The following is a 56,125-nucleotide window of genomic DNA, read 5'->3' as shown; positions in this document are numbered from 1 at the left end:
CGCTTGAGTTGGATTATACTCAAGTGGAGAAAATATAGATTTTTCTTACAGGTTTCTTGTGGGAGGATCGATAGGTCCGTCTACCACTATTGAGTCAAGGAGGTGTCATCCATGGCAAAAAAGGTAATTAAAATGGTAAAACTGCAGATTCCTGCAGGGAAAGCTAATCCAGCGCCTCCAGTAGGTCCAGCTTTGGGTCAAGCAGGTGTCAACATCATGGCATTCTGTAAAGAGTTCAATGCTCGTACTGCTGATCAAGCAGGCCTGATTATTCCGGTTGAAATTTCGGTATTTGAGGATCGTTCTTTTACGTTCATCACCAAAACTCCACCGGCTGCTGTTCTGTTGAAAGTTGCTGCTAAAATCGAAAAAGGTTCCGGTGAACCGAATAAAACGAAAGTTGCAACTGTAAATCGCGCTGCTGTTCGTCAAATTGCAGAGCAAAAAATGCCTGACCTTAACGCAGCTTCCGTAGAATCGGCAATGCGTATGGTTGAAGGTACTGCTCGCAGCATGGGTATCACCATCGTAGATTAATTTTATTAATCTACGTGTGCCGGCAGTTTGACTGTCCGGCAAGTGTGGGAGGAATATCCGCTAATACCACATAAGGAGGAAAACATTATGGCTAAACATGGTAAGAAGTACCTGGAAGCTGCTAAGCTGATTGACAGCGAAGCAACTTACGAGCCTTTAGAAGCCGTTGAACTGGTGAAAAAGGCTGCGACTGCTAAATTCGACGAAACCGTTGAAGCTGCAGTTCGTCTGGGCGTAGATTCCCGTAAACAAGACCAGGCTGTTCGTGGTGTTGTTGTCCTGCCGCATGGTACGGGTAAAACACAACGCGTTCTGGTATTTGCAAAAGGTGACAAAGTGAAAGAAGCGGAAGCTGCTGGCGCTGATTTTGTTGGCGATCAAGATATGATCAACAAAATCCAACAAGGCTGGTTTGAATTCGACGTCTGCGTTGCGACACCTGATATGATGAGTGAGGTTGGTAAACTGGGTCGTTTGCTCGGTGGTAAAGGTTTGATGCCTAACCCTAAAGCAGGCACAGTTACTTTCGACGTTGCCAAGGCTGTTCAAGAAATTAAAGCCGGTAAAATCGAATACCGTCTCGACAAAGCCGGTCAAATTCATGCACCAATCGGCAAAGCTTCCTTCAGTGCTGAACAGCTGAACGAGAACCTTAAAGCCTTGGTTGAAGCCTTGAACCGTGCGAAGCCAGCGGCTGCTAAAGGTGTATACCTGAAAAACATCGCTATTTCTTCGACTATGGGACCAAGTGCACGTGTGAACGCATCTGTTTACAGATAATATTTTGATTGACATGTTCAATCAAAATTGTTATTCTATAAAAGTTGTGAGTCCTTGTGACTGACCATTAAAGTTGAATATGCTTACCGTAGACAGTAGGTGCCTTAGGGCTTAATTTCCTACCGAGGTGTTATGATAGAACGTTTCATGTGAAGGGCTTGTCCCGTCCATGTAGATTTATCAAGCCTTCGTACTCTACGGAGGCTTTTTTCATGCTTATGAAAGCAAGCTTTGTGAGATCACCAGATCGGGTGCTTCGAACAAAGCGGATAAATTGATCAGGAGGTGTACAGTTTGGCAAATGCAAAGGTGATTCAAGCAAAACAAGAAGCTGTTGAAGTTGTAGCTGCAAAATTACGTGAGAGCGTAACGACTGTGGTTGCAGACTATCGCGGTCTGAATGTTGCCCAAGTAACTGAGCTGCGTAAGCAGCTTCGCGAAGCCGGAATCGAATTTCAAGTGCTGAAAAACACACTGCTCCGCCGTGCAACTGCGGCAGCAGAATTGACTGAACTGGACGCAGTATTGACAGGTCCTACTGCAATCGCGTTCGGCAAAGATGATGCAGTGTCTGCAGCTAAAATCTTGAACGATTTCGCTAAGAAGAACAATGCACTGGAACTGAAAGGTGCAGTTGTAGAAGGTCGCGTTATCGGTGTTGAGGAAATCAAAGCACTGGCAGAACTGCCATCCCGCGAAGGTCTCCTTTCCATGCTCCTCAGCGTGCTTCAAGCTCCTGTGCGCAACTTCGCGCTTGCAGTTAAAGCTGTTGCAGAAAAAGAAGAGCAAAGCGCATAAGTTAGGGATTAAACCTGCTGTATAGCAGTTGAGAACAAAAAAATACGAATTTAAATGGAGGTTCAACCATGAGTAAAGAGCAAATCTTGGAAGCAATTAAAGGTATGTCCGTATTGGAACTGAACGATCTCGTGAAAGCAATCGAAGAAGAATTCGGCGTAACTGCAGCAGCTCCAGTAGCTGTAGCAGGTGGCGCAGCAGGTGGCGCAGCTGAAGCTGAGCAATCCGAGTTCGACGTAATCTTGACAAGCGCTGGCGGTTCCAAAATCAACGTTATCAAAGCAGTTCGCGAAATCACAGGTCTTGGCCTGAAAGAAGCAAAAGAACTGGTTGACAACGCTCCAAAACCACTGAAAGAAAAAATCGCTAAAGAAGAAGCTGAATCCATTAAAGCAAAATTGGAAGAAGCAGGCGCTTCTGTAGAAGTGAAATAATTGACTGCTTTCTAGCAGACAATGAACTAAAACAAACCCCTTGAGGTGATCTTCAAGGGGTTTGTTGCTGTAAAACGGTAGTGCCAGCATGTCTGAAAGGTAATTGTAAAGGCTATGATGGTAGTACAACCGAAAGAGGTGGGCATGAATGGCTGATCATTACTACTCCAAGCGGCCAGAGACGGCGCATGAAAGACGGAGCCTGGAAACAGTGCTGCGGGGGCGGTCATACCGTTTTGTCAGCGATTCAGGCGTTTTTTCGAAGCAGGGCATTGATTATGGGAGTCGCGTGCTGATTGAAGCGATGCAGCTTCCTGCACAAGCCTCGGTATTAGATGTAGGATGCGGTTACGGGCCGATTGGTTTGGCGGCAGCCGCGCTTGTCCCAGAAGGACACGTCACAATGGTTGATATTAATGAGCGAGCCGTTCAACTAGCGATAGAGAATGCGGAACGTAATGGGGTTAAGAATGTCACCATTAAGCAAAGCAATTTGTTTGCGGAAGTGAAGAATGAACGTTTTGACGTGATTTTGACGAATCCTCCTATACGTGCAGGAAAAGAAACAGTGCATACCATTTTTGAACTTGCTTATGAGCATTTAAATGAGGGTGGAGCTTTGTGGGTAGTCATTCAGAAAAAGCAGGGGGCCCCTTCGGCGAGTGCTAAGATAGAGAGTCTTTTCGGTCATGTGGAGGAAGTTACAAAGGATAAAGGCTATCGAATTTTGAAAGCCAAAAAAAGTTTTTAAGAAAATGCAATAGGACCATTGACTTGAATCCTGGTCTGTGATATCATTATAAAATGTCAGTATTAGGATGCCCTCCATGGCTTTAGTTTATTGAAATGTCAATAGATTTATGCGTAGTAGGTATAGTATTTATCACTATTACGTATAATACAACCATTTTGGGCAAATCTACAAGTGATGAAGATCTTCCGGTAAGAAGATTCTGCAGATACGTTGCTCTTTTTTCGAATGCATTCGAGTAAGGGCTTTTCTGTATTTGTAAGATTGAATCTTCTGTATGTGTCTTATTATAAGGTCACAAACAGAGGTTCGCAATGTATTTTTAAAGTGAGTAGACATGAGGGGTGAGTTTAAGTTGGCAGGACATCTTGTTCAATATGGTCGACGCACTCGGCGCAGTTATGCACGTATTAATGAGGTACTCGAGGTTCCGAACCTGATTGAGATCCAACAAAAATCCTATGATTGGTTTTTGGAGGAAGGATTACGGGAAATGTTTCGGGATATTTCACCAATTCAAGATTTCACTGGAAATCTGATTTTGGAGTTTATCGACTATTCTCTCGGAGAACCCAAATATACCGTTGACGACGCAAAGGAACGCGACGTTACGTATGCAGCACCGCTTCGGGTAAAAGTCCGGCTTATTAATAAAGAGACCGGGGAAGTGAAAGAGCAGGAAGTATTCATGGGAGACTTCCCGCTGATGACTGAAACGGGTACGTTTATTATTAACGGTGCGGAACGGGTTATTGTCAGCCAGTTGGTTCGCTCTCCCAGCGTCTATTTCAGCACAAAAGTCGACAAGAATGCGAAAACAACATACACCGCAACGGTAATTCCTAACCGGGGGGCTTGGCTCGAACTGGAGATGGATGCGAAGGATATTATCTATGTCCGGATTGACCGTACCCGTAAAATTCCGGTTACGGTGTTGCTGCGTGCACTTGGCTTTGGCACTGATGCTGAGATTCTGGATTTGCTCGGCAATGACGAATATATCCGCAACACACTTGATAAAGACAATACGGATTCCACGGAGAAAGCGCTGATTGAAATTTATGAGCGTCTTCGCCCGGGTGAGCCACCTACACTGGATAACGCAAAGAGCTTGCTTGTTGCACGCTTCTTTGATCCAAAACGTTATGATCTGGCCAACGTAGGCCGTTACAAAATCAATAAAAAGCTTCACATCAAAAACCGTCTGTTCAATCAACGTCTTGCTGAGACATTGATTGATACAACAACTGGTGAAATTATCGCTGAAGCAGGACAAATGGTGGATCGTCGCCTGTTGGACGAGATTCTGGCCCAACTGGAGGAATCAGTAGGACACCGCACGTATCATGTTGCTAGCGGCGTGCTGGAAAGCAATGATATTCCACTTCAAACGATTGATGTGTTTTCGCCAATCGAGGACGGTAAAGTAGTAAAACTGATTGCTAACGGAAATATTGATAAATCGGTTAAGAATATTACGCCTGCCGATATTATTTCCTCCATCAGTTATTTTATTAACTTGCTTCACGGTATCGGAAGTACGGACGATATTGACCATTTGGGTAACCGTCGTTTACGTTCTGTAGGTGAGTTGCTCCAAAACCAGTTCCGTATCGGTTTATCCCGTATGGAACGCGTGGTGCGTGAAAGAATGTCGATTCAGGATGCTAATGTAATTACGCCACAAGCGTTGATTAACATACGTCCAGTAATTGCTTCGATTAAAGAGTTCTTTGGTAGCTCGCAGCTGTCACAGTTTATGGATCAGACAAACCCGCTTGCTGAATTAACGCACAAACGTCGTCTGTCCGCACTCGGACCCGGCGGTTTGACGCGTGAACGCGCAGGCATGGAAGTGCGTGACGTCCATCCAAGTCACTACGGCCGTATGTGTCCTATCGAGACACCAGAGGGACCAAACATTGGTTTGATCAACTCTTTGTCCACATTTGCACGTATCAACGAGTACGGATTTATCGAAGCTCCTTATCGTTGGGTAGATCCGAAAACCGGAAAAGTTACAGACCAGATTGATTACCTGACTGCTGATGAAGAAGATAACTACATCGTAGCTCAGGCGAACGCGGAATTGACGGAGGAAAACACCTTTAAGGATGAGGTCGTCATTGTCCGTTATAACAAACAGTCTGATAACATTATTCCAATGGCTAGTAGCCGTGTCGATTACATGGACGTATCACCTAAACAGGTCGTATCAGTTGCGACAGCACTGATTCCGTTTCTGGAGAATGATGACTCTAACCGCGCATTGATGGGTTCCAACATGCAACGTCAGGCTGTCCCACTTTTGATTCCAAAGTCTCCATTGGTCGGAACAGGAATGGAGCACAAGTCTGCAAAAGATTCTGGTGTTTGCGTTGTGTCCAAATATAACGGAGTTATCGAACGTTCTTCGGCTAACGAAATTTGGTTGCGTCGTATCGAAACTGTAGATGGTGCTGAAGTGAAGGGCGACATTGTTAAGTATAAATTACACAAATTTATGCGATCTAACCAAGGAACTTGCATTAACCAACGTCCGATTGTGAACAGAGGAGATATTGTCAAAGTTGGCGATATTCTTGCAGATGGTCCATCTACGGAGATGGGTGAGTTGGCGTTGGGACGTAACGTTGTCGTTGCCTTCATGACTTGGGAAGGTTACAACTACGAGGATGCGATCCTGCTGAGTGAGAAACTGGTCAAGGAGGATGTATACACCTCGATCCATATTGAAGAATACGAATCCGAGGCTCGTGACACGAAACTTGGACCTGAAGAAATCACTCGTGACATTCCAAATGTCGGTGAAGAGGCGCTTCGCAACTTGGATGAGCGTGGAATCATTCGTATTGGTGCCGAAATCGGTGCAGGTGACATTCTTGTTGGTAAAGTTACACCTAAAGGTGTGACTGAATTGACAGCTGAAGAACGTCTCTTACACGCAATCTTTGGTGAGAAGGCACGCGAGGTTCGCGATACTTCTTTGAGAGTTCCTCACGGAACAGATGGGATTGTTGTAGATGTAAAGGTGTTTACACGTGAAAATGGTGATGAACTGCCACCAGGTGTAAATCAGTTGGTTCGTGTATATATTGCTCAAAAACGTAAAATCTCCGAAGGCGATAAAATGGCTGGACGTCACGGTAACAAGGGTGTCGTTGCCCGTATTTTGCCTGAAGAAGATATGCCGTTCCTGCCGGATGGCACACCAGTACAGGTCGTTCTGAACCCGCTGGGGGTACCTTCACGGATGAACATCGGACAGGTGCTTGAAGTCCATCTGGGTATGGCTGCAATGCGTCTTGGTATTCATGTGGCAACTCCAGTATTCGATGGTGCCAAGGAGTATGACGTGTTCGATACAATGGAAGAGGCAGGCATGCAGCGTAATGGTAAGACTGTGTTGTATGACGGACGTACGGGTGATCGTTTTGAACGTGAAGTTACTGTCGGTGTCATGCACATGATCAAACTGGCGCACATGGTCGATGATAAAATCCATGCTCGTTCTACAGGTCCTTACTCTCTCGTTACGCAGCAACCATTGGGTGGTAAAGCTCAATTCGGTGGACAGCGCTTCGGGGAGATGGAAGTATGGGCATTGGAAGCCTACGGCGCGGCGTACACGCTTCAGGAAATTTTGACTGTGAAATCCGATGATGTGGTTGGACGTGTTAAAACTTACGAATCCATTGTCAAAGGTGAAAATGTACCTGAACCGGGTGTTCCAGAATCATTTAAGGTCTTGATCAAAGAGCTGCAAAGCTTGGGTATGGACGTGAAGATTCTGTCTGAAGACGAACAAGAGATCGAAATGAGAGAGCTTGATGATGAGGATGACACAAGCGGCGATAAGCTGAGTTTGAATCTGGAAGGCTCTGAGGTTGGCGTAGAGTAGTTTGACTGCTAACTGACTCATATCAGCTTTGTTATATACCTTGATCCATTCTAGGATGGATCAGGTTTCTTGATACCGCCCGGTGCTGCTGGGCGGTATCAAACCTAAAAACTCAGGATTTGGTTAAGGAGGGTTGCTCCTTGTTGGACGTTAACAATTTCGAATATATGAAAATCGGGCTTGCTTCCCCCGAAAAGATTCGTTCTTGGTCCCGCGGAGAAGTCAAAAAACCGGAGACGATTAACTATCGTACGCTTAAACCGGAAAAAGAAGGACTATTTTGCGAGAAAATTTTCGGACCTACGAAAGACTGGGAATGTCATTGCGGTAAGTACAAACGTGTACGCTATAAAGGTGTTGTCTGTGACCGTTGTGGAGTAGAAGTTACTCGCGCTAAGGTTCGCCGTGAGCGTATGGGCCATATTGAGTTGGCTGCTCCTGTATCGCACATTTGGTACTTCAAAGGCATTCCAAGTCGTATGGGTCTTGCTCTTGATATGTCTCCAAGATCTCTGGAAGAGATCATTTACTTCGCATCTTATGTTGTAACCGATCCAGGAGATACGCCTTTGGAGAAAAAACAACTCCTGTCCGAAAAAGAATACCGTAGCTACCGTGAGAAATACGGCTATGGCTTCCAGGCAGGTATGGGTGCTGAAGCGGTTAAAAAGCTTCTTCAAGATTTGGATATAGACAAAGAGTTAGAATTTTTGAAAGAAGAGCTGCGTACAGCTCAAGGACAACGTCGTAACCGTGCGATCAAACGCCTTGAAGTTATTGAGGCCTTCCGTAACTCAGGCAACCAACCGGATTGGATGATCATGGACGTACTTCCTGTTATTCCTCCTGAGCTTCGTCCAATGGTACAGTTGGATGGTGGTCGTTTCGCTACCTCTGACCTTAACGACTTGTATCGTCGTGTTATTAACCGTAATAACCGTCTGAAACGTCTGTTAGATCTAGGTGCGCCAGATATTATCGTACAAAATGAAAAACGGATGTTGCAGGAAGCTGTTGACGCCTTGATTGATAATGGTCGTCGTGGTCGTCCTGTTACAGGTCCAGGTAACCGTCCTTTGAAATCCCTCAGCCACATGCTGAAAGGTAAACAAGGACGTTTCCGTCAAAACTTGCTCGGAAAACGTGTTGACTACTCTGGTCGTTCCGTTATCGTTGTAGGTCCGTACTTGAAAATGTATCAATGCGGTTTGCCAAAAGAAATGGCGCTGGAACTGTTCAAACCTTTTGTTATGAAAGAACTGGTGAACAAAGGTTTGGCGCACAATATCAAGAGCGCGAAGCGTAAAGTAGAGCGTGTGAGTGCAGAAGTATGGGATGTGCTGGAAGAAGTAATCAAGGAGCATCCGGTTCTTCTGAACCGTGCCCCTACGTTGCATAGACTCGGTATCCAGGCGTTCGAACCGATTTTGGTTGAAGGTCGTGCGATTCGTCTGCATCCGCTCGTATGTACTGCATATAATGCCGACTTTGACGGTGACCAAATGGCTGTTCACGTTCCGTTGTCTGCGGAAGCCCAAGCTGAAGCTCGTTTGCTTATGCTGGCATCCGGCAACATTTTGAATCCGAAAGACGGCAAGCCAGTTGTTACACCTTCCCAGGATATGGTTCTTGGTTCTTTCTATCTGACTATGGATAACAAAGAAGAAGAAGGAAGTAATATGATCCTTCGCAACATGAATGAAGCTATATCGGCTTACCAACGTGGTACAGCTGGACTTCATGCTCGTGTAGCTATTCCGGTTAAAGCTTTGAATAAAACGAGCTTTACGGAAAAACAACAGGAAGCGATGTTGATCACAACGGTTGGTAAAATTATCTTTAATGAAATTTTCCCGGCAAGCTTCCCGTACATCAATGATGCTACCCGTGCGAACCTGCTTTATGGTACTGCGGAGGAGTTCTTTGTTTACGAGAAGGGTGTAAATCTTACAGAAGCCATTCAAAACGCTCCGCAAGCTAGCGGGGTAGGCAAGGATTACCTTGGTAATATCATTGCCCGTTGTTTTGAGACTTACCATACAACAGAAACAGCTGTAATTCTGGATAAAATCAAGCAGCTTGGCTTTACGTATTCCACTCGTGCAGGGGTAACGGTTGCTGTATCGGACGTAATCGTGCCGGTGGAAAAACAAGAGATTCTTAAGGGATCCGAAGACAAAGCGCAAGTTGTAACGAATCAGTACCGTCGTGGTCTGATTACGAATGAAGAACGCTATGACCGGATTATCGATATTTGGTCTAAAGCGAAAGATGATATTACTGAAGTATTGATGAAGTCCATGGATCGCTACAACTCCATCATGATGATGGTGGACTCCAAAGCGCGGGGTAACAAATCACAGATTACTCAGCTCGGCGGTATGCGTGGTCTGATGGCGAATCCATCCGGACGTATTATCGAACTCCCAATCAAATCAAACTTCCGTGAAGGTCTGACAGTACTCGAGTACTTCATCTCCACTCACGGAGCGCGTAAAGGTTTGGCGGATACTGCCCTTCGTACGGCTGACTCGGGTTACCTGACTCGTCGTCTCGTAGATGTCGCACAGGATGTTATCGTGCGTGAAGAAGACTGCGGAACGGATAAAGGCTTCACAGTAAGTCGTATCCAGGATGGTAAAGAAGTAATTGAAGATCTCTATGACCGTCTGGAAGGTCGCTATTGCTTTGAAACGGTACGTCATCCTGAGACTGGCGAGATTTTGGCTAGACGTAACGAATTGATTGACTCCGACAAAGCTGAAGCGATTGTTAAAGCTGGCGTACACAAAGTTCAAATACGTTCTGTATTAAGTTGCCGTGCTAAACATGGCGTCTGCAAGAAATGTTACGGTCGCAATCTGGCGACTGGTAAACACGTTGAGATTGGTGAAGCAGTTGGTATCATCGCTGCACAATCCATCGGTGAGCCGGGAACACAGCTTACTATGCGTACGTTCCACACAGGCGGCGTAGCGGGTGACGATATTACACAAGGTTTGCCTCGTATCCAGGAGCTTTTTGAAGCGCGTAATCCTAAAGGTCAGGCAACGATTAGTGAAATTGACGGTACAGTTAAAGAAGTTCGTGAAGGTAAAGACCGCCGTGAGATCGACATTCAGGGTGAAGCTGAAACGAAAACATACTCAGTAACGTATGGTTCCCGCCTGCGCGTAAGCGAAGGTATGACTGTTGAAGCTGGGGACGAACTGACGGATGGTTCAATTGATCCTAAAGAAATGCTGCGTATTAAAGGTATTCGCGGGGTACAGAACTATATCCTTCAGGAAGTTCAACGCGTATACCGGAACCAGGGCGTAGAAATCAACGACAAGCACGTAGAAGTTATGATTCGTCAAATGTTGCGTAAAATCCGTATCATTGATGCGGGCGACACAATCTTACTTCCAGGCTCCTTTGTTGATGTCCATGAGTATGAAAATGCGAACAAGATAGCGATTCTCAGCGGCCAAGAACCAGCGGTAGCTAAGCCAGTACTGCTCGGTATTACCAAGGCATCTCTGGAAACTGACTCCTTCTTGTCAGCAGCATCCTTCCAGGAAACTACTCGTGTCCTGACTGATGCAGCTATTAAAGGCAAGGTTGATCAGCTGCTTGGACTGAAAGAGAACGTAATTATTGGTAAATTGATTCCTGCGGGAACAGGTATGAACCGTTACCGTAGCGTGAAATTTGCCCAGCCGGAAGAGGGGCAGTCTCCATCTGAGGAGCTCGAACCAATTTCGGCAGAGTAATACAAAAATAGTATGATTACCGGAACACCGCTGACATAAGCTTTGCATAAAAGCTGCAGTAGACGGTGCTCCGGTGCTTTTTTCAAAAATGAATCGTGTTATTCTGTTTAAATGAATTATGGTTTATATTTGTCTTGACATTACTTATAGTCAATGCTAATATAGCAAAGGTGCGTGAGCAGCCTATATGCTATTGGGTCTTTTCGGAGGAATGAGATATGTCTAAAGAACAGGGACTGCAAGATGCTCATGTCAAAATCGGTACCAAACAAACCATTCGTATGGTAGAATTGGGCTTTGCCTCAGAAGTATATGTGGCAGAAGACGCAGATCAGCGTCTCACTTCCAACATCATTGCTTTGTGCAACAAGCAAGGAGTCAAAGTGACTCTCGTAGACACAATGAAAAATCTCGGAGCTGCATGTGGGATTGAAGTGGGAGCTGCAATGGCTGCTATCGTAAAACAATAGGGTAAGGAACGTTTTTGTCTAAGGAATCGTTATTCTTGGCGGCAAAGACTTTTCATTTGTTCTTTTATGAACCGCCTGGGTCTGTGGGCTTAGATAAGGTTTGTAAAGTAACAGCAAAAATTGAGGAAGGGGGTGGCAACCAACATGCCAACTATTAACCAACTGGTTCGTAAAGGACGTCAAGCCAAAATCGAGAAATCGAAATCACCGGCTTTGCAAAAAGGTTTTAATGCCTTGAAACGTGAAGCTACCGACATCAGTGCCCCGCAAAAACGCGGAGTGTGCACTCGTGTAGGTACTATGACTCCGAAAAAACCAAACTCCGCACTTCGTAAATATGCTCGTGTTCGCTTGACGAACCGTGTAGAGGTGACTGCTTACATTCCAGGTATTGGACATAACCTTCAAGAACACAGCGTAGTGCTGATTCGCGGCGGTCGTGTAAAAGACCTTCCGGGTGTGCGTTACCATATCGTTCGCGGTGCTTTGGATACTGCAGGCGTAAACAACCGCATGCAAGCTCGTTCCAAATACGGCGCAAAACGCCCTAAAGCTAAAAAATCCTAATGAATATAAACCGCGTATGTCGGTTTAACATGTAAGAAAGGGGGATATCCATGCCACGCAAAGGTCCAGTTACCAAAAGAGACGTGTTGCCAGATCCGGTATACAACAGCAAGTTGGTTACCCGCTTGATCAATCGCATCATGCTCGACGGAAAACGAGGCGTTGCTCAAAGCATTCTGTACAATGCGTTCAAGCTTATCCAAGAACGTACGGGGAATGACCCGATGGAAGTTTTTGAAGCAGCTATCAAGAATATCATGCCAGTCCTGGAAGTTAAAGCACGCCGTGTCGGCGGTGCCAACTACCAAGTACCAATCGAGGTAAAACCAGAAAGACGTACGTCCCTGGGATTACGTTGGCTCGTAAACTACTCCCGCAACCGCGGTGAGAAAACCATGGAAGAGCGTTTGGCGGCTGAAATTATCGATGCTTCCAACAACACAGGCGCTTCCGTGAAAAAACGTGAAGACACGCACAAAATGGCTGAAGCGAACAAAGCGTTTGCTCACTATCGTTGGTAGGATTCAGCTCAAAAAAATAACTTCAATTTTGAAGGGAGACCCATTTCATGGCAAGAGAGTTCTCCTTGAAAAATACACGTAATATCGGGATCATGGCTCATATTGACGCGGGTAAAACCACAACAACGGAGCGGATCTTGTTCTACACAGGCCGTACGCACAAAATCGGTGAAGTTCACGAAGGCGCTGCGACAATGGACTGGATGGAACAAGAACAAGAGCGCGGAATCACGATTACTTCCGCTGCGACGACCGCTGCCTGGAAAGGTCATCGCGTCAATATCATCGACACCCCGGGGCACGTTGACTTCACTGTTGAAGTTGAACGTTCCCTTCGTGTATTGGACGGAGCAGTTGGTGTTTTCAGTGCGAAAGAAGGCGTTGAGCCTCAGTCCGAAACCGTATGGAGACAGGCTGATCGCTACGGCGTTCCACGGATCGCATATGTAAACAAAATGGATATCATTGGTGCCGACTTCCTGAATGTTGTCTCTGACATGCGTGATCGCCTTCAAGCGAACGCAGTTGCGATTCAATTGCCAATCGGCGCAGAAAATGATTTTACTGGTATTATCGATATCGTTGAACAAAAAGCTCATATGTACAAAGATGATCTTGGTCAAGATATCGAAGAAGTAGAAGTTCCTGCGGAATTCAAAGATCAAGTTGAAGAACTTCGTAATGAATTGATCGAGAAGGTTGCTGAACTGGACGAAGAATTGACAATGAAATACCTGGAAGGCGAAGAAATTTCGGTTGCCGAAATTAAAGCCGCTCTCCGTAAAGGTGTTGTAGAAGTTAAAATCTTCCCAGTTATCTGTGGATCTTCTTACCGCAATAAAGGTGTTCAGCTGATGTTGGATGCTGTTCTCGACTATTTGCCGGCTCCTATTGATGTGCCAAGTATTCAAGGGCATTTGGAAGACGGTACGGAAGTTGAACGTCACTCTTCCGATGAAGAGCCATTCTCCGCATTGGCATTCAAAATCATGACGGATCCTTACGTTGGTAAGTTGACATTCTTCCGCGTATACTCCGGTGTTCTTCAATCCGGTTCTTACGTATTGAATGCAACAAAAGGTAAACGCGAACGTATCGGACGTATTCTTCAAATGCATGCGAACAGTCGTCAAGAAATCACTGTAGTTTACTCTGGTGATATTGCGGCTGCCGTAGGTTTGAAAGATACAGGTACAGGTGATACACTGTGTGATGAGAAGAGTCCTGTTATTCTCGAGTCCATGAACTTCCCTGATCCGGTTATCGAAATCGCGGTTGAGCCTAAAACCAAAGCTGACCAAGATAAAATGTCTGTAGCTCTCGGTAAGTTGACTGAAGAGGATCCGACTCTTCGCGCTCATACTAACGAAGAAACAGGCCAAACCATCTTGGCGGGTATGGGTGAGCTTCACTTGGACATCATCATTGACCGTATGCGTCGTGAGTTCAAGGTAGAAACAAATGTGGGTAAACCACAGGTTGCTTACCGTGAAACGTTCCGTGCTCCAGCACGTGTCGAAGGTAAATTCGTTCGTCAGTCCGGTGGTCGTGGTCAATATGGTCACGTATGGGTTGAGTTCGAACCGCTTGAGCCAGGTACTGGTAGTCAATTCGAAAGTAAGGTAGTCGGCGGCTCTGTTCCTAGAGAGTACATCGCTCCTGCTCTTGCTGGTATTGAGGAACAAATGAAAAACGGCGTTATCGCAGGCTTCCCGCTTGTGGACGTTAAAGCTACAATCGTGGACGGATCATACCATGATGTCGATTCCAATGAAATGGCATTTAAAATTGCCGGATCAATGGCGCTGAAAGCAGCGAAAGACAAATGTAAACCAGTATTGCTCGAGCCGATTATGAAAGTTGAAGTAACGGTTCCTGAGGAATATATGGGTGACGTAATGGGTATGTTGAACTCCCGTCGTGGTCGGATTGAAGGTATGGATTCCCGCAGTGGAGCTCAAATCATTCGTGCGAAGGTGCCTTTGTCCGAAATGTTCGGATACTCGACTACACTTCGCTCCGGTACACAAGGACGCGGTGTGTTCTCCATGGAACTTTCTCATTATGAAGAAGTTCCGAAGAGCATTGCTGAAGAAATCGTTGCCAAAACCAAAGGCGGCGAGTAATACAATGTATCAGCTGACCGGTATGCTCTGGGTTTTACCAAAAGGGCATCCGGCAGCCTAAAATAATACAAGTTATTGAGGAGGAATTGTTCAAATGGCAAAGGCTAAGTTTGAGCGTAACAAACCGCACGTTAATATCGGTACTATTGGTCACGTCGATCATGGTAAAACTACTTTGACTGCTGCAATCACAACTGTATTGTCCAAAACTTACGGTGGTGCTGCTGTAGCATTCGATCAAATCGATAAAGCTCCAGAAGAGCGCGAACGCGGTATCACAATCTCCACTGCACACGTGGAGTATGAAACACCTAACCGTCACTATGCACACGTTGACTGCCCAGGTCACGCCGACTATGTTAAAAACATGATCACTGGCGCTGCACAAATGGACGGAGCGATTCTAGTTGTATCCGCAGCTGACGGCCCAATGCCGCAAACTCGCGAGCACATCCTGTTGTCCCGCCAAGTTGGTGTTCCTTATATCGTTGTATTCTTGAACAAATGCGACATGGTTGAAGACGAAGAGTTGCTGGAATTGGTTGAAATGGAAGTTCGCGACTTGCTGAGCGAGTATGACTTCCCAGGCGACGACACTCCAATCACTCGTGGTTCCGCTCGTGAAGCACTGCAAAACCCAGATGGCGACTGGGCTAAGAAAATCGTTGAAATGTTCGAAACAATCGACACTTACATCCCAACTCCAGAACGCGACACTGACAAGCCTTTCCTTATGCCTGTCGAGGACGTATTCTCCATCACTGGTCGTGGTACAGTTGCTACAGGCCGTGTAGAGCGTGGTACAGTTAAAGTGGGCGACGAAATCGAAATCATCGGTATTCAAGAAGAATCCCGTAAATCCGTAGTAACAGGCGTAGAAATGTTCCGTAAATTGCTTGATTCCGCTCAAGCTGGTGACAACATCGGCGCACTGCTTCGCGGTGTAGATCGTGCACAAATCGAGCGCGGCCAAGTATTGGCTAAACCAGGTTCTGTTAACCCACATACAGAATTTTCTGCTCAAATCTACGTTTTGACTAAAGAAGAAGGCGGACGTCACAAACCTTTCTTCACTGGTTACCGTCCACAGTTCTACTTCCGTACAACTGACGTAACTGGAATCATTACTTTGCCAGAAGGTTCCGAAATGGTAATGCCTGGTGATAACATCACGGTTACTGTTCAACTGATCAACCCGATCGCTATCGAAGAAGGAACTAAGTTCTCTATTCGTGAAGGCGGACGTACAGTTGGCGCTGGTGCCGTAGCAACAATCTCCAAATAAGAAGGCTTTTGCCTTTAAATAGAGCAACAGTGTACTGGAACGAGTAACGTTGTATTGGAACGAAGCTTAACGAGCCCCTGCCCTGGTGCGGGGGCTTTTCTCTTGAAAAAATCGCGAGCTGCGAGCACAATTGTATCTTTTGAAAATAAGATGCATTGTTTTTTCGTTTTTGCTTGCAATAGGCAGAACTATTCGATATAATAACTAATGTTGTTTGTGACTGTGCGATGATGTGAGAGGTTACTGACACACCCGGCCCCTTTGCCATGGGAGGGCTGTCGGAAAATTTTCACGGAGTATGTCCGATACCAAATTGGGCGATAGAAGGAGGGACTAAAATGGCAAAGCAAAAAATTCGTATCCGTTTGAAAGCTTACGATCATAGAATTCTTGATCAATCCGCTGAGAAAATTGTTGAAACAGCAAAACGTTCGGGCGCAGGTGTATCCGGGCCAATTCCGCTGCCAACTGAAAAACAAATCATTACTATTCTCCGTGCGGTACACAAGTACAAGGATTCCCGGGAGCAGTTCGAAATGCGCACACACAAGCGTTTGATCGACATTGTTAACCCGACTCCACAAACTGTGGATGCCTTGATGCGCTTGGACCTGCCGTCCGGTGTAGATATCGAAATTAAATTGTAATATGTAATTAGGAAAAGAAATGAGGTGTCAACATGAAAGGTATCTTAGGAAAAAAACTCGGAATGACTCAAGTGTTTACCCCTGAAGGTAACGTACTTGCTGTTACGGTTATCGAAGCAGGTCCTTGTGTTGTTCTGCAAAAGAAAGATCTGGAAAACGATGGATACGAAGCTATCCAACTCGGTTTCTCTGATAAAAAAGAAAAAAGATCCAACAAACCTGAAGCAGGACATGCGAAAAAAGCAAATACTGCACCTAAGCGCTACGTTCGTGAACTTCGTGGCATCGACCTTGCTGCGTACGAGGTTGGCCAAGAACTGAAGGCTGATGTCTTCACAGAAGGCGAGTTCGTTGACGTAACAGGTATTTCTAAAGGTAAAGGTTTTGCCGGCGTTATCAAACGTTGGGGACAAAGCCGCGGACCAATGGCACACGGCTCGCGTTACCACAGAGGTCCAGGTTCTATGGGTTCCATTCAAGCTAACCGCGTTCCTAAAGGTAAACACCTGCCAGGACACATGGGGCATGAAACGGTAACTATCCAACGTCTTGAAGTTGTTAAGATCGATACAGAACGTAATGTGTTGCTCGTGAAAGGTTCCATTCCAGGACCTAAAAATAGCTTCGTTAAAGTATTAGAAACGGTGAAAAAATAAACAACTGAAGAAAGGAGGAACACGAAATGCCAAAAGTAGCACTATTTAATATTAGCGGCAGCCAAGTTGGTGAAATTGAATTGAACGACGCAGTGTTCGGTATCGAGCCGAATAAGCACGTTCTTCATGACGCTGTTGTTATGCAATTGGCTTCCCTGCGTCAAGGTACTCACAAAGTAAAAGGACGTTCTGAAGTACGTGGTGGCGGACGTAAACCTTGGAAACAAAAAGGTACTGGCCGCGCTCGTCAAGGTTCGATCCGTGCACCGCAATGGGTTGGTGGCGGTACTGTATTTGGTCCGACTCCACGCAGCTATGCATACAAATTGCCTAAGAAAGTTCGTCGTCTGGCGATCAAATCGGCGTTGTCATCCAAAGTGATTGAGAATGAAATTATCGTATTGGACGCTCTTACACTGAACGGACCTAAAACGAAAGAATTCGCAGCCATTTTGAATAACCTTAAAGCTGATCGTAAAGCATTGATCGTAGCTCCTAGCTATGATGATAATGTAGCACTGTCCGCTCGTAATATTCCTGGTGTGAAGTTTGTAGCCGCAGATGGCATTAATGTTCTTGATGTGCTCGGACATGACAAACTGATCATTACGAAGGAAGCAGTTCAGAAGGTAGAGGAGGTGCTCGCGTAATGAAGGATCCTCGTGATATTATCAAACGTCCGGTTATCACCGAACGTACGGCTGGTATGATGAATGACTTGAAATACGTTTTCGAGGTTGACATTCGTTCTAACAAAGTCGAAGTTAAAAAAGCAATCGAAGCCATTTTTAACGTGAAAGTAAGTAACGTAAATACGCTTCGTGTTCCTGCAAAACCAAAACGCTACGGACGTCATTCCGGCTATACGAGCGAGTGGAAGAAAGCGTTCGTAACGCTGAGCAAAGACAGTAAGCCGCTTGAGTTTTTTGAAACGGTATAATTGAAACTGTAAAGTAAGGAGGGAAACTCAGTGCCAATTAAAAAGTATAAACCAACGTCCCCGGCCAGACGTGCTATGTCTGTATCTACTTTCGAGGAGATTACAACTAATCAGCCCGAGAAATCGTTGCTGGCACCTCTGAGCAAGCAAGCTGGACGCAATAACCAAGGTAAAATTACGGTTCGTCATCATGGCGGCGGACACAAACGTAAGTACCGTATTGTTGACTTCAAACGTAACAAAGATGGAATACCGGGCCGCGTTGCTACGATCGAATATGATCCAAACCGTACGTCCAACATCGCACTTATCCACTATGTGGATGGTGAAAAACGTTACATCATCGCTCCTAAAGGTCTGAAAGTAGGAGACGAAGTGGTATCCGGTGCAGGTTCCGATATTAAAATCGGTAACTCTTTGCCATTGGAAAACATTCCAGTAGGTACGGTTATCCACAACATCGAATTGAAACCGGGTAAAGGTGGCCAACTCGTTCGTGCCGCTGGTACGGAAGCCCAACTTCTTGGTAAAGAAGAAAAGTATGTTACAATTCGTTTGACTTCTGGTGAAGTTCGCCGCATTCTGAAAGTTTGCCGCGCGACAATCGGTTCTGTAGGTAACGAAGACCATGAACTGGTGAAAATCGGTAAAGCTGGTCGTAGTCGCTGGTTGGGACAACGTCCTGAAGTTCGCGGTGTTGTAATGAACCCTAACGATCACCCACACGGTGGTGGTGAAGGTCGCGCTCCAATCGGACGTAAATCTCCAATGTCTCCATGGGGTAAACCAACCCTTGGTTACAAGACACGTAAAAAAGGTAAAGCATCTGATAAGTACATCGTTCGTCGTCGTACTAAGTAATAAAACGTGCGCTTAAGTCGCACGTTAACATATTAAGGAACGACTACGTTTTAACGAAGGGAGGATTCATAAATGGGTCGCAGTCTCAAAAAAGGACCATTCATTGATGGTTACCTGTTGAAAAAAGTAGAGGTTTTGAACGAGTCGGAGAAAAAAGTGGTAATCAAAACTTGGTCCCGTCGCTCTACGATTTTCCCGCAATTTATCGGACATACGTTTGGTGTATACGATGGCCGTAAACACGTGCCAGTATACGTAACGGAAGATATGGTCGGACACAAATTGGGCGAATTTGCTCCAACACGTACGTACAAAGGCCATACGGATGACGATAAGAAAACAAGAAGATAATCAACACAGCGTAGTGTTTGAGAGGAGGTAAACTCAATGGAAGCAAAAGCACATGCTAAATCCGTACGGATTTCTGCTCGCAAAGTGAAACTTGTTATCGATTTGATTCGCGGTAAGCAGGTTGGTGAGGCGATTGCAATTCTTCGTCACACTCCAAAGTCCGCTTCTCCAGTCGTTGAGAAATTGTTGAATTCTGCGATTGCAAATGCAGATCACAACTACTCTTTGGACGTAAATAAATTGGTAGTATCTCAGGTTTTTGTAAACCAAGGTCCTACAATGAAACGATTCCGCCCGCGTGCAATGGGTCGTGCAAGCCGTATTAACAAACGCACCAGTCATATTACTCTGGTGGTATCTGAAAAATAAGGAGGGAAAACGTGTGGGCCAAAAGGTAAATCCCGTCGGACTCCGAATCGGTATTATCCGTGATTGGGAATCCAAATGGTATGCAGGCAAAGATTTCGGTGATCTTTTGCTGGAAGACGTTAGAATTCGTGAACATCTGAAAAAAAGATTGAAAGACTCCGCTGTATCCCGTGTTGAAATCGAGAGAGCAGCTAACCGTGTCAATGTAACGATTCACACTGCGAAACCAGGTATGGTTATCGGTAAGGGTGGTTCCGAAGTTGAAAATCTGCGTAATGAAATTACTAAAATCGCAGGCGGTAAAAAGGTGCACATCAATATTTCTGAAATTAAAAATCCTGAACTGGACGCAATCTTGGTTGCTGAAAGTATTGCACAACAATTGGAACGTCGTGTTTCTTTCCGTCGTGCTTTGAAACAAGCGATTCAAAGAACTATGCGTTCCGGAGCAAAAGGAATTAAAACTCAAGTAGGCGGACGTCTTGGCGGTGCCGAAATCGCTCGTTCCGAAGGGTACAGCGAAGGAACTGTTCCACTGCATACGCTTCGTGCCGACATTGACTATGGTACAGCGGAAGCTCATACTACTTACGGCCGTCTTGGCGTAAAAGTATGGATCTATCGTGGAGAGGTTCTTCCTCCAGCTAAGAAACAAGCTCCTCAGGAAGGAGGCAACTAATCATGTTGGTACCAAAACGCGTAAAACATCGTAAACAACAACGTGGTCATATGAAGGGTCGTGCAAAAGGCGGTACTACACTGAACTTTGGTGAGTACGGTTTGCAAGCTACTGAACCTGCATGGATTACTAACCGTCAAATCGAAGCTGCTCGTATTGCGATGACTCGTTACATCAAACGTGGTGGTAAGGTTTGGATTAAAATTTTCCCTGATAAACCAATTACTCAGAAGCCTCTTGAGGTTCGTATGGGTAGTGGTAAAGGTAACGTAGAAAAATGGGTTGCAGTAGTGAAACCAGGCAAGATTATGTTTGAACTTGCTGGTGTTCCGGAAGAGATTGCTCGTGAAGCAATGCGTCTTGCCGCTCACAAACTGCCAATCAAAACTAAGTTTGTGAAACGTGAAGAATTGGGTGGTGAAGCAAATGAAGGCTAGTGAATTCCGCAACCTAACCACTGCTGAAATCGAACAAAAGATCTCCGGTTTTAAAGAAGAACTTTTTAACCTTCGTTTTCAACTCGCTACCGGTCAGCTTGATAACCCGACTCGGATCGGCGCTGTGCGTAAGGAAATTGCTCGTGCTAAAACTGTGATCCGTGAAAGAGAACTTGGGATTAGCTAAGATATCAGACCGGGTGGAAAATCCGCCTGTAATTAGGAAGGAGGCCAACAATGAGCGAACGTAATGCCCGTAAAGTATTAGTCGGTAAAGTAGTCAGCGACAAAATGGATAAAACGATTGTGATTGCTGTAGAAACTTACAAAAAACATGATCTCTACCATAAACGCATTAAAGTAACTAAGAAATTCAAAGCTCATGATGAAAACAACACTGCACAAATCGGTGATACTGTTAAAATCATGGAAACTCGCCCTTTGTCCAAAGACAAAAACTGGAGACTGGTCGAAATCGTTGAAAAAGCTGTTATAATCTAATGTAGTGTAGTTTTTCCGAAAGGAGGATAAATAAATGATTCAACCATTTACACGTTTGACTGTAGCTGACAATTCCGGCGCGAAGGAACTGATGTGTATCCGTGTGCTCGGTGGTACGGGACGTCGTACAGCTCAAATTGGTGACCTGATCGTTTGTTCCGTAAAACAAGCAACACCAGGCGGCGTTGTCAAAAAGGGTGATGTAGTAAGAGCGGTTGTTGTTCGTACTAAACGTTCTATCCGCCGTAAAGACGGTTCCTACATCGGATTTGACGAGAACGCAGCAGTGGTCGTTAAAGAAGACAAGAGCCCACGTGGTACTCGTATTTTCGGACCAGTTGCTCGCGAACTTCGTGACAAGGACTTCATGAAAATCGTTTCCTTGGCTCCGGAAGTGATCTAAACTCACCTTAAAATGTGCCCGTAGGAGGTGTACGAAATGCCAAAAGTGAAAAAAGTTCTGGAATCCCATAACAACAAGCTGCACGTCAAAAAAGACGACACTGTTCTGGTGATTACAGGTAAAGATAAAGGTAAAAAAGGTCGCGTTATCGCTGCTTACCCTCGTCAAAACCGTGTGCTTGTGGAAGGTGTTAACATGATTAAAAAACACCAAAAGCCTAATCAGCTGAATCCACAAGGCGGCATCATCGAGAAAGAAGCTCCGATTCACGTTTCCAACGTTATGCACATTGATCCGAAGAGCGGAAAAGTAACCCGTGTTGGTTACAAAGTTTTGGACAACGGAAAAAAAGTGCGCATTGCAAAACGTTCTGGCGAAGTGATCGACTAATTATTTTTTAAAGAAAGGAGGTATATGATTCATGGCTACAACAAGAATGAAAGAACGTTTCTTGAAAGAAATCACTCCTGCTTTGATGCAGAAGTTCAACTATACAACAGTGATGCAAGTGCCTAAAATCGAGAAAGTTGTAATCAACATGGGTGTTGGCGACGCAGTCCAAAACTCCAAAGTGCTTGATTCAGCTCTCAACGACATGCAGCTGATCGCTGGTCAAAAGCCAGTAATCACTCGCGCGAAAAAATCTATCGCAGGTTTTAAATTGCGTGAAAACATGCCAATCGGTGTAAAGGTAACACTTCGTGGCGAGCGTATGTATTATTTCTTGGACAAATTGTTCAACATTACTCTTCCTCGCGTACGTGACTTCCATGGTGTATCAACAAAAGCTTTCGACGGACGTGGTAACTACACGCTTGGTCTGAAAGAACAGTTGATCTTCCCGGAAATCGAGTATGATCAAGTTGATAAAGTTCGTGGTATGGACATCGTTATCGTAACGACTGCCAAAACTGACGAAGAGTCCCGTGAGCTTCTGACTCAGCTGGGCATGCCTTTCGCAAAATAATGTTGGCATAACGTTTCGGGCGTCTGATTTTAAAGACACCCTGTTCTCCGAAACTATTTAGGAGGTGTCAGGCTAAGTGGCAAAAACTTCGATGAAAGTCAAACAACAACGCGCACCAAAGTTTAAAGTTCGTGCTTACACTCGTTGCGAGCGTTGTGGTCGTCCACATTCGGTACTGCAAAAGTTTAAGATCTGCAGAATTTGCTTCCGTGAATTAGCTTATAAAGGCCAGATTCCTGGCGTGAAAAAAGCAAGCTGGTAAAAAGTCCTGTTTGGGAAGGAGGTTTATACACAATGACTATGTCTGATCCAATTGCAGATATGCTTACTCGTATTCGTAACGCGAACACAGTTCGTCACGAAACAGTAGAAATGCCTGCATCTACAATGAAAAAACAAATCGCCGACATCCTGAAACGTGAAGGATTCATTCGTGATGCGGAATTTGTTGAAGATAGCAAACAAGGGATCATCCGTATTTTCTTGAAATACGGTGCGAACAACGAGCGTGTTATCACAGGTTTGAAAAGAATCAGTAAACCAGGCCTTCGCGTTTACACGAAGAGCAATGAGATTCCACGCGTACTGGGTGGACTCGGGATCGCAATCATTTCAACATCCAAAGGTATCATGACCGACAAAGAAGCACGTCAGTCTAAAGCCGGCGGAGAAGTTGTTTGCTACGTTTGGTAAGATAACGTTTAAAAGATAGGAGGTGCAACAGATATGTCCCGTATTGGTCGTAAACCAATCACAGTACCAAGTGGTGTTGACGTGACTTTGAACAACACAGCGATCACAGTTAAAGGTCCTAAAGGAACATTGACTCGTGAGCTTCATAAAGACATGTCCGTTACTGTGGAAAACAATGAAATTAATGTAGTTCGTCCTTCGGACAACAAACTTCACCGCTCTTTGCATGGGACAACCCGCAGCGTTGTCAGCAACATGGTAAGTGGTGTAACTGAAGGATTTTCAAAATCTCTGGAGCTGGTTGGGGTCGGATATCGTGCAAGCAAATCCGGAGATAAAATCGTTCTGAACGTTGGATATTCTCATCCGGTTGAAATCACACCGGAAGCGGGCATCGAATTCGAAGTTCCTTCGAACACTAAAATCATCGTTCGCGGAATTGATAAAGAGCGTGTAGGTGCTTACGCTGCTAAAATTCGTTCCGTTCGTGAACCTGAACCGTACAAAGGTAAAGGGATTAAATACGAAGGCGAGCGCATCATCCGTAAAGAAGGTAAAGCCGGTAAGAAGAAATAAGTTTCTTACCGACTTTGTGCGGTCTTTCTGCTGGAAAGACTTCGTACTTCTTTTTTACCCAGTGCGTCTTAGTATAAAGATTTAAAAGGCAAACTGAAGGGAGTGAAAACTTGAGATGATTACAAAACAAGATAAAAATAAAGCACGTGTCAGAAGACATCTGCGTGTACGTAAGAAAATCGAAGGTACGGCTGTACGTCCTCGTTTGAACGTATTCCGCTCTTCCAAGCATATCTACGCACAACTGATTGATGATGTAGCTGGTGTAACATTGGTATCTGCATCCACTATGGATAAAGAACTGAGCAGCGAAATCAAAAACGGCGGTAGTGTAGAAGCAGCTCGTAAGGTTGGCGAACTCGTTGCTAAACGTGCGAAAGAAAAAGGTCATGCTAACATCGTATTTGACCGTGGTGGATACTTGTATCATGGACGGATTCAAGCTTTGGCTGATGCAGCTCGCGAAGCAGGCCTTGAATTCTAAGACATTTCTCAAAAGGAGGTTAACGACTTGCGTGTAGATCCGAATACTTTGGAACTGACTGAAAGAGTAGTAAATATTAATCGTGTAGCTAAAGTTGTCAAAGGCGGACGCCGTTTCAGCTTCAGTGCTCTGGTAGTAGTGGGCGACGGCAACGGCTGGGTAGGCGCTGGAATCGGTAAAGCTGGCGAAGTACCTGATGCAATTCGCAAAGGTATTGAAGATGCTAAGAAAAACCTGGTTCACGTTCCACTCGTAGGAACAACAATTCCTCACCTTGTTACAGGTAAGTTCGGTGCTGGCCGGGTTCTGTTGAAACCGGCATCGGAAGGTACTGGAGTTATCGCTGGCGGTCCGGTTCGTGCTGTACTGGAACTTGCTGGTGTAGGTGATATCTTGACAAAATCTTTGGGTTCTTCGAATTCCATGAATATGGTCAATGCGACTTTGGAAGGTTTGTCCCGTTTGAAACGCGCTGAAGAAGTTGCAAAATTGCGCGGCAAATCCATCGAAGAGCTGCTGGGCTAAGGAGGGAATATCATGGCGAAATTAGAAATTACCCTCGTTCGTTCGTTGATCGGCCGTCCTGGTAATCAGAGAACGACTGTTAAAACGCTCGGCTTGCGTAAAATCAACCATAAAGTAGTTCAACCCGACAATGCAGCTATTCGCGGGATGATTAATCAAGTTAGCCATTTGGTTTCTGTTAAAGAAATTGAGGCTTAAGAAATAAAGTATTTTAACAATAATCAAGGAGGTGCAACGAACGATGAAGTTACATGAGCTTTCCCCAGCTCCAGGCTCCCGCAAAGAACGTAAACGTTTGGGTCGTGGTCCTAGTAGTGGTACGGGTAAAACTTCTGGTCGTGGTCATAAAGGTCAAAACGCTCGTTCCGGCGGTGGTGTACGTCCGGGCTTCGAGGGTGGTCAAAACCCACTGTATCGTCGCTTGCCTAAACGCGGTTTCGTAAATCCTACTCGTAAAGAGTATGCGGTTTTGAATATCGAAGATTTGAACAGTTTTGCAGCGGGTACAGAAGTAAGCCCTGAGTTTTTGCTGAACAATGGCATTGTGAAAAACGCCAAATCCGGAATTAAAATTCTGGGTAACGGTGAAATCACTGTGAAATTGACAGTTAAAGCGAACAAGTTCTCTCAATCTGCGGTAGAGAAAATTGAAGCTGCCGGCGGTAAAACCGAGGTGATCTAATGTTCAAGACCCTGAAAAATATATGGCGGGTTGAGGATCTTAGAACCCGAATCCTGTTCACCCTGTTTATACTCTTTGTATATCGTATTGGCTCCTTCGTGCCGGTTCCCGGCGTGAACAAGCAAGTCTTTACTTCTCAGGATCAAGCAGGAAGCGAGTTGTTTGGACTCCTTAACACCTTCTCAGGGGGCGCATTGTATCAGTTTTCGATTTTCGCCCTCGGGATTATGCCATATATTACAGCGTCCATCATTGTACAGTTGCTGTCAATGGACGTGATTCCGAAACTTGCGGAATGGGCTAAACAAGGAGAGCATGGTAAAAAGAAGTTGGCTCAAATTACGCGTTATGGTACGGTAATACTTGGCCTGATTCAAGCATTCGGAACGTCGATTGGTTTTAATCGACTGTACGGTGCAGCGATGATTCCAGGAGCCACTTTTGCAGATTATCTGGTCATTGCCATTGTGCTTACAGCAGGAACTACGTTCCTTATGTGGCTCGGTGAGCAAATTACCGAAAAGGGAATCGGCAATGGTATCTCTATTGTTATCTTCGCAGGGATTGCGGCGGGTATTCCAAGACATATTCGGACGGTTGTAGAATCTCAGTTTATTCAGGCGGATCAGCTGTTTATGAATATTCTGAAGGCAATTATAATTGCTCTGGTGATTGTTCTGATTATTGTTGGTGTTATCTACATCCAGCAAGGTATTCGGAAAATCCCGGTACAATACGCGAAACGTGTAGTTGGCAACAAAATGTACGGTGGCCAGAATACGCATATTCCGATGAAAATTAATGCGGCAGGCGTTATTCCGGTAATCTTTGCGGTATCATTGCTGCAATTCCCGACAATTATTGCGAGTTTCTGGGCAGATCATGTTTGGGCTAAGTGGGTTACCACTTACTTGTATTATGACAAGCCGCTGGGCATGGTTTTGTATGTCGTAATGATTATCGGTTTCACATTCTTCTATACCTTTGTACAGATGAATCCGCAGCAAATGGCCGACAATATGAAGAAAAACGGCGGTTATGTTCCGGGAATTCGTCCGGGTAAAGCCACGGAGAAATACTTGACACGAGTAATGTCACGTTTGACAATGACAGGAGCTTTGTTTCTGGCAGTCATATCCGTTTTGCCGGTATTCTTCGGTTCGCTTTCGGGCTTGCCTCGTTCCGTGCAAATTGGCGGTACTTCATTGCTCATCATCATTGGTGTAGCATTGGATACAATGAAGCAAATCGAAAGCCAACTGATCAAACGCCATTACAAAGGCTTCATCAACAAATAGGCAATAGGTACCGGCTTAGGATGTTCGCATGCTTACCGGCACCTTTTGTGCTGTTTCTTGTGTAGGGGTCGTCTTGAGGAGTGACAGATTGTGAATATTTTGATCATGGGCCCTCCGGGGGCTGGTAAAGGTACACAAGCAGATGTCATTGTGAAGGAATTCGGCATTCCTCATATCTCGACAGGTGATGCTTTTCGCCTAGCGATGAAACAGGGAACACCTATTGGCATTAAAGCTAAAGAATATATCGACAAGGGTGAACTTGTTCCGGATGACGTAACAATCGGCATCGTTGAAGAACGGCTGCAACAGCCAGATTGCAAGAAAGGGTTCTTGCTGGACGGTTTTCCAAGAACTTTGGCTCAGGCTGAAGCCTTGGATCAAATTTTGGGTCGTTTGAATACGAAGCTAGATGACGTTATTAACTTGAAAGTGGATAGTGACAACTTGTTGGCACGAATCACAGGACGGCGGGTTTGTAAAACCTGCGGAACTAGCTATCATATTGTCTTTAATCCTCCTAAGGTTGAAGGCATTTGCGACAAAGACGGTGGGGAACTCTATCAGCGTCCTGACGATAATGAAGATAGCGTAAGAACACGACTTGACGAATATAGTAATAAAACAGCACCACTCCTCACATTTTATGAGAACCAGAATCTTCTGCGTCATATCGACGGAGAACAGGATATTGATGTGGTTTCCCAAAATATCGTGTCCTTGTTGCGGGGTTAGCTGTAATGATCATTTGCAAGTCGGGGGCGGAATCAAGCTTTATGAGGAAAGCTGAGAGAATAGTTACGGAAACGGATCATTTCTTGGCAGGACACATCGAGCCCGGTATTACGACCGGTGAACTTGATCATTTAGCTGATCGGTATATTCGCAGTCAGGGAGCTGTGCCGTCTTTTAAAGGTTATAACGGTTTTCCTGCTAGCATTTGCGCTTCAGTCAACGAACAACTGGTGCACGGATTTCCCGGCAAACGCAAGTTAAACAAAGGCGATATCATCGCGAAAACTCGCCAGTTTACAATGTCGCATGCCATTCGGCAATATATTGAGAATCCAAACCGTGGTATTCCTGAGCAGGGGCCGAGGCTGAAAACCGGCATTGTGCTGGCTATTGAATCTATGATTCAAATAGGTTCTCACCATGTAGGGACGCTGGAAGACAACTGGACGGTCGTTACGATGAACGTAACCTCATGTGCTCATAACGAGCAAGCGGTGACGTGCGAAACGGGCGGCATGGACATTTTCACGAAACTGAGTGCGTAGGTGATTGGAATGATTCAGCAAGGAAACCTGCAAATCGGTCAGCTGGTGAAGATTCTGAAAGGCAGAGGTGCCGGACAGATTGCGGTTGTCGTTTCAGTAGCAGATAGCAGGTTTGTATATATTGCGGATGGGGATAAACGAAAGTTTGATCAAGCGAAGAAGAAAAATGTTCTTCATTTGGTGCCTCAGCCAAAGATTAGTAGCGAGATTGTAAACAGTTTAAACGAAAGCGGTCGGGTGACGAATGGAAAGCTGCGCCATGCAGTGAAAACTTTCCTGGATTCGTCCGAATACCAAGCTGAAGAGAAAGGAGACTGACTTTGGCCAAAGAAGATGTCATTGAGGTTGAAGGTACGGTAATCGAGCCACTGCCGAACGCTACGTTCAAGGTAGAGCTGGAGAACGGTCATCAAATTCTTGCTCATGTTTCCGGAAAGCTGCGGATGCACTTTATCCGTATTTTGACAGGCGACAAGGTGGTTGTACAGTTATCGCCTTACGATTTAACCAAAGGCCGTATAACGTACCGCAAGTAATTCATGCAGGTTTTTATTAAACGTATATCATTTAAAAAAACTTGTTTTGCTCGGCAAAACGATGTGAATGTTCACGAAGCGAGTTTTACCAGGGTAAAGCTTGGAGGAGGTAATCAACATGAAGGTAAGACCTTCTGTAAAACCTATTTGCGAAAAATGCAAAGTCATTCGCCGCAAAGGGAATGTAATGGTTATTTGCGAAAATCCGAAACACAAACAAAAACAAGGTTAATAGAAGGGGGTGTAGCGTAAAATGGCTCGTATAGCTGGTGTGGATTTGCCACGTGACAAACGCGTTGAGATCGCCTTGACTTACATTTTCGGAATCGGTAAAACGACTTCTCAGAAAATCTTGAAGGAAACAGGCATCAGTGCAAACACGCGTGTTCGTGATTTGACTGAAGATGAAGTGAGCAAATTACGTGAAACGATCGACAAAGAAGTTAAAGTAGAAGGCGATCTGCGTCGTGAAATTTCCTTGAATATTAAACGTCTGACTGAGATTGGCTGCTACCGTGGTGTTCGTCACCGTCGTGGGTTGCCTGTTCGCGGACAACGTACTAAAACTAATGCTCGTACGCGTAAAGGTCCTCGTCGGACTGTAGCGAACAAAAAGAAATAAGAAGGGAGGATAACATTCAATGGCTAAACCGAAAAAAGTTGTACGTACAAAACGCCGTGACCGTAAAAATATCGAGACTGGCGTGGCACACATCCGTTCCACGTTCAACAACACGATCGTTACGATCACAGATCCACACGGTAACGCAATCTCTTGGGCCAGCTCAGGCGGCATGGGATTCCGTGGTTCCCGTAAATCTACTCCATTCGCAGCGCAAATGGCCGCAGAAACTGCTGCTAAAGCTGCTATGGAACACGGCATGAAAACTGTCGAAGTCATGGTTAAAGGACCTGGTGCAGGTCGCGAAGCAGCAATCCGCTCTTTGCAAGCTGCTGGTTTGGAAGTTAACCTGATCAAAGACGTAACTCCGGTACCTCATAACGGATGCCGTCCTCCAAAACGTCGTCGCGTCTAATGAGATTTCTCCTCTGCGTGTAGTATAGATCCGGCACAAACTGCCAAGAATGGATGTTTAGGTATACTGCATGATAGACTATGGATAAGGTGAATGTTTCATATAGGAGCGACGTTTTGAAGGAGGGATATTGCAGTGATAGAAATCGAAAAGCCGAAAATTGAGACGGTTGACGTCAATGATGATGGCACCTATGGAAAATTCGTAGTAGAACCGCTGGAACGCGGATACGGTACGACGCTTGGAAACTCGCTTCGCCGTATTCTGTTATCCTCGTTACCGGGGGCAGCAGTCACATCGGTTCAAATCGATGGGGTTCTGCACGAGTTTGCAACGGTTCCCGGTGTGAAGGAAGACGTAACGGAGATCATTCTGAACTTGAAAGCTTTATCGCTTAAAATCCACTCGGATGAAGAGAAAGTACTCGAAATCGATGCGGAAGGCGAAGGAGTTGTAACGGCAGGAGATATCCGTGCGGATAGTGATGTGGAAATTCTTAATCCGGATCTTCACATTGCTACGCTCGGACCGGGTTCGAGACTTCACATGCGTATTTTTGCCAATCGCGGTCGCGGTTACGTTAAGCAGGATCGGAACAAACGTGATGACCAGCCGATCGGCGTCATTCCCGTCGACTCCATCTACACTCCGATTGCACGCGTGAACTACGGCGTAGAAAATACGCGTGTCGGCCAGGTTACGAATTATGACAAGCTGACACTTGAGGTTTGGACTGACGGAAGTATTCGTCCCGAGGAAGCAGTGAGCCTTGGAGCCAAAATTTTGACCGAGCATGTGATGTTGTTCGTGGGTCTCACGGACGAGGCTAAAGATGCTGAAATTATGGTTGAAAAAGAAGAAGACAAGAAAGAAAAAGTTCTTGAAATGACGATCGAAGAGCTGGATCTCTCCGTCCGTTCCTATAACTGCCTTAAGCGCGCTGGTATCAATACGGTACAAGAACTCACGACTAAATCTGAAGAAGATATGATGAAGGTCCGTAACTTGGGTCGCAAATCTTTGGAAGAAGTACAAGAGAAGCTCGAGGAACTTGGTTTAGGACTTCGTACGGAAGAATAGTACAGCAACGTTTTTGTGAAGGAGGGGAAATTACATGGCATACCAAAAATTGGGTCGTAACTCCAGTGCCCGTAAAGCTTTGTTTCGTGATTTGGTAACCGATCTGTTCTTGTATGAGCGTATCCAAACTACTGAGGCTAAAGCAAAAGAAGTTCGTTCTATTGCTGAAAAACTGATCACCAAAGCGAAAAAAGGAGATCTGCACGCACGTCGTCAAGTGGCTGCGTTCGTTCGCCGTGAAACTTTGGATGGTGAGCAGGATGCAATCCAAAAGCTGTTTAGCGAATTGGCTACACGTTACACTGAGCGTCCAGGTGGATACACTCGTATCTTGAAATTGGGACCTCGTCGTGGCGACGCCGCTCCAATGGTATATCTGGAATTGGTTGACCGCGCGTAAACAGGCGAAGATGAGGGAAGGGTGGACAGAATCGGCTTGATTCTGAACAACCCTTTTTTTCTCTTGGAGGAGTCCTTGAGGGACTTCTCCTTTGTTATGTTCGGTTATTCCTTGTAAGGCCAGAGAATACCCCTATAAAGGTGTGAGAAGCATGCGGAACTTGTGCATGAAGGTGAACTATGACGGAACCCACTATGATGGCTTTCAGACGCAGCCTAACGGTAACACTATTCAGGACTGCCTTGAACATGCTATCTACTCATTGACGGGCGAGCGTCTTAAAATTACAGGCTCAGGCCGTACAGATGCAGGTGTACATGCATACGGGCAGGTATTCAATTTTTACACTGAATCGCCGATTCCAATACAGCGCTGGTGTCTGGCACTTAATGCCTGGTTGCCTCGTGATATCATCGTTACGGATGCGAGAGAGGTGCCAATGTCCTTTCATGCACGCCGCATGGCGAAGCGGAAGACATATCGGTACAGTATTAATGCGAACCGGTTTCCGGACATCTTTCACCGTCGTACACAGGCCCATCATCCAACGAGTCTGGATGTAAGAGCGATGGAGGAAGGGTTGGCTCATTTAGTTGGCACCTTTGATTATACTTCGTTCGCATCTCGACGTTCCCAAAAGACGAATCATGTTCGCACTATTTACGAAGCCTATATGACAGTAGACCATTCCTTTTCACGTCCGGGCTCGGATGATCAGGGAATTATCCATACTTATATTACAGGTAGCGGATTTTTGCAGCACATGGTTCGGATTATTATGGGGACTTTGCTGGAAGTGGGAGAAGGCAAAAAATCGTCGGATGATATTCCTTCCATTTTGGAGGCGAAAAATCGTTCAAAGGCTGGACCTACGGCCGTCGGACACGCTTTAACTCTCTGGAATGTAGAGTACGACGAAAACATCAAAAAACATTGATTTTACTCTTGCGGAATTGATGGTTATCCTGTAATATAAAAGTTGTGTTTTCTTAATGGCTTTCCCACAGCCCCAATTAAGATAATCACTTTAAAGTAACTTCTAATCCATCAATAATGCAGCAACTTAACGAACGAAGATAAATGATGATTTCTGTTAACGAACTTAAGGAGGATACTTTTCATGCGTACTACGTATATGGCGAAGCCAAATGAAGTTGAGCGCAACTGGCACATCATTGATGCCGAAGGCAAAACGCTCGGTCGTCTGGCAAGCGAAGCGGCTGCGTTGATTCGCGGCAAACACAAGCCACAGTTTACACCACATGTGGACACAGGTGATTTTGTTGTTGTAATCAATGCGGAAAAAATCGTATTGACCGGTAAAAAAATGGAGAACAAGAAATACTACCGTCACTCCCTGCATCCGGGTGGTCTGAAAGTAACGGTTGCACAAGAAATGGTTAAGAACAAGCCTGAGCGCATGTTGGAATTGGCTGTTCACGGTATGCTTCCTAAAACTCGTCAAGGCGAGAAAATGAAGCTGAGACTTAAAGCTTACAGAGGCACTGAGCATCCACATGCAGCACAAAAACCTGAAGTTTACGAACTTCGCGGATAATTAAAAGGGAGGACAGTTTCATGGCACAAGTACAATACTATGGGACAGGTCGTCGTAAACATTCGGTAGCTCGTGTTCGTCTCGTACCGGGTGAAGGACGCATTGTCATCAATAAGCGTGATATTAATGAATATTTCGGTTTGGAAACTCTCAAACTGATCGTAAAACAACCACTGAACCTGACAGAAACAGTTGGTAGCTATGACGTACTCGTTATCGCTCATGGTGGTGGTATCTCTGGTCAAGCCGGCGCAATTCGCCACGGTATTTCCCGTGCTTTGTTGAAAGCAGATCCGGAATTCCGTCCAGCTTTGAAAAAAGCAGGCTTCTTGACTCGTGACCCACGTATGAAAGAACGTAAAAAATACGGTCTCAAAGCTGCTCGTCGTGCACCACAGTTCTCGAAACGTTAATATTTCGAATACAGAAGAACCTTTTCCTTATGGAAAGGGTTCTTTTTTTAATTTCCTAATCATTACCCACATGTGGATAAGTAGACCTAGTTTAAAGCTATGAGTTTCGGCATGTTTCAGCGAATACATAAATAACCGCATGCAAATGCACGGAAAACGAGAAGTTATCCACGAAGGAATTGAAGATGATATTGTTATACACAAATACAGTTTGCTATTTCAACGTAGTTTATTCTGTAATGTTTATAACCTGTGACTAAATATATTGTCCGGCTATTTAGTTTAGCCTGGTCTTAATATTCTCTGCTAAGTGCTGTTTCGCGAGGGTACTTTGCTTTCACCTGTTTATGTAAAGTTCTCGTTGATATGTTCTGGGAGCACTGTCTATGCCTCTTGTAGAGCTGTTTTGGGCGCAGCAGGGATACAGCAAGGAATACCTCTTTTTATTTGTGTGTACTGAGCAGAAGGACGATCCTTAACCTAACTGTCAGCTGCCTAGGCTGCTGCAATTGCAACGGCGATGTACTTGTTGCTGGTAATAGAAATAGTCTACACAGCAATCGCCACAAACTATAAACAGGAGCACTATGCATTGTCCGACTGTTTACCCTCATAAAATCGCTCCTCATTGATGACAGCTTTAAAAAGACTTCCAGAGCGATAAGAGCCTTGTTTGTGTCCAGTGGATCAATTGTTCGGTAATTGCCTCTACAAGCGCTATAGGATTGGATAGAGGCATAATAAGAATTCAGCGCGGAGTCATTTCTTTTATAATTTCCACAATGAAGGTATCGCTGACGCCAGAGCTCCTGAATAGTATAGTGGTTTCATCTGGCTAAAAATTCGGGTAAATGCTATTTCGCTTTTACCCTCTTCTGAACTTATCCACATACGGACTTCATCTTTTGAATGCAGAATAAGAATTCTGAAGCTAAAGGTATTTTCAAATCCCTCAGTTGGCGTCCTTCGATAATCTTAGATTCAGAAACGATGCTTGTTATCTTCTATAGATAGTTTTGCATGATCAAGCAACCCAAAGCTGTTCAGTATTACCGATGGCTGCCTCGCACTGGGCACAGGATTAGGATACGCTGCTCCTAGTTGACTCTAAAGCATTTTACTCAGAAAATCCGCAAGCAGACGTTAAGTACAAAAAAACATTTTGGCTATCAAATCATTCAACCAAGTGATTTTACGTAGCATGATAGGTTGTCAAAAAAATGCTTATCCGTACGTTCGGTTTGCTCTTCCAAAGTCACCATAGGGAATATTCCTTCAAGGACCAAACTACTTCCATATGTTGTTGTATAAGAAAGGCCTTTTTTTAAAAGCGTACTGTTAGTACATCTTTGTCTTCGACAGGGTGGAGAACAAGCCATCTTTCTTGACGGAAAAAGTCCCTAATTCAAGCATACTTTCAGCTACAATAGTTACCTTTAGTAACCAAAGAGCTTATGTACCATTCTCAAATGTTTGGTATAAGAATATTTTATATAAAGTCAATGTACTTGGTTGGATACGCAAGAAAGCATTAAAGAATGCTGACAGAACAACATTCCTACAAGTTTGGGTGGATAAATGCTTGCATCAGGACATTTTGCCTTGGATTGACAATGATTAAGAAAGTTTTATACTGTATTTAATCTTATTAGTTTAGTCGGTATTGGAGTGACACTATTTATGAATCTTCATATGGAGGCGCATTGATAATGAATTTATTGGAGAAAGAAGCGTTGATTAGAGTCAAGGCAATTGAACTGGAAGATGCTACGCCAGAGGAAATTATCCAGTATGCTGTTCTTACATTTCCCAATCTTACCTTTGCTTGTAGCTTCGGAGCAGAAGATGTAGTACTAGTAGACATGCTTCAAAAAATTAGCCCTTCCACCGACATTTTTTACTTGGACACCGACTTTCATTTTCAAGAAACTTACGATACGCGAGATCAGATGAAGGCCAGGTACAACTTGGATTTTGTTAGAGTCTCTCCCTTAATTACTCCCGAAGAGCAAGCGGCTAAACATGGAGAGGAACTGTGGAAAACAGATCCTAACACATGTTGTGGTATACGCAAAGTTGAGCCGCTGACACGCATTTTGTCGCAATACGATGCATGGATTACCGGTATTCGCCGCGATCAGGCCCCTACTCGTGCGAATTCAAAAAAGATAGAGTATGATGAAAAGTTTGGACTCGTTAAATTTAACCCCTTGGCAAGCTGGACATCCGAGGATGTATGGAACTATATCCGCACTCATGAAGTGCTGTATAATCCATTGCATGACCGCAATTATCCAAGTATCGGTTGTGAGCAATGTACCCGTGAGGTCCTACCAGGTGAAGATCCTCGTGCAGGTCGCTGGTCTGGCAATGAGAAAACGGAGTGTGGGCTCCATCAATAAAATGATATTCAGGTAGCTATGAGTCATATTTATGAAGAAGAAGGGAAGTGCATTATGACTGCAATTCTTCCGCATGGCGGAACACTTGTTGATAAAATCATTACAGGACCGAAGCAAAAAGCACTTTTGCAGGCCGCAGAGGAATTGTTTCCTATCCGTGTAAACTCATGGACCATTTCTGATCTGGATTTGATTGGAGTGGGGGCTTTCTCTCCTTTGACGGGGTTTATGAATGAATCTGACTATAGGTCAGTGGTAACAGATATGCGTCTTGCCGATGGTACAGTCTGGAGTATTCCCATTACTCTTGCAGTTGCAGAAAGTATAGCCAGTGAATTGAAATTAGGTCAGCAGGTGGCTTTAGTGGGGGAAACAGACGGTACCATTTATGCTGTACTTAATATTGAAAGTATTTATCAGGTAGATCAGGCTGAGGAAGCCAGAAGAGTATTCAAGACGGATGACCCGGCTCATCCTGGCGTAAACAAACTGTTAGATCGACCTGCTACGTATGTTGGTGGATCTGTGCAAGTGCTGAATCGGCCGGAGGCCACACAATTTAGTGAGTTTTACTATACACCATCACAGACACGCGACTATTTTGCAGAAAAAGGCTGGAAAACAGTGGTCGGTTTTCAAACACGAAATCCGGTACACCGAGCACATGAGTACATCCAAAAAAGCGCGATGGAGATTGTGGATGCATTGTTTCTAAACCCACTCGTTGGTGAAACCAAGTCAGATGACGTTCCGGCAGATGTGCGTATGAAGAGCTATCTGGTGCTGCTGGACAATTATTATCCGGCTGATCGGACTTTTCTGGGGGTATTTCCTGCTGCCATGCGATACGCGGGCCCTAGAGAGGCCATTTTTCATGCTATTGTGCGAAAGAACTATGGCTGCACCCATTTTATTGTTGGAAGGGATCATGCTGGTGTAGGAGACTATTATGGTACCTACGAGGCACAGGAAATTTTCAGGCACTTTACACCTGAAGAGCTGGGGATTACTCCATTGTTCTTTGAACACAGCTTTTATTGCACCCGATGTGGAAACATGGCTTCAAGTAAAACATGCCCACATCCCAAGGAGCAACATTTAACGCTCTCGGGCACCAAGGTACGGGAATTGTTGCGCTCTGGGGTTTGCCCGCCACCTGAATTTACACGACCGGAGGTTGCTCAAGTGCTGATTGAAGGTATGAAGGAATTTGTTCATGCCTGAGTTGTACTATCTACACGCCTCGTCCCATATAGATTATTAGTATCTGTATAGGACGGAGGCGTTTTGTTATGCAAAAAAATAATCGTAAAAACGAGGTTACACTGTGGATTCGCTATCGGACGTTGCAAAAAATGCTGTTGGGCTGTTGTCTCGCCGTTCTATTTATTACGCTGGCATTGTATGAGATACCTGCTTCGAGAGCTTGGACCCATTGGAGTTTACCCCTTACAGGTAAAGTAATTGCCATAGATGCTGGACACGGAGGGCCTGATGGAGGGGCGGTTAGCAAAGAAGGGATTATTGAAAAGGATATTAATTTGGCAATCGCTTTTTATTTGCGGGATTATTTACAGCAAGCAGGTGCTGTTGTTGTCATGACACGTGAGGATGACCGTGACCTGGCGCAGCAAGAAACGAAAGGTTATTCCAAAAGAAAAACGGAGGATTTGAAGCAGCGTGTGCGTATAATTGAGGAGCAGAAAGCAGACCTCTTTCTAAGTATTCATATGAACAGTATCCCGTCGAGCCGTTGGAGTGGAGCCCAGACCTTTTACGTACCTAACCATGCAGATAACGAGAATTTGGCGTCTTTAATTCAGGAAGAGATCAAACGTAACTTGGAAAATACGGACAGAGTGGCTAAGACCGTGAACACAGTTTATTTATTGAAAGCTCTCAAAATGCCATCAGCCCTTGTTGAAGTCGGATTTTTGTCCCATCCAGAGGAGGCCAGACGACTAAGTGACGTGAACTATCAAAGACAGGTGGCGGCGTCCATATATAAGGGGATTTTGCGTTACTGTGCCGGGGAAAAGGGGATCTCACCAGCACCTGAGGCCAGATAGTGGTATACTGTAAGTGTTTACCACTCCGTAAATTCATCAAAGCAGAGGTGCTGATAAATCATGCAATCAAGAGAGCAAGTTATAGAGTTACTTCAACAAGTGCGGGAGCCTTATACAGGACGCCGTCTAGTCGATCTCCATTTTATTCGGGATGTGGTTGTTAAAGAGGATCGTGTATCCTTGACCGCTATTAGTCTTAATAACCAGGAAGAGACGCTTGCAGAACTGGAGCGGGAAATCCGGCAGACTTTAGAAGAGGCGGGATTAAGTCACGTCCATATTCGTATTCGTGAGGCATCTGAGCATGAAAAGTCCGCAATTCAAGCTGGGGAGAATACCGAGGACGCCGCTGACCCGGTTTTGACCAAAGGACATGCTGTCGGTATGGAAGAACATGAGCTGCTTAACCCAGCATCTGGCGTCCGGTTTATTGCTATTGCAAGCGGAAAAGGTGGTGTCGGAAAATCGACAGTAGCTGTAAATTTGGCTGCTGCTTTAGCTAGACATGGGAAGCGTGTGGGTTTAATTGATGCGGATATCTATGGATTCAGTGTGCCGGATATGATTGGAGTAGAGGATGTGCCTTCTGTCGAAGAGGGTATCATTCAGCCAGTGGAGCGATTTGGTATCAAAATCATGTCTATGGGCTTCTTTGTCAGAGAGAACAACCCGGTGATCTGGAGAGGTCCCATGCTGGGGAGAATGCTCAGACAGTTTTTTAGTGATGTCGAATGGGGAAAGCTTGACTATATGATTCTCGATTTACCACCAGGCACTGGCGATGTAGCGCTTGACGTACATCAAATGATTCCGCAGAGTGAAGAAATCATTGTTACTACTCCACATGCGACGGCGGCTTTTGTAGCTGCACGTGCAGGCGCAATGGCGCTTCAAACGGATCATAAGGTCATCGGTGTTGTGGAGAACATGTCTTATTATGTGTCCTCCACTGGAGAAAAGGACTATGTTTTTGGGCGAGGAGGAGGGGCTATGCTGGCAGACACTCTTCATACAAAACTTCTTGCTCAAATTCCGCTGGGTATTCCAGATAATCATCCGTCAGAGGCCGACTTTTCTCCATCTGTATATAAATCTGAGTCTGCCACGGGTACCATTTACAATGATATTGCTGCTCAGATTACGTTCTTGCACACGGAATCTGAATAAAGAAAAAAGGCTGGTTTTTAAACCAGCCTTTTTATTATTGGCTTCCTCCTTGTTCTCCTTCGCCCCCACCTTCGCCGCCCCCACCACCTTGCTTATCGCCGCCTGCACCGCCTTGCTCACCACTTTTTTTCTCAACCTTGGGTTGAAGCTCCTCTTGTACGACGGTTTTGAGTAAATTCATAACCTCAAGTCGGAAAATCGGATTTTGCATGGCGTCATGCATGACTGTCATAGATTGTTTGCGATATTCAGGGGTTTTAGTTAAGTCCATATACATTTTGGTTAATTCTGGCGACTTGAGCATTGCTTCAATTGATTTTTGATAAGAGGGGTCTTTTATAAGTTGCATATGAAGCTGTTTGCTTTGGCTGTTGATGGCTTTGGCAAATTCTCCGGCAAAACGCGGATCAGTCATAATCTTTTCGATTTCTTTTTTATATTCAGGTGATATCAAAGTATCTTTGACTGCGATCTTCATCTGCTCAGCCGATTGCATGGGCATAAGCATTTTCATTCCCATGCTGCCACCAGCCCCACCACCAGATCCACCCTCTTCACTGCTTTGACCGGATTGTCCTTCTTTGGATGAACTGTTTTCCCCAGTTAAAGCTTCCTCTACCGCTTTTTTTCCGTCATCACTTTTCAGGATATCGACAACCATCGTTTTCATCTCTTTATAACTGTTCTGGGGGGGCGCAGAACCCTGATCCGAGCCGCATCCACTCAGTGCAACGCCCAGTACGCATACCGTGCTAACAAATCGCAAACGAGTCCAATTCATGGCCGTATTCCTCCTTCATCATGAATGTGGATAGTATGCGGATGAATGGGGAGAAATATGTCGATTTGCTTTTGGTTTTTAGCTGAGAACGATGTAAAATAACTCCTTAAAGACCCAGTGCCTGATCGCGTACCTCTTTGCCTTTTACTGTACCCTGTTGAAGCAGTTCAGATACAGTCACGAATTCATAGCCCTGTGCACGCAACTTGTCGATAATGACGGGCAAGGCTTCATGCGTTTGTTTACAGGAATCACTGGCATGCAGAAGGACGATATCGCCAGGATGCGCTTTATTTACAACACGGTCGATTATGACCTGAGTACCAGGGTTTTTCCAATCCAGGGAATCTGTATCCCACTGAATGGTTTTGTAGCCTAAAGTGCCGGCAACCTGAAGGACCCTTTTATCAAAGTCGCCATTAGGCATACGGATCAACTTCGGGGACTGTCCCGTCAGTTCGGTTAATGTGGTATGAGCAATTGAAATCTGCTTACGAATATCTTCATCGCTTAAGCTACTGTAATTTTCATGTTTATGGCCATGACTGCCGATTTCAAATCCACTTTCTTTAATCTGATTCACAAGCTCTGGATGTGTTTTACTCCAAGGGGCAGAAAGGAAAAAGGTGGACTTGGTCACTTTTTTATCCTCAAGGACTTTTAAGATGGGGGCAGTACGCTTATCCCCCCAACTAATATCAAAGGTGAGAGCGATCAACTTTTTGTCCGTGGGTACACTATAAATAGCGGTTGGTGCTTCCTCGGAAAAAACCGTAACATTATCGGTTTCTACATAAATGACTCCAACGGTAAAGACGGCTGCAGCCATTACGATTAAGAATCGTTTGATTTTTTTACCGTTTAATACATAGAAAAAAGAATTCATGGTTAATAACGCTCCTTTCATCCTAGAAGTGCTTGTTTACTTAAAGCTATGCCAGGGGTTGTCAATTATTCCATTAGACTAATAGGAGGAATTATCAAATGGGACTAAAAGCATTTCTTCACGATTTACACACGACAAGACGGTTAATTTTAATCTCTGCACTTCTTTTCTGCGCAAGTATTATAGTGGGATGGTTAAGTTCAGGCACTATTCAATCCATACTGGCGCAACAAATGGAGGGGCTGGGAGAAGTAGCGCAGCGCTTGCAGAATTCTGAGCATCCACAATGGAGTTTTTTTGTATTTATCTTTTTCAATAATGCAATTAAATGTGTGCTGGTTATATCTATGGGGGCTGTATTTGGAATCGTACCGTTTATATTTTTGATTGTGAACGGTATGGTATTAGGGTTCGTAGTACACTTGCAGACAGATATAGGAAGAAGTATGTATGAAGTTGTTGTAAAAGGGTTACTGCCTCACGGTGTGATTGAATTGCCTGTTTTGATTATCGCCTGTGCCTTTGGATTGAAGTTTGGAATCAACATAATGGCTACTATAGGTACAAGCATAGGGCTAAAGCGCAAAGGAACTGGCCCATCGTGGGATGTATTTATGAAACAAACGTTGAGGATCTCCCTATGGTCTGTCATCTTACTGCTTATAGCAGCTGCTATTGAGAGTGGCATAACTTATCGTTTATTGTCACAATAAAATATTATGGCCAATTATTTATATATTTCCTGAAAATTGAACATAACAAAGGGGAGAGCCTAAAGAGAAGCTAAAGATTAATCGGGGTAAGTTTGAAACCTTAGCAGTTGAGTTTAAAAATAGGTAAAGATTGGAACAATAGTTGAGCAAATATAAGTACTTTATAATCTGCTGATAAGGGAGTATGGTCATATGTTGGGAATGCTGTTTAACGAAAAAGAATGCAAGGAACTTGACTACGTTCTTCGTAAGGAGCTAGATGAAATGCTGCTTGATATGAGCGATACTCGATTGGATCAAGATATTCGCTACGCAATCGCACTTCGATATAAAACAGTCTTCCGCATGTATGCCCGTTTTGCACCCGCCAAGGAACTATCAAAATATGCTCGCAGAGGGCGAGTCCCACAAACTAAACAATGAAAAAGGTAGAAACTACATCAGATATCAGGAAGTAAACTATTTTTAAAAGCTTATACTTTCTGATATCAAAAAAAGTATTGACTCTATTCAATATTCATGGTAAATTAATTTTCGTTCCTTTTTAAAGAATTTGCTCAAAAAAAAGAAATTAAAAAAACTCTTGCAAATCTTAAAAAGAGATGATATATTATAAAGGTCGCCACTGAGACGCGGTGACGAAACAAAGTAAGACATTATGCGAGTTTGATCTTTGAAAACTGAACAACGAGTGAGTACGGATTTTGTTTACAAAATCCAACGCTGAAATTTCGGTACATGCCATCAGGCTGTATAAAATGGAAGCAAACAAGAGATATTTTATCTCGTCAGTTTCAACATGAGCTTATCGCTCTTTCTATAAACCAGCTTCGGCTGGTCTTTAATGGAGAGTTTGATCCTGGCTCAGGACGAACGCTGGCGGCGTGCCTAATACATGCAAGTCGAGCGGGGTTGTGTAGAAGCTTGCTTCTACACAACCTAGCGGCGGACGGGTGAGTAACACGTAGGCAACCTGCCCACAAGACAGGGATAACTACCGGAAACGGTAGCTAATACCCGATACATCCTTTTCCTGCATGGGCGAAGGAGGAAAGACGGAGCAATCTGTCACTTGTGGATGGGCCTGCGGCGCATTAGCTAGTTGGTGGGGTAAAGGCCTACCAAGGCGACGATGCGTAGCCGACCTGAGAGGGTGATCGGCCACACTGGGACTGAGACACGGCCCAGACTCCTACGGGAGGCAGCAGTAGGGAATCTTCCGCAATGGGCGAAAGCCTGACGGAGCAACGCCGCGTGAGTGATGAAGGTTTTCGGATCGTAAAGCTCTGTTGCCAGGGAAGAACGTCTTGTAGAGTAACTGCTACAAGAGTGACGGTACCTGAGAAGAAAGCCCCGGCTAACTACGTGCCAGCAGCCGCGGTAATACGTAGGGGGCAAGCGTTGTCCGGAATTATTGGGCGTAAAGCGCGCGCAGGCGGCTCTTTAAGTCTGGTGTTTAATCCCGAGGCTCAACTTCGGGTCGCACTGGAAACTGGGGAGCTTGAGTGCAGAAGAGGAGAGTGGAATTCCACGTGTAGCGGTGAAATGCGTAGAGATGTGGAGGAACACCAGTGGCGAAGGCGACTCTCTGGGCTGTAACTGACGCTGAGGCGCGAAAGCGTGGGGAGCAAACAGGATTAGATACCCTGGTAGTCCACGCCGTAAACGATGAATGCTAGGTGTTAGGGGTTTCGATACCCTTGGTGCCGAAGTTAACACATTAAGCATTCCGCCTGGGGAGTACGGTCGCAAGACTGAAACTCAAAGGAATTGACGGGGACCCGCACAAGCAGTGGAGTATGTGGTTTAATTCGAAGCAACGCGAAGAACCTTACCAGGTCTTGACATCCCTCTGACCGGTCTAGAGATAGACCTTTCCTTCGGGACAGAGGAGACAGGTGGTGCATGGTTGTCGTCAGCTCGTGTCGTGAGATGTTGGGTTAAGTCCCGCAACGAGCGCAACCCTTATGCTTAGTTGCCAGCAGGTCAAGCTGGGCACTCTAAGCAGACTGCCGGTGACAAACCGGAGGAAGGTGGGGATGACGTCAAATCATCATGCCCCTTATGACCTGGGCTACACACGTACTACAATGGCCGGTACAACGGGAAGCGAAGCCGCGAGGTGGAGCCAATCCTAGAAAAGCCGGTCTCAGTTCGGATTGTAGGCTGCAACTCGCCTACATGAAGTCGGAATTGCTAGTAATCGCGGATCAGCATGCCGCGGTGAATACGTTCCCGGGTCTTGTACACACCGCCCGTCACACCACGAGAGTTTACAACACCCGAAGTCGGTGGGGTAACCCGCAAGGGAGCCAGCCGCCGAAGGTGGGGTAGATGATTGGGGTGAAGTCGTAACAAGGTAGCCGTATCGGAAGGTGCGGCTGGATCACCTCCTTTCTATGGAGAATCGTTTCCTGCGATGGAAACATTCAAATTAGCAGGTACATGTACCTGCGACCGGATATTCAATTCGGTTCATCACATTCGTGTAAATGAAATGAATATCCTTAAATTACTCACTCGTTGCTCAGTTTTGAGAGCTCAAACTCTCGAACGTTTGGTGGCGATAGCGGAGGGGTTCCACACGTACCCATCCCGAACACGACCGTTAAGCCCTCCAGCGCCGATGGTACTTGGACCGCAGGGTCCTGGGAGAGTAGGACGTCGCCAAGCGCAACCACTAAAGAAGAACTTCTTTGGTGGTTTATTATGGGCCCTTAGCTCAGCTGGTTAGAGCGCACCCCTGATAAGGGTGAGGTCGGTGGTTCGAGTCCACTAGGGCCCACCATATAACTTTATATTCCTTTTGGGGCTATAGCTCAGCTGGGAGAGCGCCTGCCTTGCACGCAGGAGGTCAGGGGTTCGATCCCCCTTGGCTCCACCAAAAAACTGCATGAATATCATCCGCTCGAATGAGATGGACCGATGTTCACACAGGCTACAGTTTCGATGAAACTGTATTGCACCTTGAAAACTGGATACCGAAACGAAATTGCGTTTTAGAATATTCCTTTAAGCTGATCTTGTGTAAACAAGTGAAATAAAGGTAGCAGGTAAGGAAAGATCTTTTGCTTTTGGCAAAAATCATTCTTTATCGAACAGCGACATTTTCTTTCTTTGAAAGAAAAGTCTAGGTTAAGCTACAAAGAGCACACGGAGGATGCCTAGGCGCCAGGAGCCGACGAAGGACGTGGCGAACAACGATAAAGCCTCGGGGAGCTGTAAGCAAGCTTTGATCCGGGGATGTCCGAATGGGGAAACCCGGCTGTCTTCATCGACAGTCACTTTCTGCTGAATACATAGGCAGAATAGAGGCAGACCAGGGGAACTGAAACATCTAAGTACCCTGAGGAAGAGAAAACAATAGTGATTCCGTCAGTAGCGGCGAGCGAACGCGGATTAGCCCAAACCAAGGAGCTTGCTCCTTGGGGTTGTGGGACGTCTCACATGGAGTTACAAAGGAACCGGTTAGATGAAGAGGTCTGGAAAGGCCCGCCAGAGAAGGTAAAAGCCCTGTAGTTCAAAACTTGTTCTCTCCGAGACGGATCCCGAGTAGTGCGGGGCACGTGAAACCCCGTATGAATCCGGCAGGACCATCTGCCAAGGCTAAATACTCCCTGGCGACCGATAGTGAAGCAGTACCGTGAGGGAAAGGTGAAAAGCACCCCGGAAGGGGAGTGAAATAGATCCTGAAACCGTGTGCTTACAAGAAGTCAGAGCCCGATCTATGGGTGATGGCGTGCCTTTTGTAGAATGAACCGGCGAGTTACGTTCCCGTGCAAGGTTAAGGTGAAGAGCTGAAGCCGCAGCGAAAGCGAGTCTGAATAGGGCGAATGAGTACGTGGACGTAGACCCGAAACCGGGTGATCTACCCCTGTCCAGGGTGAAGGTGCGGTAACACGCACTGGAGGCCCGAACCCACGCATGTTGAAAAATGCGGGGATGAGGTGGGGGTAGCGGAGAAATTCCAATCGAACCCGGAGATAGCTGGTTCTCCCCGAAATAGCTTTAGGGCTAGCCTCGGAAAGAAGAATCGTGGAGGTAGAGCACTGATTGGGTGCGGGGCCCGCAAGGGTTACCAAGCTCAGTCAAACTCCGAATGCCATAGATTTAGTTCCGGGAGTCAGACAGTGAGTGCTAAGATCCATTGTCGAAAGGGAAACAGCCCAGACCATCAGCTAAGGTCCCCAAGTGTGTGTTAAGTGGGAAAGGATGTGGAGTTGCACAGACAACCAGGATGTTGGCTTAGAAGCAGCCACCATTGAAAGAGTGCGTAATAGCTCACTGGTCGAGTGACTCTGCGCCGAAAATGTAACGGGGCTAAACACACCACCGAAGCTATGGCTTGATGCTTGCATCAGGGGTAGGGGAGCGTTGAATGCGGGTTGAAGGTGTACCGTAAGGAGCGCTGGACTGCATTCAAGTGAGAATGCCGGTATGAGTAACGAAAAGATCTGTGAGAATCAGATCCGCCGAAAGCCTAAGGGTTCCTGAGGAAGGTTCGTCCGCTCAGGGTAAGTCGGGACCTAAGGCGAGGCCGATAGGCGTAGTCGAAGGACAACAGGTCGAAATTCCTGTACCACCGTAATCCGTTATGAGCGATGGGGTGACGCAGTAGGGTAGTGACGCGGACTGATGGATGTCCGTCTAAGCAGTGAGGCTGGTGTGTAGGCAAATCCGCACATCGTTAAGGCTGGGCTGTGATGGGGAGCGAAAATTGTAGTAGCGAAGGTCATGATCTCAGACTGCCAAGAAAAGCCTCTAGCCAGGAGAAGGTGCCCGTACCGCAAACCGACACAGGTAGGCGAGAAGAGAATTCTAAGGCGCGCGGAAGAACTCTCGTTAAGGAACTCGGCAAAATGACCCCGTAACTTCGGGAGAAGGGGTGCCTCGGTAGGGTGAATAGCCCGAGGGGGCCGCAGTGAAAAGGCCCAAGCGACTGTTTAGCAAAAACACAGGTCTGTGCGAAGCCGCAAGGCGAAGTATACGGGCTGACGCCTGCCCGGTGCTGGAAGGTTAAGGGGAGTGGTAAGCTCGCAAGAGCGAAGCTATGAACCGAAGCCCCAGTAAACGGCGGCCGTAACTATAACGGTCCTAAGGTAGCGAAATTCCTTGTCAGGTAAATTCTGACCCGCACGAATGGCGTAACGACTTGGGCGCTGTCTCAACGAGAGATCCGGTGAAATTTTAATACCTGTGAAGATGCAGGTTACCCGCGACAAGACGGAAAGACCCCATGGAGCTTTACTGCAGCTTGATATTGAATTTGGGTACGATCTGTACAGGATAGGTGGGAGCCGTCGAACTTTGAGCGCCAGCTTGAAGGGAGGCATCCTTGGGATACCACCCTGATCGTATCTAGGTTCTAACTTGGTACCGTAAACCGGTGCGAGGACAGTGTCAGGTGGGCAGTTTGACTGGGGCGGTCGCCTCCTAAAGAGTAACGGAGGCGCCCCAAGGTTCCCTCAGAATGGTTGGAAATCATTCGAAGAGTGCAAAGGCAGAAGGGAGCTTGACTGCGAGACCTACAAGTCGAGCAGGGACGAAAGTCGGGCTTAGTGATCCGGTGGTACCGCATGGAAGGGCCATCGCTCAACGGATAAAAGCTACCCTGGGGATAACAGGCTTATCTCCCCCAAGAGTCCACATCGACGGGGAGGTTTGGCACCTCGATGTCGGCTCATCGCATCCTGGGGCTGAAGTAGGTCCCAAGGGTTGGGCTGTTCGCCCATTAAAGCGGTACGCGAGCTGGGTTCAGAACGTCGTGAGACAGTTCGGTCCCTATCTGTCGTGGGCGTAGGAAATTTGAGAGGAGCTGTCCTTAGTACGAGAGGACCGGGATGGACGTACCGCTGGTGTACCAGTTGTTCCGCCAGGAGCACCGCTGGGTAGCTATGTACGGAAGGGATAAGCGCTGAAAGCATCTAAGCGTGAAGCCCCCCTCAAGATGAGATTTCCCAGTATGTAAGACCCCTTGAAGACGACGAGGTAGATAGGTTGGGGGTGGAAGTGCAGTAATGCATGGAGCTGACCAATACTAATCGGTCGAGGGCTTATCCTAAGATAAAGCGCAATGAGTTTCGGATCCAGTTTTCAGGGTGTAACCTTGAATGTAGAATTTGCATAGCAATTTCATGTTTGGTGGCGATAGCGGAGGGGTTCCACACGTACCCATCCCGAACACGACCGTTAAGCCCTCCAGCGCCGATGGTACTTGGACCGCAGGGTCCTGGGAGAGTAGGACGTCGCCAAGCAGAGCTTTATGCTTATTATTCCCTGATAGCTCAGTTGGTAGAGCACTCGACTGTTAATCGAGTTGTCACAGGTTCGAGTCCTGTTCGGGGAGCCATTTGCTCTCATAGCTCAGCAGGTAGAGTGCATCCATGGTAAGGATGAGGTCACCGGTTCGAACCCGGTTGAGAGCTTGTTATAGGATGGCCCGTTGGTCAAGGGGTTAAGACACCTCCCTTTCACGGAGGTAACAGGGGTTCGAATCCCCTACGGGTCATAGGGTAGTATGGAGGCTTAGCTCAGCTGGGAGAGCATCTGCCTTACAAGCAGAGGGTCGGGGGTTCGATCCCCTCAGCCTCCACCATTTTTCATCCTCTTACCTGGATGAATTCTTGGGGAATTGTGAATCATATGCATATTGGGGATTAGCCAAGCGGTAAGGCAACGGACTTTGACTCCGTCATGCATAGGTTCAAATCCTATATCCCCAGCCATTAAGAGCCATTAGCTCAGTTGGTAGAGCACCTGACTTTTAATCAGGGTGTCGAAGGTTCGAGTCCTTCATGGCTCACCATTGTATTACATGCGCGTGTGGCGGAATTGGCAGACGCACTAGACTTAGGATCTAGCGTCTTTGACGTGGGGGTTCAAGTCCCTCCACGCGCATATTGTTTTTGCGGACGTGGCTCAGCGGTAGAGCATCGCCTTGCCAAGGCGAGGGTCGCGGGTTCGATTCCCGTCGTCCGCTCCATATTTGCGCCCTTAGCTCAGCTGGATAGAGCGTTTGACTACGAATCAAAAGGCCGGGAGTTCGAATCTCTCAGGGCGCGCCATATTTAAAAAAGTATAATATCGGGATGTAGCTCAGCTTGGTAGAGCACCTGGTTTGGGACCAGGGGGTCGCATGTTCAAATCGTGTCATCCCGATACTAATTTGCGGGTGTAGTTCAATGGTAGAACTTCAGCCTTCCAAGCTGATAGCGTGGGTTCGATTCCCATCACCCGCTTACCGATTACCTAGAAGCCGAAAGGCTTCTTTTTATTTTGTCCACATTACATTTACTTCTATGTATATAGGCCAATGCAAATATGTCTCCTGTCATGCACAGTTGGGGATGACTTGTGTATATTGTACATAGGCTCTTGTTACTTTTGACACCTAGATCTCGAATTTCCTCCTCTAACGACCCCATTCTTCTGCAGTAAGGCTAATTTCGTGATCAAATCCTTTAAATATAGGAATCCTATAGCTATTATGGTGCGAATTTATGGTGATAACTCAACAGTTGCTCTTGGGTTGTGCACATTTCCCTTTATTTATGTGGGTAAAAATCGGAGTGTTAATGAGGAAATACCTTAGAAACACTGAGAAAATGGCTAATTTGTGTATATCTTTGTGGATAGAAGGCTAATGGAGTTGACTTTGTCAACAAATAATAAACATATACACACTACGTTGCATGAATTTGTACCTTTAAAAACACACTCTTTATAAGAGACTGTGCATAATGTTTCACGTATCACTAGTGTATACATTAATTTCTATTTATTAACTTCATATTTATTCATAAGAATCCAATATTTTCTCGAAAGAAGTAATTCAAAAAGATGATTTTTTACTGTAAATTTTGCAGCTTTTCATGCGGTTTTATTGTATGATGTTAAGAAAGTGTCAAATTTCGTGTGTATACGTACCTTTTCTACAACTGTATATGGTGTGGAACAGATCAGATGGGGGGAAAAGCATGACTGAGCTTACGTTAACCGCTAACAAAAACCAATCCAACAATCTGCTGCGGCGGGACGTTCGTTTTCTAGGGAATATTCTTGGTGAGGTATTGGTTCATCAGGGTGGCAACGAACTTTTGGATATCGTGGAGAAAATACGTGAGACAAGTAAATCGTTACGTGCCGGGTATCAGCCGGAGTTGTATGAGAATTTCAAACAAATGGTCAGCGGACTGGATACGGATATTCGTCACCAGGTTATTCGCGCGTTTGCGATTTATTTTCAGTTGGTGAATATCGCTGAGCAAAACCATCGTATTCGTCGTAAGCGGGATTATGAGCATTCGGCTGGTGAAGATGTTCAACCTGGTTCCATTGAAAGTTCCGTTCAGGAGCTTAAACAAGGGGGCTTCTCCGCTGAGGACGTTAGTAACTTGCTGAATGAGCTCTCTTTGGAGCTGGTCATGACCGCACATCCTACAGAAGCGACACGACGAGTAATACTTGATATCCATAAGCGCATTTCCGAGGACGTCATGCTGCTGGATAATCCGATGCTTACCTTGCGTGAGCGGGAACAGGTACGGGAGAATCTGCTAAACGAAGTAATTACGCTGTGGCAGACAGATGAGCTGCGTGATCGCAAGCCAACTGTATTAGATGAAGTAAGAAATGGAATGTATTATTTTCACGAGACCTTGTTTCATGTACTGCCAGATGTATATCAAGAATTGGAACGATGTTTAGACAAATATTATCCCGAACAAAAATGGCACATACCCACTTATCTGAGATTTGGTTCCTGGATCGGTGGAGACCGGGACGGCAATCCGTCTGTGACATCTCATGTGACTTGGGAAACGTTACGTATGCAGCGCAAGTTGGCTTTGAGAGAATATCAGCACACGTTAAAGGAACTCATGGGTTACTTGAGTTTCAGCACCAGCATTGTGCGAGTTTCCGATGCTCTGCTGGCTTCTATTGAAGAAGACCGTACTCACATTACACTTAAAAAGATGGAAGTATGGCATAACGAAAAAGAGCCTTACCGCATTAAACTGGCATATATGATTGCTAAAGTGAACAACATCCTGGATGAAAGCAAACAGGGTACCAATGAGCGTTACAATTCTGCGGAAGAGCTCATTGCAGACCTAAATGTTATTGACCACAGTCTGCGTCATCATTTTGCCGATTATGTGGCAAACACGTATATTCAAAAGATGATTCGCCAGGTAGAGTTGTTTGGATTCCATACAGCTACGCTGGATGTCCGTCAGCATAGTCAGGAACATGAAAATGCGATGACTGAAATTCTTTCTAAAATGAATATTGTGTCGGATTACAGTAAGCTGTCAGAAGAAGAAAAAATTAATCTGCTGGAAAAGCTGCTGAATGAACCTCGTCCGATTACTTCACCTTATTTAAAATATAGCGATAGCACACAGGAATGTCTTGATGTATATCGTACGATTTATTTGGCTCAGGAGGAATTCGGCAAGCAGTCCATTACAAGCTACTTGATCAGTATGACTCAGGGAGCTAGTGACTTACTGGAGGTTATGGTCTTATCCAAAGAGGTAGGCCTGTTCCGCATCGAGAAGGATGGCACTGTTATCTGTACGCTGCAATCTGTCCCTTTGTTCGAAACGATAGATGATCTGCACGCTGCACCTGATATTATGAGAAGATTGATGAACTTGCCTGTATATCGACAATCTGTGGCTGCGATGGACCAGCTTCAGGAGATTATGCTGGGATACTCGGACAGCAATAAAGATGGCGGTGTGGTTACAGCGAACTGGGAACTTCGGGTCGCTATGAACAGCATTACGGAAGTAGTTAATGAGTTTGGCGTAAAAGTGAAGTTTTTCCACGGTCGTGGAGGTGCGCTGGGTCGTGGAGGAATGCCACTTAATCGCAGTATTTTGGCTCAACCTCCTCATACGATTGGAGGCGGAATCAAGATTACGGAGCAAGGTGAAGTACTATCATCCCGATACTCGCTCAGAGGTATCGCGTACCGGAGCTTGGAGCAGGCAACATCGGCGCTGATTACGGCTGTAGCATATCATCGTTCCGGGAAGAAGGAAGTGTTTGAGGAGAGCTGGGAGGAGATTATCGCCCGCATTTCCCAAGTATCACTGGATAAGTATCAGGATTTGATTTTCCGAGATCCAGATTTCTTCAACTTCTTCAAAGAATCTACACCGTTGCCTGAGGTGGGCGAGCTCAACATTGGATCTCGTCCGTCCAAGCGTAAGAACAGCGAACGTTTTGAGGACTTGCGCGCCATTCCATGGGTTTTTGCATGGACACAAAGCCGTTACTTGTTACCTGCATGGTATGCGGCTGGAACAGGTTTGCAAAGCTTCTATCAAAACAATGAGGATAACCTTAAAGTGCTGCAAACGATGTTTAGGGACTCTGCTTTCTTCCGGTCACTTATTGATACACTGCAAATGGCAATCGCTAAAGCGGATTTACTGATTGCAGAAGAGTACGCTGGGATGTCGGATAATGAAGAGGCCCGGCAGCGTATTTTCGGGCAGATTTCAGCGGAGTTTAAGCTGACATCTGAGTTGATTTTGAAAATAACCGGACAATCCGAGATTTTGGACGACGTGCCGGTTATTCAGGAATCTATCCGCTTGCGTAATCCTTATGTCGATCCGTTAAGTTACTTGCAGGTTCAATTGCTAAGTGAGCTACGGGAGTTGCGGGATCAGAACGGTGATGATACGGAGATGCTACGTGAGGTATTGTTGACGATTAACGGAATTGCCGCAGGCTTGAGAAATACGGGCTGATATAGTGCGGTTGTACGAATACAGGCAATCGGGTACTCATGGGGTACCCGATTGTGCTGTTTGTATATTGAAGGCAGGCGTGCTTGCAGTTAGTAACAATACTACAGTTGATTTCCGGATAAAATTAAACTACGATGAATAATCATAAACATATAATAAGTAACCCATCAGCAAGTCTGGGGGAGTATAGAGTGGATAATATGGAAAGCCGCTTGGTAAGGCTGGTACAGAAAGGCGATCAGCGAGCTTTTGCGGAGTTAGTCGAGTTATATAAAGATCGGATTTTTCATCTTTCCTACCGGATGCTAGGTAATCGCCATGAGGCGGAGGATCTGGTGCAGGAAACTTTTTTGCGTGTGTATCGTAATTTGGAAAAATACGATCATGGACAGAAATTCTCAACTTGGATTTATCGAATTGCTACAAATCTGTGCATTGATCGTCTGCGAAGGAGAAAACCTACATACTCACTTGATGCTGAAATGAATGATCAGGAAGGTGTCGATGGGTACGCCATGCTCGCCAGTGAAGAGCTTACCCCTGAGGGGAGCACGCTTCTGTCTGAAACACAGGCCTTGATTCATGACGCCATCGACAGCCTTCCGGATAAATACAGAACGATTATGGTTTTACGGTACTTGCAGGAGCTTTCCTTACAGGAAATCAGCGATGTGCTCAATCTCCCAGTCACCACTATTAAGACAAGAGTACACAGGGGACGGGATTTTCTGCGCAAAAAACTGGAGCACAAGCTATAGATCATGCGCATAGATTCTAGGAAAAGAGTCTGCGTAGATGTTTTTATGAAACATAATGCTCGTTGTAACGTATGTAAGATGAGCAAAGTTTCTAAGCCGGAGCATGTTATGTTGAGAAACACGGAAGAATATTAGAAAGGATTGGCTCATATGGATTGCAAACAAGCCGTCTCTTTTATGCATGACTATCTAGATGGCGACCTGTCTGAGCAGGACAAACATGAGTTGGAACAGCACTTGTTAGACTGCGCGGAATGCCGCATGCGTTTTAAAGAGCTGGAGCGGACGGATGCGATGCTTTACGGTACACGCTATCATCAAGTGCCGTGTGTATCGGATGAGCTGACATTTCGCATTATGAATGCTTTGCCGCCGCATAAAAGACAGACTGCGGTGCCTATGCTGACCTGGGTGAAAAGGCATCCCGCTGTAACAGCCGCCGCCTTCTTCCTTATTGTTATATGCTCAAGCATGGCCAGCTTTTCTAGCACGGACCATCAATTGGTAGTCAAAGGAAGTCATCTGGATCAAGTTGTTATTCAGGGCGATACTGTGATTGTGCCTGAGGGGAAATCCATTGCCGGAGATTTAACAGTGCAAAATGGTGAAGCCCGTGTATACGGCGAAGTGGAAGGAAATGTCACTGTAATTGATGGTTCTTATTATCAAGCGTCCACCGCCCATATTGCAGGACAGGTTAAAAGTATTGATCAAACCTTGGATTGGATTTGGTACAAGGTTACTGATTTATTCGGGGGACCTTCTTCTCCATAAAAGAAGCTTGAAATGGCAAGGACGATATCGAGCGCCTCTTTCCGCTGGAAAAGGCGTTTTTTTTGTATATGAAGCTGGCGAATTGTACTGTATTTTACTGATTTTGGCGGTTCTTTTGTCACACAGCTTGCAACGTGAGCCTGATCGTTATAACCTAGATAGAGAGAGCACACTGTGTACATATTACACCCACTCACTACAGAAAATTGCGGGGGCATGCGCATGTTGGATTATTTTGCGGACCTGACTTGGAAAGAGTCCATTAAAGATATTATCGACATTTTGATCGTAACCTATATTATGTATCAGCTTATTTTACTTGTTCGCGGAACGCGTGCAGTTCAATTGTTGAAAGGGATTCTGTTTCTGGTTGTCATTTGGGCGGTTAGCACCTGGTTTGATTTGTATACGCTCAAGTGGTTGATGAATCAGATGTTCACCTTTGGTGTGGTGGCTATCTTTATTATTTTCCAGCCTGAGTTGCGTCGTGCACTGGAGCAATTGGGGCGTGGCAAATTATTTGGGCGTTCGTCTGCGGATGATGAAGAGATTAACAAGTTAATCGGAGAAATGATTAAGGCGCTGAATTATTTATCACGTAGGAAAATAGGAGCTTTGGTCGTATTTGAGCGCGAGACCGGGCTAAACGAATATACGGAGTCTGGTATCAAGACACAGGCTGTAGTCAGTTCTGAACTGCTAATTAACATCTTCATTCCTAATACACCTCTGCATGATGGTGCGGTGATTATTCAAAATAAACAGATTGCTTCTGCGGCCTGTTATTTGCCATTATCGGAAAATCCGTTCATTAGCAAAGAGCTGGGAACCCGTCACCGGGCTGCGATTGGGGTGAGTGAGGTAACGGATGCCGTAACTGTCGTGGTATCGGAGGAAACAGGACAAATTTCTTTGGCCATTAATGGACAGGTCGTGCGCGACATTAAGGAAGAATCCCTAATCTCCAAGCTGTATGAGGAGTTGCGGCCAACACCGTCTTTGAAGGAAAAACGCGGCTCATTCTGGAATCGGAGGGGAGGCCGTGGAAATTCATGATGGACAAATGGATTAACAATAATACGATTTCCAAGATATTGGCGCTTGCGGTTGCTATCCTGCTGTGGGGAATGGTCCATCTAGATACAGGTACACCTTCATCTACGCTGACCGTTTCTTATAATAATAAAGTGATTGATAATGTAGCCATTCAGGCCAGTGGTCTGGATGATTCAAAATATGTATTGTCAACCATGGATACTGACCATGTTAAGATGGAGGTCAGAGGACAGCGTTCTGTGTTGACTTCCTTTTTTGCGGATAATTATCAAGCAAAGCTAAACTTAAACGGCCTAGGAGCAGGTACTAAAACATTGTCACTCGAACCGGACTTGCCGGATGGAGTGGAGTTGGTATCTATGACTCCTAACCGTGTTACAGTGACGATTGAGGAAAAACAAACGAAATCATTTAATGTATCTATAGTTCCTAAAGGAAACCCAGATGCGGGACTGCAGCTTGGTAAGCCTGTGATTGCTCCTCAGACCGTAAAGGTCACCTTGCCCAAAAGCCAGTTGAGTACCGTCACTGCCGTTCTGGGGGCTGTTAATACGGATGGCATCTCAGAAAAGTTTGAACAGAAGCGTGTAAAACTGAAGGCTTATAATAAAAAGGGACAGGAACTTACGGGAGCGGTCATTGAGCCGTCTACTGTGTCCGTTGAAATTCCGGTAACTCAGCAGGCGAAGTCTGTGCCTGTTAAGATTGTCTATTCCGGAGAGTTGCCAGACGGACTGGTGCTTTCTAAAGTGAATGCAAACGTGAAGGAAGCGGCGGTATATGCATCGCAGGATGTATTGAGCAGCCTCAGCTCTTACGTCACGGCTACATTGGATTTAAGCCAATTTACGGAAGCGGGGACTCGTACAGTTCAAGCTAATTTGGCAGCCCCCTCAGGTTCTGATAAAATCGAGCCAGGGTCCATACAAATTCAGGTGACTGTTGTTCCTTCCAATGAAGTCACAGATACGGAACGGACGCTGTCAGGCATCCCAATTGTTTTACAAGGTGCAGGAGATGGAGCGACTGCGACTGTTACAGCGCCCGCAGGCAAGACGATGGATGTTACTGTGAAGGGCCCGCAGGATCTGGTAAACAATTTAACCAATGATGATATTAGTTTGGTGGCAGATGTAAGTGGCCTCGCGGCTGGTCAACACGAGGTTACTCTGAAAGTAGGCTTGCCTAAATATATTACGCAAGCCGGAAATGCTGGCCAACTAAAGGCAACGATCAACATTGAGAGCCCTTCTACGCCTGCTGTAACGAATCCGAATAGTGAGAATGAATCAAACCCCTCTGGTAGTGGCGAAAAGGGGCAGGAGAGGCCACAGGAGGGGCAAGGCAATCAAAGTGGAAACTCTGACGCTAAGACCGGGGACAACGCAGCTGCGGAGGATAAAACAAATCCTCATAACGGCGCAGATTCTTCTGCGAATGGAACCCCGGAGA

General features: G+C 45.6%; 60 protein-coding genes, 13 tRNA genes, 4 rRNA genes and 1 other annotated feature (2 of these 78 cut by a window edge). Of the genes, 75 read left to right on the top strand and 2 right to left on the bottom strand.

The features are described from left to right. The 51 genes from nusG to MKX46_RS11995 all read left to right on the top strand — a co-directional run. On the top strand, nt 1-38 hold the 3' end of the coding sequence (gene nusG / locus MKX46_RS12245; protein ID WP_007432596.1) for a transcription termination/antitermination protein NusG. 496 nt of this gene lie to the left of the window's left edge; the window shows 38 of its 534 coding nt (coding positions 497-534); its start codon lies beyond the left edge, outside the window; its stop codon occupies nt 36-38. A gap of 73 nt (nt 39-111) precedes the next feature. Beyond that, nucleotides 112-537 carry a 50S ribosomal protein L11 gene (gene rplK / locus MKX46_RS12240; RefSeq protein ID WP_007432595.1) on the top strand — a complete coding sequence of 142 codons (426 nt, stop codon included), beginning with the start codon at nt 112-114 and terminating at the stop codon, nt 535-537. A gap of 87 nt (nt 538-624) precedes the next feature. After that, nucleotides 625-1,317, top strand: a complete 693-nt coding sequence (rplA, locus tag MKX46_RS12235) for a 50S ribosomal protein L1 (RefSeq protein WP_013312169.1) — start codon at nt 625-627, stop codon at nt 1,315-1,317. 68 nt (nt 1,318-1,385) lie between these two features. After that, nucleotides 1,386-1,537 (top strand) — a sequence feature (ribosomal protein L10 leader region). A gap of 74 nt (nt 1,538-1,611) precedes the next feature. Further along, nucleotides 1,612-2,115, top strand: a complete 504-nt coding sequence (gene rplJ / locus MKX46_RS12230; protein WP_013312168.1) for a 50S ribosomal protein L10 — start codon at nt 1,612-1,614, stop codon at nt 2,113-2,115. Nucleotides 2,116-2,183: 68 nt separating this feature from the next. Next, nucleotides 2,184-2,549: a 50S ribosomal protein L7/L12 gene (gene rplL, locus MKX46_RS12225; RefSeq protein WP_029514495.1), complete on the top strand. Its 366-nt coding sequence runs from the start codon at nt 2,184-2,186 to the stop codon at nt 2,547-2,549. Between the two features lie 148 nt (nt 2,550-2,697). Further along, the gene (locus MKX46_RS12220; protein ID WP_341071267.1) at nt 2,698-3,300 is read left to right on the top strand and encodes a class I SAM-dependent methyltransferase; all 603 of its coding nucleotides are present in this window, start codon (nt 2,698-2,700) and stop codon (nt 3,298-3,300) included. Between the two features lie 355 nt (nt 3,301-3,655). Then, nucleotides 3,656-7,201 carry a DNA-directed RNA polymerase subunit beta gene (rpoB, locus tag MKX46_RS12215; protein WP_039274942.1) on the top strand — a complete coding sequence of 1,182 codons (3,546 nt, stop codon included), beginning with the start codon at nt 3,656-3,658 and terminating at the stop codon, nt 7,199-7,201. Between the two features lie 140 nt (nt 7,202-7,341). After that, a complete protein-coding gene (rpoC, locus tag MKX46_RS12210; RefSeq protein WP_029514492.1) occupies nt 7,342-10,956 on the top strand; it encodes a DNA-directed RNA polymerase subunit beta' in 3,615 nt (1,204 codons plus the stop codon). Nucleotides 10,957-11,174: 218 nt separating this feature from the next. After that, nucleotides 11,175-11,426 carry a ribosomal L7Ae/L30e/S12e/Gadd45 family protein gene (locus MKX46_RS12205; RefSeq protein WP_007432588.1) on the top strand — a complete coding sequence of 84 codons (252 nt, stop codon included), beginning with the start codon at nt 11,175-11,177 and terminating at the stop codon, nt 11,424-11,426. A gap of 144 nt (nt 11,427-11,570) precedes the next feature. Then, on the top strand, nt 11,571-11,993 hold the full coding sequence (gene rpsL / locus MKX46_RS12200; RefSeq protein WP_007432587.1) for a 30S ribosomal protein S12: 423 nt from the start codon (nt 11,571-11,573) through the stop codon (nt 11,991-11,993). 50 nt (nt 11,994-12,043) lie between these two features. After that, nucleotides 12,044-12,514 (top strand): 30S ribosomal protein S7, encoded by a 471-nt coding sequence (rpsG, locus tag MKX46_RS12195; protein WP_007432586.1) that lies wholly within the window; start codon nt 12,044-12,046, stop codon nt 12,512-12,514. Nucleotides 12,515-12,561: 47 nt separating this feature from the next. After that, nucleotides 12,562-14,640: an elongation factor G gene (gene fusA / locus MKX46_RS12190; protein WP_029514491.1), complete on the top strand. Its 2,079-nt coding sequence runs from the start codon at nt 12,562-12,564 to the stop codon at nt 14,638-14,640. A gap of 94 nt (nt 14,641-14,734) precedes the next feature. After that, nucleotides 14,735-15,925 carry an elongation factor Tu gene (tuf, locus tag MKX46_RS12185; RefSeq protein WP_023990558.1) on the top strand — a complete coding sequence of 397 codons (1,191 nt, stop codon included), beginning with the start codon at nt 14,735-14,737 and terminating at the stop codon, nt 15,923-15,925. Nucleotides 15,926-16,263: 338 nt separating this feature from the next. Continuing rightward, the gene (gene rpsJ / locus MKX46_RS12180) at nt 16,264-16,572 is read left to right on the top strand and encodes a 30S ribosomal protein S10 (protein ID WP_005544556.1); all 309 of its coding nucleotides are present in this window, start codon (nt 16,264-16,266) and stop codon (nt 16,570-16,572) included. Nucleotides 16,573-16,604: 32 nt separating this feature from the next. Continuing rightward, nucleotides 16,605-17,228: a 50S ribosomal protein L3 gene (gene rplC / locus MKX46_RS12175; RefSeq protein WP_013312161.1), complete on the top strand. Its 624-nt coding sequence runs from the start codon at nt 16,605-16,607 to the stop codon at nt 17,226-17,228. Between the two features lie 26 nt (nt 17,229-17,254). Beyond that, nucleotides 17,255-17,878 carry a 50S ribosomal protein L4 gene (gene rplD / locus MKX46_RS12170; protein ID WP_013312160.1) on the top strand — a complete coding sequence of 208 codons (624 nt, stop codon included), beginning with the start codon at nt 17,255-17,257 and terminating at the stop codon, nt 17,876-17,878. Then, a complete protein-coding gene (gene rplW / locus MKX46_RS12165) occupies nt 17,878-18,168 on the top strand; it encodes a 50S ribosomal protein L23 (protein ID WP_013312159.1) in 291 nt (96 codons plus the stop codon). Before rplD ends, rplW begins: the two co-directional genes overlap by 1 nt. A 30-nt stretch (nt 18,169-18,198) precedes the next feature. Next, nucleotides 18,199-19,029: a 50S ribosomal protein L2 gene (gene rplB, locus MKX46_RS12160; RefSeq protein ID WP_341071266.1), complete on the top strand. Its 831-nt coding sequence runs from the start codon at nt 18,199-18,201 to the stop codon at nt 19,027-19,029. 72 nt (nt 19,030-19,101) lie between these two features. After that, on the top strand, nt 19,102-19,380 hold the full coding sequence (gene rpsS / locus MKX46_RS12155) for a 30S ribosomal protein S19 (RefSeq protein WP_029514489.1): 279 nt from the start codon (nt 19,102-19,104) through the stop codon (nt 19,378-19,380). A gap of 36 nt (nt 19,381-19,416) precedes the next feature. Then, nucleotides 19,417-19,749: a 50S ribosomal protein L22 gene (rplV, locus tag MKX46_RS12150; RefSeq protein ID WP_013312157.1), complete on the top strand. Its 333-nt coding sequence runs from the start codon at nt 19,417-19,419 to the stop codon at nt 19,747-19,749. A gap of 13 nt (nt 19,750-19,762) precedes the next feature. After that, entirely contained in the window at nt 19,763-20,428 is a 666-nt protein-coding gene (gene rpsC, locus MKX46_RS12145; RefSeq protein ID WP_013312156.1) for a 30S ribosomal protein S3, read from the top strand. A 2-nt stretch (nt 20,429-20,430) separates the two neighbouring features. Then, nucleotides 20,431-20,865 (top strand): 50S ribosomal protein L16, encoded by a 435-nt coding sequence (rplP, locus tag MKX46_RS12140; RefSeq protein ID WP_007432576.1) that lies wholly within the window; start codon nt 20,431-20,433, stop codon nt 20,863-20,865. Then, the gene (rpmC, locus tag MKX46_RS12135) at nt 20,855-21,052 is read left to right on the top strand and encodes a 50S ribosomal protein L29 (RefSeq protein WP_007432575.1); all 198 of its coding nucleotides are present in this window, start codon (nt 20,855-20,857) and stop codon (nt 21,050-21,052) included. Before rplP ends, rpmC begins: the two co-directional genes overlap by 11 nt. A gap of 50 nt (nt 21,053-21,102) precedes the next feature. Beyond that, the gene (gene rpsQ / locus MKX46_RS12130) at nt 21,103-21,366 is read left to right on the top strand and encodes a 30S ribosomal protein S17 (protein ID WP_007432574.1); all 264 of its coding nucleotides are present in this window, start codon (nt 21,103-21,105) and stop codon (nt 21,364-21,366) included. Nucleotides 21,367-21,400: 34 nt separating this feature from the next. Continuing rightward, complete coding sequence (rplN, locus tag MKX46_RS12125; RefSeq protein WP_007432573.1) at nt 21,401-21,769, top strand: 50S ribosomal protein L14; 369 nt, start codon at nt 21,401-21,403, stop codon at nt 21,767-21,769. A 36-nt stretch (nt 21,770-21,805) separates the two neighbouring features. Then, entirely contained in the window at nt 21,806-22,159 is a 354-nt protein-coding gene (rplX, locus tag MKX46_RS12120) for a 50S ribosomal protein L24 (protein WP_013312155.1), read from the top strand. 31 nt (nt 22,160-22,190) lie between these two features. Next, entirely contained in the window at nt 22,191-22,736 is a 546-nt protein-coding gene (gene rplE, locus MKX46_RS12115) for a 50S ribosomal protein L5 (protein WP_007432571.1), read from the top strand. Between the two features lie 76 nt (nt 22,737-22,812). Beyond that, the gene (locus MKX46_RS12110) at nt 22,813-22,998 is read left to right on the top strand and encodes a type Z 30S ribosomal protein S14 (protein ID WP_010348808.1); all 186 of its coding nucleotides are present in this window, start codon (nt 22,813-22,815) and stop codon (nt 22,996-22,998) included. Nucleotides 22,999-23,030: 32 nt separating this feature from the next. Continuing rightward, nucleotides 23,031-23,429 carry a 30S ribosomal protein S8 gene (gene rpsH, locus MKX46_RS12105; protein WP_007432570.1) on the top strand — a complete coding sequence of 133 codons (399 nt, stop codon included), beginning with the start codon at nt 23,031-23,033 and terminating at the stop codon, nt 23,427-23,429. A gap of 33 nt (nt 23,430-23,462) precedes the next feature. Beyond that, the gene (gene rplF, locus MKX46_RS12100) at nt 23,463-24,005 is read left to right on the top strand and encodes a 50S ribosomal protein L6 (protein ID WP_029514488.1); all 543 of its coding nucleotides are present in this window, start codon (nt 23,463-23,465) and stop codon (nt 24,003-24,005) included. 115 nt (nt 24,006-24,120) lie between these two features. Beyond that, nucleotides 24,121-24,489, top strand: a complete 369-nt coding sequence (gene rplR / locus MKX46_RS12095) for a 50S ribosomal protein L18 (RefSeq protein ID WP_007432568.1) — start codon at nt 24,121-24,123, stop codon at nt 24,487-24,489. A gap of 27 nt (nt 24,490-24,516) precedes the next feature. Next, entirely contained in the window at nt 24,517-25,014 is a 498-nt protein-coding gene (rpsE, locus tag MKX46_RS12090; RefSeq protein ID WP_013312151.1) for a 30S ribosomal protein S5, read from the top strand. A gap of 12 nt (nt 25,015-25,026) precedes the next feature. After that, the gene (rpmD, locus tag MKX46_RS12085; protein WP_013312150.1) at nt 25,027-25,212 is read left to right on the top strand and encodes a 50S ribosomal protein L30; all 186 of its coding nucleotides are present in this window, start codon (nt 25,027-25,029) and stop codon (nt 25,210-25,212) included. Between the two features lie 43 nt (nt 25,213-25,255). Next, nucleotides 25,256-25,696 carry a 50S ribosomal protein L15 gene (gene rplO / locus MKX46_RS12080; protein WP_013312149.1) on the top strand — a complete coding sequence of 147 codons (441 nt, stop codon included), beginning with the start codon at nt 25,256-25,258 and terminating at the stop codon, nt 25,694-25,696. Beyond that, nucleotides 25,696-26,994: a preprotein translocase subunit SecY gene (secY, locus tag MKX46_RS12075; RefSeq protein WP_029514487.1), complete on the top strand. Its 1,299-nt coding sequence runs from the start codon at nt 25,696-25,698 to the stop codon at nt 26,992-26,994. Before rplO ends, secY begins: the two co-directional genes overlap by 1 nt. A gap of 90 nt (nt 26,995-27,084) precedes the next feature. Beyond that, nucleotides 27,085-27,729, top strand: coding sequence for an adenylate kinase (locus MKX46_RS12070; RefSeq protein WP_029514486.1), 645 nt, complete (start codon nt 27,085-27,087; stop codon nt 27,727-27,729). Between the two features lie 5 nt (nt 27,730-27,734). After that, the gene (locus MKX46_RS12065) at nt 27,735-28,274 is read left to right on the top strand and encodes a M24 family metallopeptidase (protein ID WP_069011496.1); all 540 of its coding nucleotides are present in this window, start codon (nt 27,735-27,737) and stop codon (nt 28,272-28,274) included. A gap of 9 nt (nt 28,275-28,283) precedes the next feature. Then, entirely contained in the window at nt 28,284-28,592 is a 309-nt protein-coding gene (locus MKX46_RS12060; protein WP_013312145.1) for a KOW domain-containing RNA-binding protein, read from the top strand. 2 nt (nt 28,593-28,594) lie between these two features. Beyond that, the gene (gene infA, locus MKX46_RS12055; protein ID WP_006212898.1) at nt 28,595-28,810 is read left to right on the top strand and encodes a translation initiation factor IF-1; all 216 of its coding nucleotides are present in this window, start codon (nt 28,595-28,597) and stop codon (nt 28,808-28,810) included. A 118-nt stretch (nt 28,811-28,928) separates the two neighbouring features. Further along, nucleotides 28,929-29,042 carry a 50S ribosomal protein L36 gene (rpmJ, locus tag MKX46_RS12050; protein WP_003333770.1) on the top strand — a complete coding sequence of 38 codons (114 nt, stop codon included), beginning with the start codon at nt 28,929-28,931 and terminating at the stop codon, nt 29,040-29,042. 21 nt (nt 29,043-29,063) lie between these two features. Then, the gene (gene rpsM / locus MKX46_RS12045) at nt 29,064-29,432 is read left to right on the top strand and encodes a 30S ribosomal protein S13 (RefSeq protein WP_007432560.1); all 369 of its coding nucleotides are present in this window, start codon (nt 29,064-29,066) and stop codon (nt 29,430-29,432) included. Between the two features lie 19 nt (nt 29,433-29,451). Then, nucleotides 29,452-29,847 (top strand): 30S ribosomal protein S11, encoded by a 396-nt coding sequence (gene rpsK, locus MKX46_RS12040; RefSeq protein ID WP_013312144.1) that lies wholly within the window; start codon nt 29,452-29,454, stop codon nt 29,845-29,847. A 135-nt stretch (nt 29,848-29,982) separates the two neighbouring features. Then, the gene (locus MKX46_RS12035; protein WP_007432558.1) at nt 29,983-30,927 is read left to right on the top strand and encodes a DNA-directed RNA polymerase subunit alpha; all 945 of its coding nucleotides are present in this window, start codon (nt 29,983-29,985) and stop codon (nt 30,925-30,927) included. Between the two features lie 34 nt (nt 30,928-30,961). Beyond that, on the top strand, nt 30,962-31,327 hold the full coding sequence (rplQ, locus tag MKX46_RS12030; protein WP_013312143.1) for a 50S ribosomal protein L17: 366 nt from the start codon (nt 30,962-30,964) through the stop codon (nt 31,325-31,327). 151 nt (nt 31,328-31,478) lie between these two features. Continuing rightward, nucleotides 31,479-32,264: a tRNA pseudouridine(38-40) synthase TruA gene (gene truA / locus MKX46_RS12025; RefSeq protein ID WP_341071265.1), complete on the top strand. Its 786-nt coding sequence runs from the start codon at nt 31,479-31,481 to the stop codon at nt 32,262-32,264. 183 nt (nt 32,265-32,447) lie between these two features. Beyond that, the gene (gene rplM / locus MKX46_RS12020; RefSeq protein ID WP_013312141.1) at nt 32,448-32,885 is read left to right on the top strand and encodes a 50S ribosomal protein L13; all 438 of its coding nucleotides are present in this window, start codon (nt 32,448-32,450) and stop codon (nt 32,883-32,885) included. Between the two features lie 20 nt (nt 32,886-32,905). Further along, a complete protein-coding gene (gene rpsI, locus MKX46_RS12015) occupies nt 32,906-33,298 on the top strand; it encodes a 30S ribosomal protein S9 (protein WP_013312140.1) in 393 nt (130 codons plus the stop codon). A 1,709-nt stretch (nt 33,299-35,007) separates the two neighbouring features. Further along, a complete protein-coding gene (locus MKX46_RS12010; RefSeq protein ID WP_029514483.1) occupies nt 35,008-35,700 on the top strand; it encodes a phosphoadenylyl-sulfate reductase in 693 nt (230 codons plus the stop codon). Nucleotides 35,701-35,754: 54 nt separating this feature from the next. Further along, on the top strand, nt 35,755-36,924 hold the full coding sequence (gene sat, locus MKX46_RS12005; protein WP_029514482.1) for a sulfate adenylyltransferase: 1,170 nt from the start codon (nt 35,755-35,757) through the stop codon (nt 36,922-36,924). Nucleotides 36,925-36,992: 68 nt separating this feature from the next. Further along, entirely contained in the window at nt 36,993-37,769 is a 777-nt protein-coding gene (cwlD, locus tag MKX46_RS12000; RefSeq protein ID WP_029514481.1) for an N-acetylmuramoyl-L-alanine amidase CwlD, read from the top strand. Nucleotides 37,770-37,829: 60 nt separating this feature from the next. Further along, a complete protein-coding gene (locus MKX46_RS11995) occupies nt 37,830-38,936 on the top strand; it encodes an Mrp/NBP35 family ATP-binding protein (protein ID WP_165150813.1) in 1,107 nt (368 codons plus the stop codon). Between the two features lie 34 nt (nt 38,937-38,970). Here the strand turns inward: MKX46_RS11995 and gerD are convergent, their stop codons facing one another. Both gerD and pdaB read right to left on the bottom strand, forming a co-directional pair. After that, nucleotides 38,971-39,717, bottom strand: coding sequence for a spore germination lipoprotein GerD (gene gerD, locus MKX46_RS11990; RefSeq protein ID WP_029517534.1), 747 nt, complete (start codon nt 39,715-39,717; stop codon nt 38,971-38,973). A 106-nt stretch (nt 39,718-39,823) separates the two neighbouring features. Then, nucleotides 39,824-40,603 carry a polysaccharide deacetylase family sporulation protein PdaB gene (gene pdaB, locus MKX46_RS11985; RefSeq protein ID WP_023990485.1) on the bottom strand — a complete coding sequence of 260 codons (780 nt, stop codon included), beginning with the start codon at nt 40,601-40,603 and terminating at the stop codon, nt 39,824-39,826. Nucleotides 40,604-40,701: 98 nt separating this feature from the next. Here pdaB and MKX46_RS11980 point away from each other — a divergent pair, with 98 nt between their 5' ends. The 24 genes from MKX46_RS11980 to MKX46_RS11865 form a co-directional block, all read left to right on the top strand. Continuing rightward, on the top strand, nt 40,702-41,316 hold the full coding sequence (locus tag MKX46_RS11980) for a stage II sporulation protein M (RefSeq protein WP_165150814.1): 615 nt from the start codon (nt 40,702-40,704) through the stop codon (nt 41,314-41,316). 192 nt (nt 41,317-41,508) lie between these two features. Then, the gene (locus tag MKX46_RS11975; protein ID WP_013312131.1) at nt 41,509-41,739 is read left to right on the top strand and encodes a hypothetical protein; all 231 of its coding nucleotides are present in this window, start codon (nt 41,509-41,511) and stop codon (nt 41,737-41,739) included. Nucleotides 41,740-42,157: 418 nt separating this feature from the next. Beyond that, nucleotides 42,158-43,713, top strand: a 16S ribosomal RNA gene (locus MKX46_RS11970). A gap of 159 nt (nt 43,714-43,872) precedes the next feature. Further along, nucleotides 43,873-43,989 (top strand): 5S ribosomal RNA (gene rrf, locus MKX46_RS11965). A gap of 38 nt (nt 43,990-44,027) precedes the next feature. Next, nucleotides 44,028-44,104 (top strand) — tRNA-Ile (locus tag MKX46_RS11960). A 20-nt stretch (nt 44,105-44,124) separates the two neighbouring features. Continuing rightward, nucleotides 44,125-44,200 (top strand) — tRNA-Ala (locus tag MKX46_RS11955). Nucleotides 44,201-44,449: 249 nt separating this feature from the next. Continuing rightward, a 23S ribosomal RNA gene (locus tag MKX46_RS11950) occupies nt 44,450-47,377 on the top strand. Between the two features lie 76 nt (nt 47,378-47,453). Further along, nucleotides 47,454-47,570, top strand: a 5S ribosomal RNA gene (gene rrf, locus MKX46_RS11945). The 16S, 23S and 5S rRNA genes sit together here with 13 tRNA genes alongside, the layout of an rRNA operon. 19 nt (nt 47,571-47,589) lie before the next feature. After that, nucleotides 47,590-47,665 (top strand) — tRNA-Asn (locus MKX46_RS11940). A 3-nt stretch (nt 47,666-47,668) separates the two neighbouring features. After that, nucleotides 47,669-47,741, top strand: a tRNA-Thr gene (locus tag MKX46_RS11935). Nucleotides 47,742-47,752: 11 nt separating this feature from the next. Continuing rightward, nucleotides 47,753-47,824, top strand: a tRNA-Glu gene (locus tag MKX46_RS11930). 11 nt (nt 47,825-47,835) lie between these two features. After that, a tRNA-Val gene (locus MKX46_RS11925) sits at nt 47,836-47,911 on the top strand. Nucleotides 47,912-47,966: 55 nt separating this feature from the next. Next, nucleotides 47,967-48,041: transfer RNA gene (locus MKX46_RS11920), tRNA-Gln, on the top strand. A gap of 4 nt (nt 48,042-48,045) precedes the next feature. Then, nucleotides 48,046-48,121 (top strand) — tRNA-Lys (locus MKX46_RS11915). Nucleotides 48,122-48,132: 11 nt separating this feature from the next. Further along, nucleotides 48,133-48,213: transfer RNA gene (locus MKX46_RS11910), tRNA-Leu, on the top strand. Nucleotides 48,214-48,223: 10 nt separating this feature from the next. Continuing rightward, nucleotides 48,224-48,298, top strand: a tRNA-Gly gene (locus MKX46_RS11905). Nucleotides 48,299-48,303: 5 nt separating this feature from the next. Further along, nucleotides 48,304-48,380 (top strand) — tRNA-Arg (locus tag MKX46_RS11900). A 20-nt stretch (nt 48,381-48,400) separates the two neighbouring features. Then, a tRNA-Pro gene (locus tag MKX46_RS11895) sits at nt 48,401-48,474 on the top strand. 9 nt (nt 48,475-48,483) lie between these two features. Then, nucleotides 48,484-48,554: transfer RNA gene (locus MKX46_RS11890), tRNA-Gly, on the top strand. A gap of 738 nt (nt 48,555-49,292) precedes the next feature. Next, nucleotides 49,293-52,085, top strand: coding sequence for a phosphoenolpyruvate carboxylase (gene ppc, locus MKX46_RS11885; protein WP_029516811.1), 2,793 nt, complete (start codon nt 49,293-49,295; stop codon nt 52,083-52,085). Nucleotides 52,086-52,276: 191 nt separating this feature from the next. Further along, the gene (sigW, locus tag MKX46_RS11880; protein WP_016818747.1) at nt 52,277-52,843 is read left to right on the top strand and encodes an RNA polymerase sigma factor SigW; all 567 of its coding nucleotides are present in this window, start codon (nt 52,277-52,279) and stop codon (nt 52,841-52,843) included. 150 nt (nt 52,844-52,993) lie between these two features. Further along, nucleotides 52,994-53,617 (top strand): anti-sigma factor, encoded by a 624-nt coding sequence (locus MKX46_RS11875; protein WP_341071264.1) that lies wholly within the window; start codon nt 52,994-52,996, stop codon nt 53,615-53,617. A gap of 222 nt (nt 53,618-53,839) precedes the next feature. After that, nucleotides 53,840-54,673 carry a diadenylate cyclase CdaA gene (gene cdaA / locus MKX46_RS11870; protein WP_013312127.1) on the top strand — a complete coding sequence of 278 codons (834 nt, stop codon included), beginning with the start codon at nt 53,840-53,842 and terminating at the stop codon, nt 54,671-54,673. Next, nucleotides 54,670-56,125, top strand: partial view of a CdaR family protein gene (locus MKX46_RS11865; RefSeq protein ID WP_029516809.1) — the 5' portion only. The gene runs 14 nt beyond the window's last position; 1,456 of the gene's 1,470 nt are visible here — the first part of the coding sequence; its start codon is at nt 54,670-54,672; its stop codon lies beyond the right edge, outside the window. The genes cdaA and MKX46_RS11865 overlap by 4 nt, the downstream gene beginning before the upstream one ends.

It is taken from the genome of Paenibacillus sp. FSL P4-0113 (assembly GCF_038009305.1).
In the GTDB taxonomy this organism is placed as follows: domain Bacteria; phylum Bacillota; class Bacilli; order Paenibacillales; family Paenibacillaceae; genus Paenibacillus; species Paenibacillus polymyxa_D.
The sequence above is the reverse complement of the archived record's forward strand: the minus strand, read 5'-3'. Positions and strand labels throughout refer to the sequence as shown.

Excerpts from the sequence above, each read along its gene's own strand:
- rplK (WP_007432595.1), top strand. The coding sequence starts at position 112 with ATGGCAAAAAAGGTAATTAAAATGGTAAAACTGCAGATTCCTGCAGGG.
- rplA (WP_013312169.1), top strand. The coding sequence starts at position 625 with ATGGCTAAACATGGTAAGAAGTACCTGGAAGCTGCTAAGCTGATTGAC.
- rplL (WP_029514495.1), top strand. The coding sequence starts at position 2,184 with ATGAGTAAAGAGCAAATCTTGGAAGCAATTAAAGGTATGTCCGTATTG.
- MKX46_RS12220 (WP_341071267.1), top strand. The coding sequence starts at position 2,698 with ATGGCTGATCATTACTACTCCAAGCGGCCAGAGACGGCGCATGAAAGA.
- MKX46_RS12205 (WP_007432588.1), top strand. The coding sequence starts at position 11,175 with ATGTCTAAAGAACAGGGACTGCAAGATGCTCATGTCAAAATCGGTACC.
- rpsL (WP_007432587.1), top strand. The coding sequence starts at position 11,571 with ATGCCAACTATTAACCAACTGGTTCGTAAAGGACGTCAAGCCAAAATC.
- rpsG (WP_007432586.1), top strand. The coding sequence starts at position 12,044 with ATGCCACGCAAAGGTCCAGTTACCAAAAGAGACGTGTTGCCAGATCCG.
- fusA (WP_029514491.1), top strand. The coding sequence starts at position 12,562 with ATGGCAAGAGAGTTCTCCTTGAAAAATACACGTAATATCGGGATCATG.
- tuf (WP_023990558.1), top strand. The coding sequence starts at position 14,735 with ATGGCAAAGGCTAAGTTTGAGCGTAACAAACCGCACGTTAATATCGGT.
- rpsJ (WP_005544556.1), top strand. The coding sequence starts at position 16,264 with ATGGCAAAGCAAAAAATTCGTATCCGTTTGAAAGCTTACGATCATAGA.
- rplC (WP_013312161.1), top strand. The coding sequence starts at position 16,605 with ATGAAAGGTATCTTAGGAAAAAAACTCGGAATGACTCAAGTGTTTACC.
- rplD (WP_013312160.1), top strand. The coding sequence starts at position 17,255 with ATGCCAAAAGTAGCACTATTTAATATTAGCGGCAGCCAAGTTGGTGAA.
- rplW (WP_013312159.1), top strand. The coding sequence starts at position 17,878 with ATGAAGGATCCTCGTGATATTATCAAACGTCCGGTTATCACCGAACGT.
- rpsS (WP_029514489.1), top strand. The coding sequence starts at position 19,102 with ATGGGTCGCAGTCTCAAAAAAGGACCATTCATTGATGGTTACCTGTTG.
- rplV (WP_013312157.1), top strand. The coding sequence starts at position 19,417 with ATGGAAGCAAAAGCACATGCTAAATCCGTACGGATTTCTGCTCGCAAA.
- rplP (WP_007432576.1), top strand. The coding sequence starts at position 20,431 with ATGTTGGTACCAAAACGCGTAAAACATCGTAAACAACAACGTGGTCAT.
- rpmC (WP_007432575.1), top strand. The coding sequence starts at position 20,855 with ATGAAGGCTAGTGAATTCCGCAACCTAACCACTGCTGAAATCGAACAA.
- rpsQ (WP_007432574.1), top strand. The coding sequence starts at position 21,103 with ATGAGCGAACGTAATGCCCGTAAAGTATTAGTCGGTAAAGTAGTCAGC.
- rplN (WP_007432573.1), top strand. The coding sequence starts at position 21,401 with ATGATTCAACCATTTACACGTTTGACTGTAGCTGACAATTCCGGCGCG.
- rplX (WP_013312155.1), top strand. The coding sequence starts at position 21,806 with ATGCCAAAAGTGAAAAAAGTTCTGGAATCCCATAACAACAAGCTGCAC.
- rplE (WP_007432571.1), top strand. The coding sequence starts at position 22,191 with ATGGCTACAACAAGAATGAAAGAACGTTTCTTGAAAGAAATCACTCCT.
- rpsH (WP_007432570.1), top strand. The coding sequence starts at position 23,031 with ATGACTATGTCTGATCCAATTGCAGATATGCTTACTCGTATTCGTAAC.
- rplF (WP_029514488.1), top strand. The coding sequence starts at position 23,463 with ATGTCCCGTATTGGTCGTAAACCAATCACAGTACCAAGTGGTGTTGAC.
- rplR (WP_007432568.1), top strand. The coding sequence starts at position 24,121 with ATGATTACAAAACAAGATAAAAATAAAGCACGTGTCAGAAGACATCTG.
- rpmD (WP_013312150.1), top strand. The coding sequence starts at position 25,027 with ATGGCGAAATTAGAAATTACCCTCGTTCGTTCGTTGATCGGCCGTCCT.
- rplO (WP_013312149.1), top strand. The coding sequence starts at position 25,256 with ATGAAGTTACATGAGCTTTCCCCAGCTCCAGGCTCCCGCAAAGAACGT.
- secY (WP_029514487.1), top strand. The coding sequence starts at position 25,696 with ATGTTCAAGACCCTGAAAAATATATGGCGGGTTGAGGATCTTAGAACC.
- MKX46_RS12065 (WP_069011496.1), top strand. The coding sequence starts at position 27,735 with ATGATCATTTGCAAGTCGGGGGCGGAATCAAGCTTTATGAGGAAAGCT.
- MKX46_RS12060 (WP_013312145.1), top strand. The coding sequence starts at position 28,284 with ATGATTCAGCAAGGAAACCTGCAAATCGGTCAGCTGGTGAAGATTCTG.
- rpmJ (WP_003333770.1), top strand. The coding sequence starts at position 28,929 with ATGAAGGTAAGACCTTCTGTAAAACCTATTTGCGAAAAATGCAAAGTC.
- rpsM (WP_007432560.1), top strand. The coding sequence starts at position 29,064 with ATGGCTCGTATAGCTGGTGTGGATTTGCCACGTGACAAACGCGTTGAG.
- rpsK (WP_013312144.1), top strand. The coding sequence starts at position 29,452 with ATGGCTAAACCGAAAAAAGTTGTACGTACAAAACGCCGTGACCGTAAA.
- rplQ (WP_013312143.1), top strand. The coding sequence starts at position 30,962 with ATGGCATACCAAAAATTGGGTCGTAACTCCAGTGCCCGTAAAGCTTTG.
- truA (WP_341071265.1), top strand. The coding sequence starts at position 31,479 with ATGCGGAACTTGTGCATGAAGGTGAACTATGACGGAACCCACTATGAT.
- rplM (WP_013312141.1), top strand. The coding sequence starts at position 32,448 with ATGCGTACTACGTATATGGCGAAGCCAAATGAAGTTGAGCGCAACTGG.
- rpsI (WP_013312140.1), top strand. The coding sequence starts at position 32,906 with ATGGCACAAGTACAATACTATGGGACAGGTCGTCGTAAACATTCGGTA.
- MKX46_RS12010 (WP_029514483.1), top strand. The coding sequence starts at position 35,008 with ATGAATTTATTGGAGAAAGAAGCGTTGATTAGAGTCAAGGCAATTGAA.
- sat (WP_029514482.1), top strand. The coding sequence starts at position 35,755 with ATGACTGCAATTCTTCCGCATGGCGGAACACTTGTTGATAAAATCATT.
- cwlD (WP_029514481.1), top strand. The coding sequence starts at position 36,993 with ATGCAAAAAAATAATCGTAAAAACGAGGTTACACTGTGGATTCGCTAT.
- MKX46_RS11995 (WP_165150813.1), top strand. The coding sequence starts at position 37,830 with ATGCAATCAAGAGAGCAAGTTATAGAGTTACTTCAACAAGTGCGGGAG.
- gerD (WP_029517534.1), bottom strand. The coding sequence starts at position 39,717 with ATGAATTGGACTCGTTTGCGATTTGTTAGCACGGTATGCGTACTGGGC.
- pdaB (WP_023990485.1), bottom strand. The coding sequence starts at position 40,603 with ATGAATTCTTTTTTCTATGTATTAAACGGTAAAAAAATCAAACGATTC.
- MKX46_RS11980 (WP_165150814.1), top strand. The coding sequence starts at position 40,702 with ATGGGACTAAAAGCATTTCTTCACGATTTACACACGACAAGACGGTTA.
- MKX46_RS11975 (WP_013312131.1), top strand. The coding sequence starts at position 41,509 with ATGTTGGGAATGCTGTTTAACGAAAAAGAATGCAAGGAACTTGACTAC.
- ppc (WP_029516811.1), top strand. The coding sequence starts at position 49,293 with ATGACTGAGCTTACGTTAACCGCTAACAAAAACCAATCCAACAATCTG.
- MKX46_RS11875 (WP_341071264.1), top strand. The coding sequence starts at position 52,994 with ATGGATTGCAAACAAGCCGTCTCTTTTATGCATGACTATCTAGATGGC.
- cdaA (WP_013312127.1), top strand. The coding sequence starts at position 53,840 with ATGTTGGATTATTTTGCGGACCTGACTTGGAAAGAGTCCATTAAAGAT.